The following is a 56,910-nucleotide window of genomic DNA, read 5'->3' as shown; positions in this document are numbered from 1 at the left end:
ATCCAATATCGGCCATGCACTGGTCGGCGATCCGCTCTATGGACGCAGCAACAAGGCATCCGATCCGGAGCCTATCAAGGCTTTTACCCGGCAGGCATTGCATGCGGCAGTGCTTGGTTTCGAGCACCCAATAAGCCATGAAATGCTTCGGTTCGAGAGTCCTCCGCCGGCCGATATGGAGCTGCTTATGGCAGGATTACGCAGTAATCCTGAATAAGGTATTTTCCAGTTATGTCCAATCGAACGTTAAACAGGCCTTAAAATGCCCACATTGGTCTCCCATATAGATGGTAACAGGGAATTTGGCGCCACGAATGAGGCCGCACCCGTGTTGTGACGGCCGGAAGCGGACGTCTGGAAGGATTTGGAGGGGACCATGGCAATAGCAACTCAGCTCCCGACACTGTCGGCGGAAGGTAATCTAAGCCGTTACCTTCAGGAAATTCGCAAGTTTCCGATGCTGAAGCCGGAAGAGGAGTACATGCTCGCCAAAAGCTGGCGGGAGCATGACGATTCCGATGCCGCGCACAAACTCGTCACCAGCCACCTTCGGCTCGTCGCCAAGATCGCCATGGGCTATCGCGGCTATGGCTTGCCGGTCGCCGAGCTGATCTCCGAAGGCAATGTCGGCATGATGCAGGCCGTGAAGCGCTTCGATCCGGAGCGCGGCTTCCGCCTTGCCACCTATGCCATGTGGTGGATCCGGGCGGCCATTCAGGAATACATTCTGCATTCCTGGTCGCTGGTAAAAATAGGAACCACGGCGGCGCAGAAGAAGCTGTTCTTCAACCTGCGCAAGCTGAAAGGCCAGATGCAGGCCATTGAGGAAGGCGATCTTTCCCCCGAACGTGTGACGGCTATTGCCACCAAGCTCGAGGTCCCGGAGCAGGACGTTATCAACATGAACCGGCGGCTCGCCGCGCCTGACCATTCCCTTAATGCGCCCCTGCGTGTTGACGGTGAAGGCGAGTGGCAGGACTGGCTGGTCGATGAGGGCGAGAGCCAAGAATCGCAACTCGCGGAGAGCGAAGAGCTGGACCAACGGCGTCAGCTTCTATCCGTTGGCATGGAAACCCTGAACGAACGCGAGCGCCACATCCTGACGGAACGGCGGTTGAAGGAAAACGCGACAACGCTCGAAGACCTCAGTCAGGTCTACAATATCAGCCGGGAGCGTGTGCGGCAGATCGAAGTCAGGGCCTTCGAAAAGCTCCAGAAAGCAATGCGCAACGCTGCCATGGAGCAGCGTCTCGAAACGGTCTGAATAACACCAATGGCCGGGGCTTAACCGTCCCGGCCTTTTCCAGTTTTGTCGTCCTGCGGCTCGCTATTATCCAGGGTGCCTGCAACACCCGGCCCCCATTCTTCGACAAGTTCCCTTTGACGACGGCGTAGCCTGCCGATGCGCTGTTCAATACGCATGGCAATCCCCATCGAGACAACGCCCGGCGCCAAAAGATAGATGCACCAGCCGAGACCGGCAGCCCCCAGCATTGTCAGCCATGCGAACGGGTCGGCCATGATCTCAAACGCCTTGGCGTAGGAATGGTCCTCCGACCAGAGCCGGGCAACGAATGGCAGCACCCCGACGAAATTCATGCAGCCGACGCACAGTGTCGTGTATTTCTCACGCCTCTGGTCAACCATCATGGCGGCGAAGGTCGGCAGCATGCCAAGCCCCAGGACCAGAACGGTGGGCAGTGTGAACAACATCAGGCCGCCAACGACCGTGAAGACGATAACCTTCAAAGATGATGCGCTTGCCGAGTTTGATGCCATCTCTGTTTCCGATTGCCCGTTTTGTTCCGCCCGCGTCCCCGCGAGGATGCGACAGAGCGCAGTCTAAACCAAATAGAGGATCACGATAGCCGTGGTTCCCACACTGCCGACAACACCGGAGATCACGGCCGCCGCCTGCTCACCGAGTTCCGCCGCCAGGCTGTCCTTGTTCTGCAAATCGAGATTCATCTGGGCAACCTGAACCGCACAATGGGCGAATTCCTGTTGCGCCCGGGCAAAACCTTGCTGATCCCGTTGCTGAGCCCTCTGATCGTCAAAGATTTTCAGGATTTCACCGAGTTGACCGCTCTCAGACGCCTTCATCACGCTGGTTTCGACCGCCGCCCGGGCCTTCAGATTGTGAAACCCGTTCACGGCCGGTTTCATCAGTTCGGTAAACCATTGGCAAAGCCCCGGCATGGGGCCATTCCGCGACAGGGTCTGTATCCGCGCAAGCAGCCGCATAACGTTCAGTGCATCGATCGCCGGCCGCTTGTCCGTGGAGTTACCAAGCGGGCGCAGCAACCGTTCCTCGATGTCGTCAGAGCGGGCACCAAGAAATGCTGCGAGATGACGGTCCATTGGAATAGGAGGCCGGTTCTGGCCCTGAGCAACGGCCTCAAGCGAGGGGATCACCTCTCCAGGATCCGTGACATAGAGATGCTCGATCATCGAGCTCATACAATGAATGTCTTCATTCAGCTCGTAGAGGACACGCTCAATCCCGTATCCAGGCCCGGTACTGTTCAGGAAAGTCGGCAACTTATCGAACTTCGAGAACAGCTCCAGCAAGTCCTGCTTCGAGCGCGTCTGTACCGACATCCATGGACCAACAGAGCGGCTGGCGATGAACCCGGCGATCATCTGGCGAGTGGCATCGTCGTTGAAGTTCAGCGCCAGGGTCGGACCGACACCATCGATATGGCAGGAAAAGCCCTTATGGCGAATCGGTGCGCTCGGATCGAGGCCGATGGCAACCCGGGTGACCAGACGGGCGTCTTCATCCTTTGGTGCGCTCTGAATTCCGGTCGCGCCGCCGGTCACTTTGTTGACAGCTTCGACCACATTCTCGTCGCCGAGAGAGCGCCGCAGCCAATTGTCAAAATCCTGTCCCCGGACAAGTTCCGCCGCCGTGTTCCAGTTACGCCCGATGGCATGCGCGACAGCCCGTACGTTCTCATATGTACCACCGCCAACCGTCATTGGCCTTGCAGCCTTAGGCGGCAGTTTCACCTGCTTCGGTGTGAGACGGCGACCGCCTAGCCAGAGTTCGAGATCGCGGATTGTCCACCGTTCCCGGGGTTCGTCCGTCAGCAGACCACGCAACACTTCGACCATGTTCATCTGCAATCTGGTGTTGCCGACGAGACAGGCATAGGACCCCGAATTGATACGGTCGTAAATCATCCGTTGCGGATCGGTCGCCTCCGGCATCATCCGGCCGGTAAGCAAGGAGAGTAGCGTCACGCCAACCGAGAACAAGTCGTCCAGCACCCCACCCTCTCCCCGGGCAGTGCGATCGGCCATGACGCATTCAAGACTTTCGCAACTATCGGGCTGGTAGAGGCCGGGAGGACCGCTGACACATTCCCCCACCATGACGGAGCGTCGTGCGGGATCTGAATAGAACAGGTTATCGGGGCGGATATTTCTATGCGTGACCCCGCGCTGAGACATCTCCCGCAAGGTCGCGACAAGCGGCGTCAGGAATCCGCGCGCCAACTGCTCGTCCGTGAATGGCTCGATCACCTCGCCGGGATCGGAGAAAAGACGCGTACCGCGTGGTCGGTCGAGGATAAGAGCAGGCATACGCCGACCGGAAAGGGTCCAGTTGACGACCCCATGATCGTGCACGCGCATCAGATTGTGTTTAGGAAAGCCTTTGAGCCCGTTTATGGTTTCGACCCGCAACGGCACTTTCGGATCGCAAATTAACGCAAAAAACTCGTTACCGCCGCCCTCAGTGCAGACATACGCTTTCCCCGACGGTGAATCGTAGTCGGGCAAAGGTTGAGCGGGATCGATTTCAAACCGGTCGCTGAGTTTGACTAGATCGGCCATACGCGGCAGGTCTCTTCTTCCTGACACAGGCCCCGGCGCGGGTATTTTCCCGCAACTCTTCCTGCATCTAGTCGAATTGATGGAACCTGACCGGCCGCACGGATCGACATGACCCCGACGGATCAGGCTTCAATAACCTATCCGGTTTCCCAATCTTTCGCTCGAAATGCAAGAAAAAGCATCCCGGGAAGACCAGTTAGCCGTCTGATTCTATGGCGTTCTGATGCAATCAGCCGCGGAACGGGTCATGCACCAGAATGGTGTCCTCACGCTCGGGACTCGTAGAAAGAAGCGCCACCGGGGTTTCGATCAGCTCTTCCAGATAGCGGATATATTTAACCGCGTTTGCCGGAAGGTCAGCCCAGGAACGGGCGCCGAACGTGCTTTCCGACCAGCCTTCCATGGTGGTGTAGACCGGCTTCACTGCTGCCTGATTTCCGGCACCAGCGGGGAAATAGTCAAGCGTCTCGCCGTCCAGCTCGTAGCCGACACAGATTTTCAGCTCGTCGAAGCCGTCCAGCACATCGACCTTGGTCAGCGCAATACCGTCAACGCCGGAGACCTTCAGGGCCTGACGGACCATAACCGCATCGAACCAGCCGCAGCGGCGCTTGCGTCCGGTTACGACGCCAAACTCCTTGCCACGCTCACCGAGCCGCTGGCCAACCTCATCCTCCAGTTCCGTCGGGAACGGACCGGAGCCAACGCGGGTGGTGTAGGCCTTTACCAGACCAAGCACATAGCCGACATCGCGCGGGCCGAGCCCGGAGCCCGCAGATGCCTGTCCAGCCACTGTGTTCGAGGAAGTGACGAACGGATAGGTGCCGTGATCAACATCAAGCATGACGCCCTGGGCGCCCTCGAAAAGGATCCGCTTGTCAGCGGCGACTGCCGCTTCAAGCTCCCGCCAGACCGGCTTCACGAACGGCAGCACCGTACCGGCAATCTCCGCAAGCTGGTCGATTGTCTCCTGCGGATCGACCAGCTCTTCGCCAGCGCCCTTCAAGAAGATGTTGTGATGTGCGATAAGCGCGCGCACGCGCACGGCCAGGGTTTCCGGATCGGAAAGATCGGAAACCTTCACCGCACGGCGTGCAACCTTGTCTTCATAGGCCGGACCGATGCCGCGACCGGTGGTGCCGATCTTGCCTTCGGCCAGCACCGCTTCGCGGGCCTGATCAATGCGGCGGTGTACCGGCAGGATCAGGGATGCATTGTCAGCAATCACCAGAGTATCGGTGGTGATCTTCACCCCGGCCTTGCCCAGCGTCTCGATTTCGTTCTTAAGAGCCCACGGATCGACAACCACGCCGTTACCGATAACCGAGAGCTTGCCCTCGCGAACAACACCGGACGGCAGCAGGCTCAGCTTGTAGGTCTGATTGCCGATAACGAGCGTATGGCCGGCATTATGACCGCCCTGGAAGCGCACGATCACGTCTGCGCGTTCAGAGAGCCAGTCAACAATCTTGCCTTTGCCTTCGTCTCCCCACTGGGCGCCGATCACCGTGACATTTTTCATGTGTCGTCTCGTCTTTCTTGAATTCCGGCCGCGCGCTGCGGCACCGGCACAATCAGAGCGCCACCGGCGCTCCATCTTTCAGGATATGAGTACAGCCGAGGCGGGACGCTTCTAGCGCCGGATCGGGGTCCTTGTCCAATGCTGCAATGGTAATCCAGCCCTGCTCCCGGAGTGCACGTGCTTCATCTATCGAGGTTTCGAAAGGCATATAAAGCCGCTCAGGGCGTGTCGGATCCGGCAATGCCCGCAACACAGTTTCCATATACAACGTGAAACCGGTCGAGCCGAGACCATCCCCGCCATCCACCTGGTAACGGCCGCCGCGCCCAAGTTCGCCACGCACACCGCGCGCGAACAGACTGAAACCGAAGCCGGTGTAATATTCAAAACCGCGATTCTCCACCGGATCGATCGTCATGGCGAGATCGGGCTCGATCTCCGCCACGCTTTTCGCGATCGCGGCAACACGGTCGATAGCCGCACGAGCAGTCTCCGGCAACTCGATACCCGACAATTCATCAAGCGCGTTCTGCCAGGAACCGGCAGCATCCATTAGCTGGGTCACCACCGGTGCGAGATCCCCCGCGAGGCGGCGCACCTCAGCTGTATGCTTCCGGTCGATTGCGGTACGCAATGATCGCAACGTTTCTCCCGGCAGATCGGAGCCCGCCAAAAGGATCGGGATAACGCGCGGCGCGGTGAGATCCACGGAGAGGTCGGTCACGCCGATGGCGCGCAACGCTTCCACCGCCAGCAGCACCGGCTCCGCATCGGCAGCGACGCTGTCGCCACCAAGCAACTCCGCGCCAACCTGGACCAACTGACGCTCCGGGCTCAACTGATTGGCCGAAACACGCAGCACTTCGCCCGCATAGCAAAGCCGCAAGGGCCGCGGCTCCTGCTTCAGGCGGGTCGTTGCAATCCGGGCGATCTGGACCGTCATGTCCGCGCGCACGCCCATCATTTTCTGCGACACCGGGTCCATCAGGCGGAAGGTGCTGTCGCTCATGGCGGCGCCCGGCCCGGCGAAGAGCGAAGTCTCGAACTCCACCAGCGGCGGCTTAACACGCTCGTAACCATGCGACGCACAGCGGGCCAGCAATGCTTCGATTACGGCAGCCTCGTGCGCCGCATCAAGCGGCAGCACATCACGCAGGCCTGCAGGCAACAGGGCATGCTTGGTCAATTCGCTCTCGCTGTCGGGATGCGACACGCGGTCTCTCCGGATAAGAAGGCTTGGAAATCGCCTTGTCCTAGCCGTTTTGCGCCTCTGCCGCAACCGGATGGTGCCTCAGCCCCCCGCTCCGTGTGCACGTGCCGCCAGATATTCTTGGCCCTTTACAGAAGTGCATATGCACATTATGTACAACAAATGGACTCGAAAACTGCCAAACACATGACAACCTACTGCCTGTTGGTGAATTCACGGAAGGCAGCCCGGTCGATCACCCGGCGCTATAACAAACTTGCCCGGGAGCACGACCTTCAGGCCACCCAGCTTGGGCTTCTGTTCTCCATTGCAGGTGGCGGTTTCGGCTCCATCAGCGAACTTGCCGAGCGGACGGCCGTGGAACGCAGCGCCATGACCCGGAACCTGCAGGCACTCCGCAAGAAAGGTCTTATCCAAGCCGAAAATGAGGGCCGCGGCCGCTCCCAGAAAGTCTCATTGACCGAGGAAGGCGAACGCCGGGTCGAAGAGTTCATCCCGGTCTGGTTCGAGGCGCACGACAAGGTGCGAGAGGAGCTTGGCGAGGAGAAATGGAACCAGGTTCAGGACGCCCTGAAGATCCTGGCCGATCTTGAGTGACTATTTTGAGCAAAGTTGTGCATATACATAACTGGAGAAACAAATGTCTGACGATCCGATTGTGATAACCGGCATGGGCCTCGTGACACCGCTAGGGCGGGGTGTCGAGGCGGTTTGGAACAGGCTTCTCGAAGGCCGTTCCGGCATCCGCGCGATTGACCGGATTGACGTCTCCGACCTGCCGACACGCATTGCCGGACTGATCCCCTCCATCGAGGAGGATCCGGTAGCAGGACTGGATATCGACGCCGTGGTCTCTACGAAGGACCGCAAGAAGGTTGATCTCTTCACGATCTATGCGTTGGCGGCGGCTGAAGAGGCCCTGACCCAGGCCGGATGGAAGCCGGAGGACCAGGAAAGCCGTGATCGCACCGCAACCGCCGTTGCTACCGGTATCGGCGGCTTCCCCGTGATCACAGAAGCAAAGACCACGCTCGACCAGCGCGGCTACCGGCGCCTCTCCCCTTTCGTCATTCCCGCTTTCCTCGGCAATCTCGCCGCCGGGAACATATCCATCCGTTACGGTTTCAGGGGACCGATCGGCACGCCGGTTACCGCCTGCGCCGCCGGGCTGCAGGCCATCGGCGACGGCATGCGGCTGATCCATTCGGGTGAGACCGACGTGGTTCTGGCAGGTGGCACGGAAGCCTGTATCGACCGGTTGACCATCGGCGGCTTCGCAGCCGCACGCGCCCTCTCCACCCGGAACGACAACCCGGAACAGGCTTCACGGCCCTATGACAGGGGGCGGGACGGCTTCGTGCTGGGTGAAGGCGCGGGGTTGGTCGTGCTTGAACGGAAAAGCCACGCCGAGGCACGCGGCGCCACACCGTTGATCGAGGTTGCGGGCTATGGCACCAGCGCGGATGCCTATCACCTGACGTCAGGGCCGGAAGATGGCTCAGGCGCAGCGCTCGCCATTGATGCCTGCCTGAAGCGGGCGGCAGAGAGCCCGGGCGCAATCGGCTATATCAATGGCCATGCAACCGCGACACCGATCGGCGACCGGGGCGAGATCGCCGCGCTTCGCCGGGTGTTCGGCGCGGACCTTGCCGGCATACCGATCTCCTCGACGAAATCCTCCATCGGGCATCTGCTCGGTGCCGCCGGCGGGGTGGAAGCGGTCTTCACCGCCCTCGCCGTACTGCGCGGGGTTCTGCCGCCGACGCTGAATTTCGGCAGCGCCGACGATGGCGCGGAAGACCTGGATTTCATCCCGCTGAAGGCACGGGCGAAGACACTCCGCAGCGCCCTTTGCAACAGCTTCGGCTTTGGCGGAGTAAATGCTTCCCTCTGCCTGCGCGCGGTTGCCGCATAAAGACTCTTGCCCCGATGATGGGCATGCTTGATAGCATGCCCATTATTCGCTCGCCTCAGCTTCCCCTCAGTGACGCAATCCCGACCACCATCGCGACGACAAACATCAGCGCCGCGACAACACCCAGCGCCGCCGAGATGGAGAAAGCGGTCAGCACCCCGCTCGCGAAGATCACCCCGACCGCGTTCGAGGTGCGTAACAGGGCGAACGCTTCCGGACGTTTATCCGGTGTAACAAGCGTATCAAGGATAAGGGAGTAGTAAGTTCCCAGAGGCGCCAGAACGCAGCCGATCATGACGGCTCCTATAATGGTCGCCGTGAGAGACAGCTGAAACGCAGCAAGTGTGGCCCCGACAGCCATAAGCAACAATAGAAGCACCACCGTCCGGCGGGCGAGGCTACGATTGTAGATGCTGATCAGGATGCCGCCCGTAACCGAAGCCAGACACAATGGGACCGTGAACAGGATGGCAAGCGCGGGCTCGTACCCAAACTCCAGAGCGAGGGCAACGGCGCCGATCTCTATGGCCGCGACCGTTGCACCGCCTGCTGCCCCGCACATAAGCCACAGGGCAATCGCCGAAGTGAGCACCGAGGTCTTGGCCGCCCGCACGTTCTCACCATGGACCGACTGGATATGCGGGACGAGAAAGACAGGGACGGCGCCGAGAAGTGCCAGCGCAAGGATGGCGAAGACTGGCGAGATCGTCCCGAGCCCCGACGCAGCCACCGGCGCAAGAACGAACGTGACTTCGTTGAGGGTCGCCGAGATACCCAGTGCCCGGGGCAGACTTGTCGTCGATGCCAGGCTGTTGAGGATGGAGCGCAAATATCCGAAAGCCGCACCATTCACCGATCCTGCGAGCGCCGCACAAACGAACAGCCAGACAAAGGGGACTTCATGCGCGGCCAAAGCAGCCATCAGGATCAGGGCAATCGTACGGATCACGATCAGGATTTGCAGGAACCTTGCCGCCGACAAGGTTCGCCCCAGGCGCGTAATCGGCACCGCTCCAAGCACCTGGGCCAGTGTCATGGCCAGGATCAGTGCGGCGCCCCGGCTAGAGTCGCCGGTGAGACTCAGGGCAAGCAGCGAGAAAGCGACCGGGGATGCCGCCTGTGGAACGTTCAGGGTCGCAGACGATATGAACCAGCGCAGCAGCCCCCACCGGCTGCGAGGCCCATCGGAGAGAGCCGCTTCAGGGAGTGAACGGCCGGAGTTGCCGGACTTGAGATCAGTATGATTTGTCATGCTCGGGGCTATGCACTGGTCAGTTTCAGCCCGATTGGCCAACCAGTTTTAGAAATGCCTGCGGGAACAAGAACGATCCAAGCCATGTATCGGCCCCTTCTTTCAAATGGGCCGGGCCGTTCCCGGACGTTTATTCCCATGCAGGGGTGAGGACGTTACCTCACGAGCACGACCTTACCTCCCCTTTACTGCATGTCAACTTGGGCTGCCGCGAAGAGAACGCCGCTGCCTCACCGCGCTTACCAGCTGGAAACCGAAGCCTCTCCGGCAATGCGGCCCAGCGCGATGGCGGTCAGCAGGCCATTGCCGGACAGATACCCCGAAATGTCCGGCCCCGAGACGCCAACGGCGGCACCGCCAGCGGCGAACAGGTTCGGGAAAGGACTGCCGTCGTCGCGCAGCACATGCGCCTCGCCATCAATGGCGAGGCCACCCTGAGTGTGGAACAGCGCACCCGTGACACGGACGGCAAAGAACGGCACCTGAAGCCCCGGTGTCTTGCCGAGATCGCGGCCAAACCGGTCAACCCCGTGCTCGTGGGTTTCCGAGATCGCCGCCATCAGGTTTTCCAGCGGCACGCCGGTATGTTCGGCCAGTGCCTCGACGCTGTTGCACTGTCGTACGGCGCTGGCATTCACCGCGTCCTTGTAATCGGGGAACTCCAGCCCGAGCGTGTGCAGGCGCGCGTCATAGATGTCGAAGGCCACCCCGTCCGGCTGCTTCAGTACATCAACGGCCTGCTCGCTATAGCCCTGATGCTCATTTGCGAACCGGTCGCCGTTCCGGTTGATCTGGATGCCGCCTTCCATCATCAACGCCCAGGTAATCAGGATCCGGTGCGGCATAGCGAGGGAGCCGTGGCCCTGGCAGGCCGTCAGATCGCGCACCTCGGCGCCAAGCGCCTCGCCCCAGACGACCGCATCACCGGTATTGCCTGCATGGCCGTGATATTCCGCCTCGGCCATGGCCGGGATGTGTTCGGCAACCATCTCCGGATTCCCGCCATACCCGTTGCAAGCCAGGATCAGGCTGTCGCAGCCGATCAACTCCGTTGACCCGTCGGGGCGCGCGACCTCAACACCGGAGATAAGGCCGTCCTCGTCGGCGAACAGCGTCGTCACGCGGGCGTCAGTCATCACCGGAATACCGGCTGCCATCACAGCCTGCAAAAGCCGGGTCAGCAGGGCTTCGCCGGTACGCTCCGGCACGGCATGCATGCGGTGTCGGCTGTGTCCGGGATAGAGGAAACCGTCCAGCACCTCGAACGGGATGCCGTGCTCATCCTCGAGCCATTCCAGCGCGGGGCCGATGGCCTCGACCACCTCCGCCGCAACGGTCGGATCGGAGCGGTCATGGGATTTACGCTGAATGTCTTCCAGAAACAGGCCGGGATCGTCGTCGATCCCTTGCTCCTGCTGCCAGCGGGTTGCCGCCGCCGGGATGAAGCCTGACGACATGGAGGTAGAACCGAACGGGCTTTCGTCCCGCTCCAGCACCAGCACTTCGCCGCCCGCGTCCTGTGCCGCCAAAGCTGCTGTCAGCCCGCAGGCCCCGGCGCCGATGACGATGGTCTGAACCCAGGCAGGGAACTCGACATCTTCCGGGGATGCGACACCGATCATGATTTCAGCCGCCCTATCACGCCTGCACAGGTGTCGATCCCGGCAACACTTTTCAGCGCGGCGATGTTGGTTTCGTGCACTTCCGGTGAGAAGGCCGCACAGCCATCGGACAGGACGGTGACGTGGAAGTCACGGACATGGGCATCGCGCACAGTCGAGGCGACGCCGCCATTGGTGACGATCCCGCCAACAATCAGATGCTCGATCCCGGCCCGGTTCAGCACCCATTCGAGACGGCTCATATAAAAGGCGGAGAAAGCCACCTTCTCGACCTTGATATCGGCGGGCGCCAGCCCCTCGATAAGGTCCTGGCCGAAACTGCCGGGCGCGAAATCACCCTTCCGCAGAAACGGGCGAAGCTGTTTCAGGTGTGGCGAGATGAAAGGCTCGCCCTCCCTGCCGGGAACCAGCGTGAAATGGGTGGAAACGATCCAGCCGCCGACCTCCCGCATGCGGTCCGCCACCGGCTTCAGCTTTTCCGGCAGGGCCGCGATCTCCGCCGCCCCGGCACCGCCGCGGGCATAGGCACCGGCCGGATGAAGAAAGTCGTTCTGCATGTCGACCAGCAGCAGCGCCGTTGTCTTCGGGTCGAAATCCCTGCTCATCAGGCTTTCCTCGAAATCACAAAGTTTCCGTAGCTGTCAACCGTGCCCTTGAGGTCCGGATCGACCAGAATGGTCGTGTCCGCCTGCTCCAGGACGGCAGGTCCGGGCACTTCCGCGCCGACCGGCAATGACAGGCGATCATAGACCGGGCTGTCCCACCATTTTCCGTCGAACCAGATCTGCCGCGCACCGGTACGCGATGCCTCGACAGAGCCTCCTTCGGACGGCGCCAGCAGTGCCAGATCGAATTTCGGACGCGTACCGATCACGGCCACCCGCAGGTTCATCACCCGGATGCCGATCCCGTCGAGCAGACTGCCGAAGGTGGCTTTGTAGGCCGTCTCGAACGCCGCCTTGATCTTCACCGTATCGAGTTCAGATCGGCAGCCATTCATCGCGTCAGGAACCGGTACGGACACCGTATGGGTCTGGCCGAGATAGAGCATATCGAACTCCACCAGCCGCTCGACTCCCTCGAAGGCGACATTGGCGCCGTCCAGCAGACCTTCGGCCTCGATCACGATATCCTCGACGGCTTTGTTCAGAGCCGCGAGATCGAGCATGTCCAGCATGGTGTTCAGGGTCTGCACCCGGTCATGCCGCATGTCGGCAATGACGCAGCCAAGGGCGCTTGTGACCCCCGGATAGCGGGGGACAAGTGCACGGGCGAGACCGACTTCCTTGATCAAAGCGCCGGTATGGAGCGAGCCGCCACCGCCGAACGGCATTGCCGTAAAAGTTTTCGGGTCGTGCCCGCGCTCAATGGAAACCAGACGGATGGCGCCCGCCATCTTGGCATTGGCGACCCGGACGATGGCTTCCGCCGCCTCCATCACCTCGATACCGAGAGGCTCGGCGACATGCACACGGATGGCCTCTTTCGATGCCTCCACATCCAGCCGGTCGAGCTTGCCGCCGATCGGGCGCTCCGCATTGATCCGGCCCATGACGACATTCGCGTCGGTCACGGTCGGTCGCGTGTTCCCCAACCCGTAGCAAACCGGCCCCGGGTCGGAGCCCGCGCTTTCTGGGCCTACCTGCAGCAATCCGCCTCGGTCGACCGAGGCAATGGAGCCGCCGCCCGCGCCAATTGTGGTGATCTCGATCATCGGGGTGCGGACCACCATGCCGAAATCGATGGAGGTCTGGGCGCTCAGCGCGCTTTGTCCATCGGCGACGAGGGAGACGTCGAAGCTGGTGCCGCCCATGTCGCAGGTGATGATGTTCGGCTCGCCCGCCGCTTCGGCAATATAGGCCCCGGCGATGACACCCGCAGCCGGGCCGGAGAGCGCGGTACGCACCGGCAGCTCCCGCGCGACCTTGGCCGACATGACTCCGCCGTTCGACTGCACGATCAGGACCTGGCCGCCGAATCCGCCATCCCGCAGACCGTCTTCCAACCGTTCCAGATAATTACCCACCGGCGGCTGGAGATAGGCGTTGAGAGAGGCGGTCGAACCTCGTTCGAATTCACGGATTTCCGGCAGGATCACGCTGGATGCGGTGATATGCGGATTCGGCCAGACTTCACGGACGGCTTCAAGCGCCACCTTCTCGTTCGCGTCGTTGGCGTAGGAATTAACGAAGAAAACGCAAACGGATTCAGCGCCCCGCTCCAGCAGTGTCTTCGCGGCCTGTTTCACCGCGTCCGGATCGACTGCCGAATGAACAGAGCCATCCGCAAGCACGCGCTCATCCACCTCAAGGCGCAGGTCGCGCGGCACCACCGGATCGAAACTGCCCCAGAGGCCCCAGGTCTGCGGCCGGTCGCGGCGGCGCATTTCCAGCACGTCACGGAAACCGGTTGTGGTGATCACCCCGGTGCGGGCGCCATTGCGTTCCAGCAGCGCGTTGGTGCCGACCGTGGTGCCATGCACGATGGTGCCAATGGCGCCAAGCTCCACCCCGCCCTCGCCGATGCCGCCGCGAATGCCGACGGACTGGTCCGGCTTGGTCGACGGCACCTTGGCGACACCGCATGTTCCGGCTGCTTCGTCGAGGAAGAACAGATCGGTGAACGTCCCGCCGACATCGACGCCGACGACGGTCTTCCGGCTCAGATCATTCATTGCGCAGACTCCGCGCGCAGGATTTCGGTAGCCGCTATATCGACAGTTCCGTCGGCAGCGATGATGGTGCGATAGGTCATAAGGGCATCATCGGCGCTGACATAGCCGAGCCGGACATCCTCCGCGACAGCATCTGGCACGCGCTCCAGCACGTCGCCGTACCCGCCACCGCCCGGTGTCTCCAGCCGAACCTTCTGGCCCTGCGCCAGCTTGATGCCAACCATCTTGGAAGCCATCGGCGGCGTGTGATCGCCGTTTGCCTGCTCATAGGTAAACTTGTTGAGGGCGGCATCCCCGCCGCCGACCACGCCATGCGGCGCGAACCGGCCGCGCTCACCGAAGAGGAAGACATCCGCCTTCTCTTCCAAGAGCTCGATCTCGTAGATCGCACCAAGTCCGCCACGATGGCGCCCGGCACCGCCGCTGTCCGGCCGCAGCGCCCACTGGGTGAAGCGCACCGGATAGGCCGCCTCGAGGATTTCCATTGGCGGGATGGTCGCGGTCGAGATCGGCGCGTTGCCGTGGTTGAGGCCATCCCCTTCCGGGTTGCCGCCGTGGCCGCCGCCGAAGAAGGAGAACATCACCCAGCGCTGGCCGTTCTTGCGGTGTCCCGCCAGCGACAGAGCGTTGATGGTCCCGTAGGCGCAACCGTTCACCATCTCCGGCGCCGCCGTACTGAGAGCGACGAAGACCGTGTCGATGATGCGCAGGATGGTCTCGGTATAGCCGCCGACAGGCTTTGGCGCCTTGACGCTCAACAGGCTGTCATCCGGAATAACGAAGGTGATCGGCTCCAGCACGCCCGCATTGGCCGGCACGTCCTTGAAGACATGCTTCAGCGCCACATAGCAGGAGGCAATCGCGGTCGAGCGGGAGATGTTCACCGGTCCGGCGCAGGCAGGCGAAGTGCGGGAGAAATCCAGCACCATGGTCTCGCCCTCGATGACGATATCAAGCGCGATGCGCAGCGGCTCGTCCACGATGCCGTCATTGTCGAGGAAATCGTCCGCTGAATAGCGTCCGTCCGGCATGTCCGCGATCAGACTGCGCATGAGCTGGCCCGCCCGGTCCCGCAGCTCGGTCATGGCGCCCGCCACAGTGTCCGCGCCATATTCGCCGAGCAGCGCGCCCAGCCGATCGTTGCCGAGACGCAGCGCGTTGATCTGACCGTTCAGATCTCCGTAAAGACTACCCGGCAGGCGGGAATTGGCCTGCATGATGTCGATCACGTCCTGACGCAGTTCTCCCTTCGAGAACAGCTTCACCGGCGGGATCATCATGCCTTCCTGGAAGCTTTCGGTTGCGACCGGGTTGTAGTTGCCCGGCACATTGCCGCCGACATCGTGCCAGTGGCCAACAGATGCGAGGAAGCAGAACAGCTTGCCGTCCCGGTAGAAGGGCTGCACCAGTTTGAAGTCGGACAGATGGGTGCCGCCTTCATAGGGGTCGTTGAAGATGAAGACATCGCCTTCACTGATCCCGCCCATGGCGCCGAACTTGTCGATGACTGCCTTCACCGCGAAGGACATGGCGCCGACGAAGATCGGCAGACCGGACTTGCCCTGCACCAGCGTCTCGCCGGTCTCGGCATGGTAAAGCCCGTGGGAGGCGTCATGCGCCTCGGCGATGATCGGGTTGAAGGCGCTGCGGAACAGGGTCGCGTCCATCTCGTCCGCGATCTGTTCGAGCCGCCCTTTCAGGACCGCGAGGGTGACCGGATCGAGCGCCGCCATCATTCGGCCTCCCCGTCATATTTTTTACCGGCTTCGAGAATGCCGGGCGTGCCGAGCAGGTCATTCAACTGCTTGAAGTCCAGCATCCGGTCCTGGAACGGCTTGGTGCTGCCGTTGGCATGCAGGCTCTGGAAATACTCGGTGATGGTCACCGCGAGCGCCCGCATCAGGCCGCCCGGGAAGATCACGATATCGAATCCGGCTGCCTGCAACTCCTCGGCGGACTTGGCTGGCGTCTTGCCGCCCTCGACCATGTTCGCCAGCAGCGGAATGTCGGCGCCGAAGCGGGAGATCACTTCGGCGATCTCGGCCTCATCACGCGGAGCCTCGACGAACAGCACATCGGCACCGGCGTGCCGGTAGGCAGCAGCCCGTTCCAGAGCCGCTTCAAACCCCTCGACGCCGATAGCATCCGTGCGGGCGATGATCTGGGTTGCCGCGTCACGCCGGGCATCGACGGCGGCGCGGATCTTGCCCGCCATTTCTGATTTCGAGACCAGCGCCTTGCCGTCCAGATGACCGCAGCGCTTCGGCATCGCCTGATCCTCGATCTGGATCCCGGCGGCGCCGGAGCGCTCCAGCAGACGGACGGTGCGCTGGACGTTCAACGCATTGCCGAAGCCGGTATCGGCATCGACGATCAGCGGCAGATCGACCCGCTCGGAGATATGCGAGACCACATCCGCCACTTCCTCAAGCCCGAACAGGCCGATATCGGGACGGCCCAGCCGGGTATAGGCGATCGAGGCACCTGAGACATAGAGCGCCTCAAAACCGGCATTGGTCGCCGCCATGGCACTGAAAGCGTCGAAAACGCCCGGCGCCACAAGGATCTCGGGCTGTTTCAGCCGCTGTTTCAGGACGCTTGAAGGCGTCATGAGTGTTTCTCCAGTTTCTGCTCGAGATAGGGAACGAGCCCGCCTGCCGCGACGATGCGGCGGAGATGCTCGGGAACGGGTTCGGCCGCGATCTGCGCACCGGTTGTTATGTTGGTGATGGTGCCACTGGCCGGATCGAGATCCAGCTCGTGCCCGGCCTCAACGTCTGCTTCGGCATCGGCGACCAGCGCCAGCAGGCCAAGATTGAAAGCGTTGCGGTAGAAGATCCCGCCGAAGCTCTTGGCGATGACGGCTTTCACGCCCAGCAGGACCAGCACTTCCGCCGCCTGCTCGCGGCTGGAGCCGATACCGAAATTACGGCCCGCGACGATGACATCGCCCGGCCGCACGTTTGATGCGAACTCCAGGTCAATGGCTTCGAGGCAATGTTTTGCCAGCTCCGCCACTGGCCCTTTCATATAAACACCGGGAGCAAGCAGATCGGTATCGACATTGTCGCCGTATTTCCACGCCTTACCGGTCATCAACTGTTCTCCGCCAGGAAGGGGCGCGGATCGGCCACACGGCCGCGCACGGCGGTCGCGGCAACGGTATAGGGCGAGCCGAGATAGACTTTAGAGGAACGCGCGCCCATCCGGCCTTTGAAGTTCCGCGCGGTCGAGGCCATGCAGGTCTCGCCATCGGCCAGCACGCCCGCGCCATAGCCGGCACAGGCACCGCAGCCGGACGGCATCAGGATGGCGCCCGCTTCCGTTAGCGTCGCAAGCGTGCCGTCAGCCGCAGCGGCGGCGGTAACCCGGGTCGAGGCTGGGGCCAAAAGAAGACGTGTCCCATGCGCCACCTTGCGGCCGCCGAGCACTTCGGCCGCCATATGCAGATCTTCCAGCTTCGCGCCGGTGCAGGCGCCGATATAGCACTGGTCGACCGGCGCATCATCGGTATCCTCGATCGGACCCGAATTGGCCGGGCTGTCCGGAGCCGCGACCTGCGGGCCGAGCGCGGAAGCATCGAATTTGTGGACCGCGCGGTAAGCCGCGTCCTCGTCGCCAGCGAAGGCCGTGCCCTCGTCCGGATCGGCACCGGCAGCGCGGATATAATCCGCCGTCGTCCCGTCCGCCGCGATCAGCCCGGCTTGCGCGCCGAGCTCCGCCGCCATGTTAGACATGGTCATGCGCTCGGTCATGGAGAGGTCTGCAATCGTGTTGCCGGTATATTCCACCGCCTGATAATCGCCGCCATCCATGCCGAGTGTGGCGCAGAGCTTCAGCATCATATCCTTGGCGGACGAGCCGCGCGGCAGCGCGCCGGTCCAGTCGATACGGATTGTTTCCGGCACCCGGATCCAGGTCTCCCCCGTCACCAGCACACCCGCCATATCCGTAGCCCCAACGCCGAACATGTAGCAGCCAAAAGCGCCGCCCGTCGGCGAGTGACTGTCCCCGCCGACAACGAACATGCCCGGTTTCAGATGGCCCCGTTCCGGCAAGACCACATGGCAGATACCCTGCTGGTCGTAGAACCCTTCGATCTCCTGGTCCTTCACCCAGTCGCGGGTCAGTTTCAGGATCTCCGCACTCTGCTGGTCCACCGCAGGCACGAAATGATCGGACACAACGACCACCTTTCGCGGATCCCAGACCTTCACGCGAAGACGTTCCAGCACGGGCTTCACCCGTCGCGGCCCTCCGCTGTCGTGGATCATGGCAAGATCGACGTTGCAGGTGACGATTTCACCTGCCCTGACGCTCTCCTGCCCGGCCGCTTTCGCGATGATCCTTTCCGCCAGCGTCATGCCCATGATCACATCCCCAGATAGGAGCGACGCAGCTCCTCGTCATGCATCAGGTCCTGCGCCGGTCCCTCAACCGTAATCAGGCCATTCTCCATAACGTAGGCACGGTCGGCGATCTCCAGAGACTGGACGACATTCTGCTCCACCAGAAAGATCGCAAGCCCTTCGGCGCGCAATTTCTGGATCAGCGTGAACATCTCCTCGACCAGCAACGGAGACAGACCCAGCGACGGCTCATCGAGGATCAGCAGGCGAGGCTCGGCCATAAGGCCCCGGCCAATGGCCAACATCTGCTGCTCTCCACCGGATAGCGTCCCGGCATACTGCTCGAACCGTTCCTTCAGGCGCGGGAAGATGCCGACCACCTTGTCGATGTTCCTCGCCCGGTTCTGCGTGGCCCGCCGGTAGGAGCCGAGTTCCAGATTTTCCCGCACGGTCATGTTCGGGAACACCCGGCGGCCTTCCGGCACCTGGATCAGGCCCCGGTCGACAACCTCTTCTGCCCGTGCGGCGCTAATCTCGGCGCCGTCGAAACGGATACCGCCGGCGAAGGGCTTGTAGATGCCGGAGATATTGTTGTTCAGGGTGGACTTGCCAGCTCCGTTGCTGCCGAGCAAGGCGACAAGCTCGCCCTCGCCGACCTTCAGCGAAACACCGTGCAGCACCTTTGCCTGCCCGTATCCGGCCATCAGATCCGTGACCTCAAGCATTGGCGCCTCCCGCAGACTTCATCCGCTCGCTCGCCCCGTGCCCGAGATAGGCCTCGACCACCTTCGGGTCGTGCGCAATCTCGACCGGGCTGCCCTCGGCAATGATCTCGCCGTAATTCAGCACATAGGCCCGGTCGGAAAGCTTCATTACTGCCTGCATGACATGTTCGATGAGAAGAATGGTGACGCCACTGTCCCGGATCTGTCGGATGATATCGACGATCTCCAGAATTTCGGTGGCATTGAGCCCGGCCATGACCTCATCCAGCAACAGCAGATTCGGCTGCGTCGCCAGCGCCCTTGCAAGCTCAATCCGCTTGCGTCCGGCAACGGTGAGATCACCGGCAGACTGATCCAGCATGGAGCCAAGGCCGACCTGTCCGGCGATCTTGCCAGCGAAGGCGAGTGCTTCTTCCCGCCCGCCGATCCTCGTATGGGCGCCGACCGCGATGTTCTCCCGCACGCTGAGACCGGCGAACGGCTTCACGACCTGGAAGGTGCGGACCATGCCGAGCCGACAGATTTCGTGCGGCTTCCGCCCGGTGATATTCTGCCCTTCAAGCGCAACGCTACCCTCACTCGGTTTAAGGAAACCAGCGATGGTGGCAAACAGCGTGGTCTTGCCAGCCCCGTTCGGGCCGATCAGAGAGACGATCTCGCCCTTGGCAACAGTGAGGCTGGCGCCGTTGACAGCAACAAGGCCGCCGAAGCGTTTCGTCAGGGAAGAAACGTCAAGCATTGCCGCCTCCCCGCTTTGTCATCAGTTTTCGCCACAGCATTTCCAGAAGCCCGACCAACCCGCGCGGCATATAGGCAAGCATCAGCACAAGGATGATCCCGAACAGAATCAGATCAACGCCCGGCCGATCCCCGAGCATCGCACCGATAGTCTCCTTGGCGAATTCGCCGACAAGGTGAATGAAGGCGGAGCCAAGCAACGGACCAAGCACGGTGCCAACGCCGCCAATAATGGCCGCGAACAAAGCTTCCACCGACTTACCCGGCCCATAGGCAATGCCCGGATCGACGAAGAGGAATTTCTGGACGTAATAGATACCGGCGAGAGACGTCACGGCCGCTGAAAGGCAGATCGCACTCATCTTTACACGGAACGGATCGATGCCGAGAGCCGACGCTGCATCCTCGTCCTCGCGCACGGCCTGGAGCTGGGCGCCAAAACGGGAATGGTTCAGCCAGCCGGTCACGGCAAAGCCAATCAGCAGGCAGGCCAGAATGGTGTAGTAATACCCGGCTTCCGACAGGAACGGCCCGGCGAACGTAAATTGGAACGTGGCAAGAGCTTGCTCCGGATCCTGATTGAGCGGCAGCTGAATGCCTCGCCCGCCCTCGGTCACAGAAACCAGTGAGCGGGACAGCACATGGAATGCCTCGGCGAAAGCCAGCGTCACGAGCGCGAAGTAAGAGCCGCGCAAGCCATAGCGGAAGCTTAGAAATCCGACAAATGCAGCGACGGCGACCGAGCCGCCGATGGCGAACCAGAGGGTCAGCCACGGGCTCCAGCCAAGCTTGTATTGCAGGAGCGCCTGCAGATAGGCCGCCGTGCCAAAGAACAGCGCGTGGCCGAAGGAATATTGCCCGCCATAACCGCCCAGAATGTTCCAGCCTTGTCCAAGCAGGGCGGCGAAAAGGGTAAGTTCTATAAACTCCATCCAGCGGCCGGAATGGATCGCCAGGGGCGCCGCGAACAGGGCGGCGATCAGGACAAACCAGCCGATCCGCTGCATGCTTGCGGTATTCATGGTGCTGAACATACTCATAGTCTTTGCCCGAAGAGGCCGGTCGGCCGGAACAGCAGGATCAGGATGAAGATCGCCGAAATGGTGATCAAACCGAGACTTTCGCCGAGATAGAGCCGTCCGATCTGCTCCGTTACGCCGATCACCAGACCGCCAACCAGCGCGCCGACGAAGCTGCCCATGCCGCCAAGCACGACGACGGTGAAAGCGATCAGCACGAAGAGGTAGCCGACCTGCGGGAACACTGCATAGGTCGGCGCCAGCAGGCTGGCAGCCGCAGCAACGCACGCCGTCCCGATGCCGAAGCTGACGGCGAAGATATGCTCGACATTGATGCCCATCAGCCGCGCGCCCTGGCGTTCCTTGGCAACCGCCCGGATCGCCTTGCCGGTATCGGTGAAACTCATGAAACACCAAAGCCCCGCCGTGATCAGCAATGAGCCGGCAAGAGCAGCGATCTGCGGCCAGACGATATAGACAACGCCGAGGTCGATACCGTCGAAATCATACGGTACCTGGACGTTTCGCTCATTCGCGGAGAAGGCAAAAAGAGCGAAGTTCTCCAGCACGATAGAGACGCCCAGCGTGGTCAGCAGGATGATCTCGTCCCGGCCATGACTGGTCCGGCCGATCACGCTGCGCTGCAAGGCGTAGCCGAAGAGATATCCCCCCGGCACGACGATCAGCATGGCGACGTAAGGGTCGACCCCGAACACGCTCCAGAGGAAGAAAACCGCATACATGGCGAGCATCAGAAGCGTGCCATGGGCGAAATTGATAATGTGAAGAACGCCATAGATCAGCGTCAGTCCGAGGGCGACCAAAGCATAGATCGCACCGAGGAACACACCGCTGATGGCGGAGCCGAAAACCGTCTCAAGAGAATAGGACGGCAGGCTGATACCGAGAAAATCCATGAATTTCTATCGCGTTCGGGCCGCGTGGAACAATGGGGGCGGAGCACCCGCCCCCATTGCGGTTTGCTAGAGCCGGTATCAGGCCGGGCGCGGGAACACAGGCGCCGCCGTTGCGAACTCTTTCGGTGCAACGACTTCGATGTCCTTGTTGAGGACCTGCATCACCATGGCCTGAGCGCCTTCGTTCTGGCCATTGACCATCTTGGTGGGACCATAAGGCATGAAGTGGCCGGACCAGGTGCTGGACGCCATCGCCTCGATGATCTTGGCGCGATCGGAGGAGGCAGCACGTTCCATGGCGTCAGCGGCAAACATCATCGCCTCATAGGCTAGGAAGACTTCATAGGAGTAGGACTTGCCTGCCGCTTCGGTCTTCTTGCGCAGAGCCTGAGCCGCTTCCTTACGCGGATCGAACCAGTGATTGCAGTCCATCACGTAATCTGCGGCATCCGGGAACTCGTTCACGAAGCGATACTGGGAAGACGCCCCGCCGAGCACGGAATAGATCGCCTTCGGCTTCACCCGCTGGCGCTGCAAGGTGCGCAGGAACAGCACGCCGTCCCCGTAATAATGAGACGGGATGACCAGATCGGGATTCGCTTCCTTGATCTTCAGCGCGATATTGCTGAAGTCCTTGTTGCCGGTCGGATGCGGCAGAACTTCCTTCACCTCGAACCCGGCCGGGGTCAGGTTCTTTTCCAGCAGGCCGGCCATGAAGCTGCCGAACGGCGTGGTGTTTTCATGCACGATGACCACCGACTTGGTCGGCTTGCCAGCAGCCTCGTTAATGGCGATCAGATGATCGACGCCAGACTTGGTGATGCTGCCGAAACCAGGGCCGAAACGGAAGGTGTTTTCCAGACCGCGGCCGACGATCTTGTCGTTCACGCCAACATCGACGACATGCGGAATGCCATACTTCGCGGCGGCCTGCGTTGTGGCAAGGCAGATACCGGAGGAATAGGCGCCGACAATGGCTGAGACGCCGGCTTCGTTGAATTTCTCAACCTCGGCAGCGCCGATTTCGGCTTTAGACTGGGCGTCGCCCAGAACCGCCTCAAGCTTCGCACCACCAAGCGCCTTGATCCCGCCGGTCGCATTGACTTCCTCGATCGCGGCAAGCGCACCAAAGCGGCACTGGGTACCCGAGAATTGCAGGAAGCCGGTCACCGGATGCACGACGCCGACCTTCACAGCATCGGCCGCACGGGCGATCTGCGGCATGCCGATCGTTCCCGCAGCGGCGACGGCGCCGCCTGCGGCAACACCGGCCAGCACCTGGCGGCGTGAGAGATGATTGAATGTATAGGTCTTTTTCATAGCCATTCCCCTGTTTGGTAAGCGCGATTGATTTATCGGTTCATTCAGCTGCGGTCGTTGCCGCATCCTGGCTCGGTGTCCAGGTGTTGTGCGTCTCGCCCTGAACCCGCGAGAGCACCATCCGGTACTGGTATTGATCCGGGCGATAGAGGGCGGTGATGTACTCGACCGGACGCCCGTCCCGGTCACGCACGATGCGATTGATCTTCAGCAGGGCGGACCCGGCCTCAACCCCGAGATGCCCTGCGACCTCGGCATCCGCGAGGGTCGCAGAAATTGCCTGACTGGCGGCATCGACCTGAATGCCGCCGCGCTCCAGCAGCGACAGCAACGGCTTGTTCGCCAGATCCTCGGCGCAGTATCGGCGGCCGATGTCAGCGGGAATGAATGTGGTGAGAAAGGAAAAGGGCTGGCCCTCAACGCTGCGCACCCTGACCGAGCGCTGCACTTCCTGACCAACCGGGCAGGAGAGCGCCGCCGCGACCTCTTCCGCCGCCGGAACATATCCAAAAGACAGAAGGTTCACTTCCGTCTCCAACCCCATGGCGATGAGGTTTTCCAACAGCCCGTCCATCGAAGCCTTGTAGGTCCGTGCCTTCGGCCGATAGCGCACGCGCGTCCCGCGCCCTCGCTCCCGGACAACCAGACCTTCGGCAGCCAATTCGTCCAGCGCCCGTTTGGCGGTGATGCGGGAGACATCATAAGTCTCGGCAAGCTCCTGCTCGCCCTGGATCAGCGCGTCATACTCGTGCAGCCCATCCATGATCTGCTGCCGCAGGATCAGGAAGATCTGGTGGTAGAGCGGCATCCGCAACGCCCCGCTCGCCCCCTGCACACCAATTTTGACCGGCCGATCCGTCATGAATTCTCCTAAACACTAAATGATATATTGATATGTGTTTAGGAGAGTCGGCAAGCGGAAAATGCGCCTTTGCCGCACAAAATACACATGCAAACTGGCCAATAGTTTGGTCTGCCACTCAATAATAGTGTTCAGACTAATTTTGAAAGATCCGGTCCCAGCCGCTATCAAACTGGCATCAGAAAGGAACCCGATCCATCACGGACCAAACAAATCAGGACGGCCTCAAGCCCGAATAGCACGGCATTAAATGCTCAAGGTCAGAATCGTATGGCCACGCAAACCTCAAGACCGGCAATAAAAGTGATCGCACACCGGGTGCGCACTTACGGTCAATTCAGTTCACCAAGCCTATCTCTGTATTCCCGGGTTTTTTACTCCGCAAGGCTTCCTTGCAGCTCTGTTCCATGACCTGATACTCAAAAGCACAGGTTCTCTCCAACGCAACTGCATCTGCCCGGCGCTTGAGTTTGACGAGCGAGTAAATTTTATGAGGCAGAAACAACGGCAGCTCACCGCCGGATTTTTCCTCGGCCTGCTCTATCACAGCGATTGCCTTGCCATACTGCCCCTTGTCCTGAAACAGATTGATCAGCTGCTCATAGACCACCGGAGCGACATGTTCCGCCTTCATGGCCAGCTCCAGGTTCTTCTGCGCCCGGTCGGCATTATTCTGAGCCATCCTCGCTTGAAAAAAAGCTATCCGGGGATAAGCGTGATACTTGGTCCTCTCGCCGATCGAGGCGGATGCAAACTTTATGGCCGCTGCTACTCGTCCCTCACGCAAAGCCTTGCGAGATTCCGAAGCCGCGTTATATCGCTTCAGAAGATCGTTGATCGGATGGTCGGAATCCCTTTCCCAGGGCGTCGAAATCACGTTGCTGGTATCGAAATTCGGATAGAACCTGTTCAGATATTCATCGCGCGCATCGAGACGTTCGCTGACGCTATAGTGATCGCTCGAGATTACCGAGATCATCTTGCCGAATCCTTCCGCGATACCAGAAAAAAACGGGTTGGATTCGACCTGTTGCTCGCTCAATCCAATTAACGAAACACTTTTCAGACCGAGCGCCGTAGAGGCTTCGTCACGCGATTGCTGCAACTCGACCTCATGTTCTTCGAGAATTGTGAAGACATCGTCAGAATCGTAAGGATCGTATCCAGCACCGACAGCCAGGTCGAAACCAAGTTTATCCGCTTCGTCCTCCTGCTCCCGGCCCCACGCGGAAAAGAAGAGTTTGTCAGAAACATCGAAGGCAATCGACCCGATGAGCTCGGCTTTCCGCAACTTTTCAGACGCTTCGCCCAAGCCTCCGGCGCCCTCCAGTGGCGTCCCTTTCATCTGGGACAGATTTCGCAAAGTCTGCACCCCAGTAAGCGCTTTGTGCTGGGAGTCCACAAACCAGTCGCTACTGTGATGCTTGAGTAGAAAATGGGAGATCTCATGCGCCAGAACAAATGCGACACTGGCTTCTGTCTTGAGGCTGCCTATCAAATTCAGATTGACGAAAATACCACCATCCGGTGTCGCATTCGCGGACGGTGTCAGATCTCCGTGCAAATAGACCTGCGCCCCAAAATCGGGGATCCCGTTCGCCTTCAGGATCTCGCGCAAGAGGCGGTTGAGATATTCTTCCGTATAAGGCTCTGAAATAAGGCCGACACCACGCGCCATCTGCAAACGAACAGAAACCGGCCTTTTTTCGACCAGGTCTGCATAGCCGTTCACGGGCGGTTTGAAGCTCTCGAGCTCAGTCTCGTTCGAAGAAAAGATCGTGGAAAAGAAACCAGACGAGTTTCCCCCCGAGGAAGAGGAGGATGCCTCTCCGCCCAGCGCTGGCGAGCCGACTTCAGAGGGATCATTGTCAAGCTCACCGGCAAAGACAAACGGCGTCGCGAAAACCGAAAGCAGACAGGTGACCAGACAGGAAGCCAGTGCGACGGAACCAAGGCGCAACACTTTCAAGCGGCCGTCATTCCCACGCGCGCCCGTCACTTTTTCGCTCCCAGGCCACGATTGGCTCCGACACCTTGCGAGCCAAGACTATCTGGTCCAGCAATGAGGCTGAGTTTAATCTTGAGTTCGTCTTTGCGGCCCCAGAATGCCTTGCCCACATCCCCATCGTAGCTGACCTGAAGAACACCTTCCTTCACCTGATGCAAGCAAAGAGGTTCTTTGCGCCAACCGCGAGCGTCGGAACGCTTAATGGTTTCGGCTTTCTTTGTGAGCCCCTCATCCTTGTACAAGTTGATTTCGGCACCTCTGATGCCATTCACCTCACCCGCACAGCTGTCCGCCGAAACGGCTTCCGGAACAAACACCCCCGCTCCGAGAACTGCGGTGCTGAAAACCAGACCTACCCGTCCGAACAGTTTGCGACCGACAACAAAAGCTTTTGCCATCGCCTCCAACTCCCCCATCAACCTTCAAGATACTTACGCGACTACCTCCGCCCCCACTGCCAAACATCCGCCATTCTCAAAATCATCCAGTTGGTCAGCAAAACCCATGGCGGGCTCAAGGCAATCATGCCGACTACACTGTATACCCAAGCGCCAGGCGGAACCCGAAACCCCAGAAGAACTCCCAAGGCAAAAACGACCGGAACAAACGAAACCAGAAAAGCAATCGCCACTTTCTGGACATAGGTCAGGTCATTTTCTCTTCTCAGAATGTCAAGGCCTGAGAATTCTTCTCTATCCCCGTCTTCGTTGACGGTCTCTTTCTGCTCTCGAATGACATACTCAATCGCAAACGAGTACAGGACTGCCATGGCAAAAAGGACTGAATAGCGGACCAATTGCGACAAAGTAATCCACTCAAAGACCAGTTTGTCATGAATGTAATGGTCTTTGAACCTGATTAAATTTTCAACCGCTGCGGCGTGTATCATTATGCCGGGAACTTCGGTGGAATTTGGAGTATTGCGCGCGTCTCCCGACGCCGACTGCCCGGACCCGATCAGAACGATACGCCCCTCGATCAGGTCCGACGGCTCAATAGCATCGCTGCCGCACACCCTTTTGTCCTCAAGCAGATAATGAGCTGGCACCAATGGAGGTCCGGCGGCCCGCCGTTGCAGGAGAGACGGGTCGAACAAGATCGCCTTGACCCACTTCACAAAACCGGTTGAACCGTTACCTTCCCCTGAACATGGATCACATCCCTCAGCACCACTCCGACAGATGCCGAATTCCTGACGGGTAAGTAGATGCTCACCGCGATCCCAGTAGAGAAACATCGGCTCCGATCGGCCGTAAAAATTCACCGCGCCTCGAAATCCGGAGGCATCGTATAGCAGCGGCGCGACCGTATAGCCGGCCCCCTTGCGTCCGGTGACAGAGAAATCCACCGGCGTCTCCGCACACTTAGTATTTTGACGATACAATCTGCGTGTGTGACCTGGCTTATCAGCGTCTTCTTCATATTCAACGGCAAGACAGTAAGCGCGCACGACTGGATCGCTCATGACGGATGCAGGTGCGAAGCCAAGTATTCCTGACGCGTCTTTCTCCTGAATGGACCTGATCTCGTCCTGGAACTCAAGGAAAGCCGGTTCATCGGGTGTGGACGGATCAGATGCAAAGAACAAAGGAACCCCTTCGTCATGCACAAATTGGATGGCATCAATAAGTAACGGAAAAGACGGGTCGTTCTTGCGCTCCGTCAGAAAAACAAAATCGACGAAAATCGCCTTTGCGCCAAGTGTGGCGACTTCATAGAGCAGTTCTGCATGCGCTTCGTAGGAAATGGGCCAGACTGAGTCTGAATACCCCTGATCCATAGCGTAGTTCATCGATTTGTCGGTCCAGAGAACAACAGTTGCCCCCTGCGGCCTGTCATAAGGGAGCTCCTCCTTGTTACCCCGCAAATAATCGACGACCTTCTGTTTCGCTGCGTCCGGCTCCCGTCCCGGATCCAGGAAACCGGTTCGCCCGAACCAGCCCCACATTGCGAAATCATGGACCGAATTGTTCATTGCGTCCTGCGCGCCGAACAAGTTTGTGAGGCTGAATAGCAGACTGAATCCAAGAACCGCGGAAATACGATAGAGGTGCCGGACCCAACTCTTCCCCAGACAGCGGCTAAGAAAAACGCGCATCTGATTGCCCCAACCGTTCTTCTTCCCGTCGCCCATTAACAGAAAGTTGATTAATCCTATCATTTTTCGCCCGCGAAAAAAGGGTTTTCCCCGCAAATTCACGCCGTTTCCCAGCCGCAATGCAGGCTGATTTTCCGGTATCAATATTCGCAATCAACAGGCCGGAAACGGGCCGTATACAGCCTATTGACGCGCACTGAATTCAAACTTTAATCTGCGCCCCGCATGTGCGGCGATGGCGTCGCCGCGAACGTGGTTCACGCATGCGGCCTCCGGGAGAAATCGGGGGCGATCCAGCATCCTGCACGCCCGGATGGATTACCGGGCGCGCCCCGCGTCCGTTTCGGATAAGAGGACAAGATGCTGACTCCACAACAACGCCCGACGCATTTCACCCGCCACAACGGGGAGAAAGCGCCACTACCGTTCTCCAAAGCGGAATATGAGCGCCGGCTATCCGAGTTGCGTGTGGTCATGGCAGAGCTCGGCCTGCCCGCAGTGCTGTTCACCTCGATGCACAACATCGCCTATTACTCCGGCTTCCTTTATTGCAGCTTCGGCCGGCCGTTCGGCTGCGTCGTCACCAAGGACGCCTGCACCACCGTTTCAGCAAATATCGACGGTGGACAGCCCTGGCGCCGTAGCATCGCAGACAACGTCATCTACACGGACTGGCAACGGGACAACTTCTGGCGCGCGGTACGCGAGTCGATCGGGACGGACGACCGGATCGGCATCGAAGGCGATCACCTGACCCTGCAGGCGCGCAGCGCTCTGGAAGAGGTCACCGGCATCAAGCAGATCATCGATATCGCCCCTGCCGCCATGCGCAAACGGATGATGAAGTCGGCGGAGGAAATCGCCCTGATCCGGGAAGGCGCCCGCGTTGCCGATATCGGCGGCGCCGCGATCCGTGACGCAATCCGCCCCGGCGCTCGGGAAATCGACGTCGCCATGGCCGGGCGAGACGCCATGGAACTGGCCATTGCGGAGGCCTTTCCCGACAGCGAGATGCGCGACACCTGGGTCTGGTTCCAGGCCGGCCTGAACACGGACGGCGCGCACAACCCGGTCACCATGCGTACGCTCGAAGCAGGCGACCTGCTGAGCCTCAACACGTTCCCGATGATCTCGGGCTACTACACCGCGCTGGAACGCACCCTTACGCTGGGCGACCCCGACAAGGACACACGCCGCCTCTGGGAAGCCAACGTCGCCGCGCACGAACTCGGCATCTCATTGATTAAGCCCGGCGCCCGGTGCGATGAGATCTGCGCCGAGATCAACAGGTTCTTTCATCAGGAAGACCTGCTCGACTATCGCTCCTTTGGGTACGGCCATTCCTTCGGCGTGCTTTCGCATTACTACGGACGCGAGGCCGGACTGGAATTGCGTGAGGATATTGAGACGGTGCTGGAGCCGGGCATGGTGGTTTCCATGGAGCCGATGCTCTGGGTCCCCGAAGGCACCGCGGGCGCCGGCGGTTACCGGGAGCACGACATCCTGGTGATCGGCGAGAACGGTGCGGAAAACATCACCGGCTTCCCCTATGGACCGGAGCACAATATCGTACCCGTCTGATCACACACGGGGCTCAGTCTCATGTCTCACCCGGCCCTCGCTTTTTCCGAAGCCGAATATCGGGTCCGCATCTCGCGGGCCCGAGAACAACTGGTTGCGCGAGGTATGGACGCCCTCCTCTGCTTCGCCCAGGAATCCCACTATTACCTGACCGGCTATGACGGTGGCGGCTATGTCTTCTTCCAGTGTCTTGTCCTGACGGCAGAAGAAAAACCGCTGACGCTTCTCTGCCGTCGACCGGATGTCTCTCAGGCCCGGGACACGTCACTGATCGACGAGATCCGTATCTGGCTCAATGCGGAGGATACAGACCCGGCCAACCAGCTACGCGGCATTCTTTCCGATCTTGGCTTTGCAGGCGGTCGCGTCGGCATAGAGCTCGATACCTACGGCCTCACTGGCAAGAACCACGCAGCCATTCAGGCCGCAATGGATGGATTCTGCACCCTCGTCGACGGCAGCGATATTGTCTCCTCCCTGCGCCTTGTGAAATCGGAAACAGAACTCGACTATATCCGCAAGGCGGCCGCACTCGCTGATGATGCATATGATTCGGCTCTCGATACGGCCCGCGCCGGTGTAGTCGACGCGGAAGTCACCGCAGCCATCATGACAACGACCCTGCGCGGCGGCGGCGATGTGTCGCCCGCCGGACCGCTTGTCAATTCCGGCTCCCGCGCCATCTACGGACGCGGAGTCGGCGGGCCGCGCCCACTCGATGCGCAGGACCTTCTGATTCTCGAATATGCCGGCACCTTCCGGCGTTACAATTGCTGTATCGAACGCAGCATTTCCATTGGCGGTCCGACAGAAGCGCAGCGGAAACTGCACGGTTTGGTGCGGGAGACGCTTGAAGAAATGCAGACTGCCTTCCGGCCGGGCGACACGCTGGGAACCGTCGACGATATTCACCGGAGACGGCTCGACGCCGCCGGACACGCGGAGCATCGGTTCGCCGCCTGCGGCTATTCGCTCGGCGCCACCTACCGGCCATCATGGATGGATGTGCCGCCGATGATCTATTCCGGCAACCCGCTGGTGCTGGAACCCGGGATGGTATTCTTCCCGCATGTCATGGTCGGTGATCCGGAAACCCGGCTGGCCATGGGTCTCGGCAACACAGTTCTTGTCACCGAGACCGGATGCGAGGTGATGAGCCGCCATAGCCTGGACCTTCCCGTGCGCTGAACCGGGCCAACAGAAGATAGCCGCCCCGCGACAATGCTTTATTTTTGTTATCCAGTCTTCACTGCCGCACGGCGATAGCGACGGCCGCACCGCCCATTACCGTCGCGCTTGCCCGATTTGCGATTCGCACAGCGCGCGGGCTGCGCATAAGGTTTCGCGCCCCGGCGGCCATGACGACATAGCCGAGGTCAATTGCAGCCAGCACGAGGACCAAAGTGACAGAGATAGAGGCCCAGTCGCCAAACGAGACGGAGCCAAGATCTATCAGGGTCGGCAACAGAGCGAGGTAGAAAAGCATGATTTTCGGATTACCCAGCGTGACCGACAGACCGGAGAAGAACATCTTCAGACCGCTACGCGGCTCCGGCTTGCGCGCTCCCGCCGTATCCAACGGTGCCGTCCACATTCTGAAAGCAAGATAGGCGAGATAGCCGACACCAATCCACTTGATGACAAGGAATGCCGAATGAAAGGCTTCCGCGACAGCTGCCAAGCCGATAATCGCCATGGTCAGCCAGACCAACTCTCCCAGCCACATTGCTACCAGGAACGGCATCACCGCGCGCCAGCCCCGGGCCAGCACTTGTGCCACAAGAGCTGCGAGGCTAGGACCAGGAGATCCAGCTGCAAGCGCGAGGGCAATGGCGAAAACCAATAGCGACGAGAAGTCCATGCTCTACTCTCCGGATGCGGAAGTCCGCATTTTGAAGGGAAGCAAGGACCCCTTCAAGCAGATGCCGTTCCAGACATGTCAAAGACTTCAAGAGAAACGACAGCAACTCGTCAGGCGTTACGGACCTCATCCAGGAACCGGCGCACCGTGTCATTCAGCGTGTTCGACTGCTGGGCGACCTCACGCGCCGTTTCCAGCACCTGGCTTGCGGCGGCGCCGGTATCCTGTGCTCCTTCAGTCATGGAGACGATATTGGAGGAAACCATCTGGGTGCCTTGTGCCGCTTCCTGAACGTTCCGGCTGATTTCATTGGTCGCAGAATTTTGCTCCTCAACCGCCGAGGCAATTCCGGTCGCGATCTCGCTGACGCGGGCGACTGTCTCCGAAATTGTCCGGATTGCACCGACCGCACTGGTCGTCTCTGACTGCATGGTTGAGATCTGGGTGGTGATCTCTTCCGTCGCCTTGGCGGTCTGGGTCGCCAAATTCTTTACCTCGGACGCCACCACCGCGAAGCCTTTGCCCGCCTCGCCCGCGCGCGCGGCCTCGATGGTCGCATTCAGCGCCAGGAGGTTTGTCTGCTCGGCAATATCGTTGATCAACCCAACAATCTCGCCGACCTTCTGAGCCGCCTGATCGAGCCCCACGACAGACTCGCGGGTATGCTCTGCCTGCTGGGATGCTTCCGCGCTGATGCGGGTGGACTCGCTGACCTGCTGACCGATTTCCCTAATCGAGGAGGCGAGCTGTTCCGCCGCAGCTGCGACCGTGTCCACGTTGGAGGAAGCCTCGCCGGACGCTGCTGCGACCGATCCTGCCTGGGTCTCGGTATTGCCAGCAATTTCAGTCATGGACTGTGCGGTGCTATCGAGCTCGGTTGTAGCGCTGGCAACACTGCGAAGGGCTTCACTGACGGCGCTGTCGAAGGTCTCGGTGATCACCTCGATCCGCTGCGCCCGGGCTTCCCGTTGCTCGCGGGCCTTCTCCTGCTCGACCTGCATTTCCTCGTTCTTGATCATGTTCGCGCGGAACACTTCGACGGATTCAGCCATCTGCCCGATCTCGTCGCCACGTCCAGTGCCAGGGATTTCGACACTGAGATCCCCCTCCGAGAGAGAGCGCATCACCCCAGTCATCTGCACCACTGGGCGCAGCGCCGTGCGTGCTGTGGTGTAGCCGATCCCCGCCAGCAGCAAAAACATAACCACACCGACTGCAGCAAGAATGTTCCGCATGTCATGTACCGGACCGAGAATCTCGGGCTCGCTCATCTCTCCCAGGACGGCCCAGCGCACCCCCTCGAATTCCAGCGGCTTGAAGACCGAATAAACGGGCTCTCCGAGATAGTTGTTTTCCTGAATCGTACCGTTCTCTCCCGCAAGGGCCTTTCCAGCGGCATCGGTATTTGCTTCGGCCGTCAGAATTGCATCGGAGCCCAAAACGCGAGAGCTGCTGCGCAACAGCATGTCGGCACCGACCAGGATAGTCTCCCCCGTCTCCCCCATGCCGGAGGTATCGCGCATCAGCCGGTCGATCATCTCGGCCGGGATGTGGATTACCAGACCGCCCGCGAACTCCCCGCGAACGAAAAGCGGTGTCCCGATAAAGGCGGTCGGCGCATCGGCACGTGGCGCATAGGTGTGAAAGTCACTCATCACAACCTGCCCCGGCTCTGGGTTTTCCGACAGCCGTGCAAAGACTGCCGCCAGCTCCGTATCCTTTGCCGGGCCTTCGATCAGGTTGGTCGCATAATCCGATGCCTTCATAACGCTGTAGACAATATTGCCATCGGAATCGATCAGCATCACATCGGCGTAACCTCGGCTTTCCTCCAACTTGCGGAACCAGGGATGGTTCTCGCCATGATATTTGGAATAACCGGAACCGTCTTCGGCCAGATCCAGAATCTGCTTACTACCCTCGGGATTTGGATTGTCGACGATATAAAGCTTCTGCAGCGTTTCAGTCGGATCGCCTTTCCTGGCGAACAGCCGGAAGCCGAACTTGAACCCGTTCAGCGCTTTTTCCGTACCGCTGTTCGCCGCGACGATCAGCATATCGTCACGGATCGTCCCGAGCAGGGTCTTCAGAGCATCGACACGCGCCACAGACAGAGCCTGCAACTGATCGACCGCACGCTTTTCCAACTGACGCGAAGACTGAAAATAGCTGAAAGACGCGACAACCAGAATGGAAAGCGCAGTTGCAATTCCGACAAGCGCCGGAATTTTTGCCGATAGATTGATGTTCTTCACGTTCCCCAACCCCAAAGACTTTGCTTTTTTATCTAGAAATTTCTCGAAGGCAATTTCAACTAAAACTTACATAATAAAAATTATTTGATTTGAAATTTTTGAAAAATGAATATTAATTATTCAATTTCTCACATTTGAATTAGAAAATTTCTTAAAATTTATTTATCATTATAAAAATGAAACGACACTCGATTTCTCACTACAAATAAAACCACTCACAAACCAGAATTAGATAGGCGCTGATTCGTCTGCGCTTCTCTCGGCGCACCACCTCTTCCACATACCGCGGCAGGCATCTTCAAAATCGCGCGCGAAAGAAGCGCCATCCATCGCTGGCGAAGTTCGCATTTCCTCGCGCACTCTGGAACGCAATTCCGGCAGTTTTGAGGGGTCCGACGCGAGGTCACAGGCAATACGGACATAATCTTCAACCGTTTCGGCGATCCACTCCGTCCGGCCGATCTGTGTCAGCAGGGAACTCCCGACTGTTCCAATGGCGGCCTTGCCTCTCAGGGTCACTGTAGGCAGCCCCATACTAATGCCTTCGAAGCCTGTCACGCCGTTATTATGCGGGAATGTATCGAGCATAATGTCTATCTGAGCGTATGCTTCTTGAGATCGTGCGCAGAAACCAAAGACAAGCCTTTCAGGACCAATTCCCAACTCTCCGAACCGGTCGATCATCGCTTGACGGACCGATGGCTCACGACAGGTGTGATTGAACAGGCGGAAACGGGTTCCTGGTGTTTGATGCAAAATCTCCGCCCAAACCTTGAAAACATCATCATTGAGCTTCACCGAGCGAGCAACTGAGCCGAAGGTAACATATCCGTTCAGCTCAGCTGGCGGCGGCGTTTCCGTCTGCGTCCATCCGATGGGTTCAAAGGCGACGACAAACTTGGGAAGGTTCCAGATTTTCTCAGTGAACAAATCCGAGGAATCCTCCGGTGTAAATACCGGGTCTCCCAGAAAATAATCGATCGCAGAGAGGCCAGTTGTCACACCATGGTCAAGCCAATGAAACGAAACAGGTGCCGGCTTTTCCGCGAAAACCCGAAGCCGGTTTCCTTTCGTATGTCCCGCCAGATCGACAAGAATATCGATCCCATCATCTCGGACACGTTTGACCAACGAATCATTGCTCATTCCCAAGGTGGGGACCCAGTGATCTGCGAGTGAGCACATCTCTTCCGTCACGCGATCCTTGCCGCGCAAATAGGATGCATAGCAGAAGATCTCAACCTGCGTGTGATCATGGTTCTTCAACAATGGCAGAAAGAAATTCGCGCTCGAGTGCCAATAAAATGCCCCACCGACATAACCAATTCTGAGACGCTTCTGTGGATCCCGGCTATTATGGTGCGGCTGCCAGAGGCGATGGAGCGGCTTGCCCACAAATTCATCGAAACGCCTGTAATCCTTCATCATTTCAGCTGTCGTGAGGGCCGGCTTATAGTGCAAGTAGAACAGCAGGGAATGATGGGCTGCAACATTCTCTGGCGCTTCCTTGACGGTTTGGCGCCCGAGCGCCACGGCTTCATCGAGGCGACCAAGATCAGCGAGCAGGTCTCCCATTTGCGTCGAAGCCCATGTGTGACCGGGTGTAATGATTAGCCCCCGGCGCAGATCCCGCTCCGCATCATGCAACTTACTAAGCTCGCGCCGCACTGCGCTTAGGCCAACATAGCACCTTGTATCTCCTGGGGTGACGCAGATGATCGCACGTTTCCAGCGTTCTGCATCGGTCACACGTCCTGATGCCTGCAATGCACCGGACCAAACTGAAAGGAGCGAAGTAGAAAGCGGCTCAACCACAAGTCCTTGGCGACCCAGCTGGATCGCCTTGTCGAACTGGAGGAGGTTATTTGAAACCAGAACACTATTCGCAATGGAGGCTGTGGCCGTGGGCTCCATGCAGAGCGCCTTACGGTAGGAATCCCACGCCGCGCCCATATCGCCGAGTTCTTGGTAACAGGTACCCAGGCTCGACCAGCTGATTGTATCCCGAGGATCTGTGCGCAGAACGGCACTGAAGGAACTAATCGCCGCGTCAAATTCCTTCAAAGCCAACTGAACCAAACCACACCCGATCATCGCAGCCGGATATTCCGGCCGGACACACAGCGCACTGCGGTTCCAGCGGCTTGCAGACTCATAAACCTCGGAGACCCTCTGGATGGTGGAATAATTAACGCAGTTTTCCGCAACAGCAGGATCCAAAACAAGAGCCTGCCGGAACGCATTTTCTGCATCTTTTTCACCGCCGCACTTCTGCAATGCAGTACCCAGATTGCGGTAGGCCTCACCGAAAAGCGGATTGGCCGAAAGTGCGTCGCGGTAACTTGCAACCGCTTCGCCATAGCGTTCGAGGCCAGCAAGAGCGTTTCCCAGATTATTGTGCCCTTCGGCTAGTCCTGGCGCCTTCGATAGGCCTGTACGGTAGGCTGCGATAGCGTCCTCATTCCGATTCTGCTGCGCAAGCACCAGGCCGAGATTGCACCAGGCCTGGGCAAGATCTGGAGCATGTTGAACTGCGGCTCGATAACTCCTTTCAGCCGCCTCCAACCGGCTCCCTTCTTTTTCCAGGTTTCCCAGATTGTAATACGCAGCCGCAAAGTCCGGTTGGTAGCGGAGCGCATTTCGGAATGAGCGCTCCGCATCATCGGCGTGGCCCTGAGCCAAATAGGCATTTCCGAGATTATAATGCGCTTCGGCATTGTCCGGTTGTTCGGCCAGAGAGCGGGAGATCAGATCCGTCGCCGTATCCGGGTGCCCGGCTTGCAGGGCGAGAACCCCGAGCAGATAGAGAGCAACTGGATGTCTGGGAGAACGTGAAAGAACTTCACGATAGAGTGGCTCGGCCTTCGCGAGCCTTCCCGCGCCATGCTCCGAGACCGCCTGTTGCAGAAGGGCCTGAAGAACTGCCTGCTGATCCGTCATGAGCACGCTATCCGAAATTCGACCTACGGGCGCCGCATGCCCCATTTCGACAGCATACAATCTGGTAAAACATTGGGAAGTAGAGATTCAGAAGGCGGCAGGATCAGTGCATGAGGTGCCGAAAGCCCAGTTACAGGCAAACCCGCCTCACCATTCAGGCAGAGAACATTTTGAAGTAGGCTCTCGCATTAAGAATCTGCTAGAGCACGGATATCTTGAGCATGTTATTATGACGGCATACCGGTTCTTTTAGGGCGACCCGCTGACCGCGACGCTCCGGATAACAGGCCGATTTTAAGGGCAATGAATGCCTGGAAGAATACGATCCCATTTTAGAACACTGATGATTGCAGCGGCTTTCCTCATGGGAGCCGCAGCCCCGGCAGATGCCATAAGGATATACGATCTCAAGGGACGGCTTGTCATTCTGGACAAACCGGTCCGGAAAGTTCTGCTTGGAGAGGGGCATTTTCTCGCGACCCCAGCTCTGCTGACCAAGGATCCGGTTTCCCGCGTTGCGGGCATGTTCCCGGATTTCGAGCCCCAGGACCATGACGGATTTGCCCACTTCGCCGACGCATACCCGCTCCTGGCGGGGGCTCCGACAATCGACGGTACCGGCGCCGGGAGCGTCACCCCGGAAAACGCCTTGGATCCTAAACCTGACACCGCGATCCTGGGCCTAGGCGGTCATAGCCTGAATGACCCGTCGAAGCAGGCGATTGAACTGCTTACGGCCGCCGGCGTGCCGATCATCTTCATCGATTTCCGCAACATTCCGATCGTCAATACCCGGCACAGCATGCACGTTCTCGGTCAGATCTTTGGCTTGCAGGCGGAATCAGAAGACTTCGTAGATTTCTACAACAGGGAAGTCTCTAGGGTGACCGATCGGATGGTTCTGTATTCCGGCCATCGGCCGACCGTCTTCCTCGACGTCAAGGCAGGCCGTACCCGCGATTGCTGTTTCACCACCGCCAGCAGCATGCTTGCCACCCTGATCGACGTGGCCGGCGGACGTAACATCGCAAAATCGTCCCTGCGCGATATGGCGAGGCCGCTGAAACCCGAATTCATCATCGCCTGTAATCCAGACATCTACATCGGCACGGCCATCGGCTCCCGCAGCCAGGGCTGGACGCCGGGTGGGCCAATCGTCCTTGGTGCCGGAATTGACAAAGTCCTGGCCCGACAGTCTCTCATCAGCGCGACGCTACGCCCCGGAATTTCATCTCTGAGCACCGTAGACACCGGTCATACACACGCTATCTGGCACCAGTTTGCCAGCACACCGATGAACGTCTACGCCCTGCAGAAACTCGCAACATGGCTCCACCCGGAACTGTTCGGGGACCTCGACCCTGAAAAAACCATGATGAAATTGGTGAACCGCCTGCTTCCCGTCAGAATGGAGGGCGTTTATGCAACCAGCGTCCTGCCGCCAACGAAAGTCCATTAATGGTCATGTCGATTAAGCAGTCCCCCGGACGAAACGCCTGATCAGGCGTTCCCGCTAAGATCACACTCTTAAAATGTAACATGGAGACAATCATGCATTCCGCCCACGCAACCGTCCGCTCGGAGAAAGCCGGCCGTTATCTGGTCCAGCTCTGCAAACACTTCGCCCACAAGATTCCGGCCACCTGGGAGGAAACCGAAGGCGAAGACACCAAAGGTCACGCCGATTTTGGTATCGGCGCCTGCGAGATGACGGCGAAGGACGGCGCCCTAGTGCTCGCCTGCAACGCCCCGGATGCCGAAGGGCTCGGCAAGGTAAAATACGTCATCGAGGACCACGTTGCCCGGTTCGCCTGGAAGGAAGAGTTGAAGGTCGAGTGGCAGGACGGCCCTGCCGCCTCCTGAAACCGGTATCAAGTCAGCTCTTTCATCCCGGACGGCGTGTCGATCTCTGCAAGATAGCGGAGGATCGGCCCCAGGACGATTGCGGGCGGGTTCTCGATAGAGAGATCGCGATAAAGTGCCTCAATGGCGGCCGTGTCCGGATGCTCAAGGGTAAACGATCGAAGCCGCGCCCCAAGATCGGGAATCTCGGCCTTGGATTCGAGCACGCCCCGTCGATCGATCAGCGAGGGCGCGGCGCCGTCGAGCGGAAGCGATCCGTCCACCGGGATGGCAAAGGCGAAACTTGGGTCATCGAACGGTAGCGGAACAACCTCGCCGAAGATCTCCCCATGGGCTGAAACGACAGAGCCAATATCCTCCACTCCCGCCACCCACCCGCGCAGGCGCCGACCCGCCTCCCAGTCCGCCCTGACCTTTTCCCGGTTATCCAGCCCGAACCACCGCGCCCGGCCCGGCGCAACCCCGTCCGGATCAAGCGCTACGATCTCGAGATAGACAGTCCCGCCAAGCTGAAGTCGGTGATTGTGCGTGCCCATGTAGGTGTGTCGCGTCCCGAACGGCACGTCGAGATCGAGGCATTCCCGTACATGCGCCGCCCCTTCGGCCAGCGTCGGGGCGATAACGGTGATGTGGTCAAGTTTCAGCATGAGTGCCACCAAGCTTCATCCGATAGAGAGCAGGTTCGGGCCAGTTCAGGGAGCAAGAGGACGAAGCGCATCCTGGCTTGGCGCGCTGTCAGCGACGGACGCGATGGTGTCATAGGCGTCCGACCAGGCGGCAAGTGCCGGATAACTCTGCCGCCAGTCCGGCGCCAGCGCGTAGAACTGCATCATGCCGAGCGCCGCCACGACGCAAAGCGCATCGAAACTGATTGGCGGGGCACCTGCAGGAGCTTTTACTGTAGAGTTCAGATGGGCAAGACCGCGCCTGACCTGGATATCCGCCACCTCCAGCAGGGACCGGGAACGCTCCTCCTCAGGACGTCTCATCTCACGCGACCAGACCGTGACTACGTCGAGAAATGCAAGAGACTGCGCCTCCGCCGAGACGGCCTGCCAGTCGCCATAGGGTGCGACGGTCCGCTTGCCGGATTTCTCGTCCAGATAGGCGCAGATATGGCGCGCCTCCGAGAGCACGAGGTCACCGTCCACCAGCAGCGGAATGCGCCCCAGCGGAGAGACCGGGATGACCGGGCTGTCCGGCGTCCGCAGCCCCACCCAATCAAGCTCCATCGCATCGCCCAGCCCGCTCTCGATCGCGGCAATCCGGCAGATCCGGGCATAGGGCGAGTTCGGGGTGTAATAGAGCTTCATGATGGTGGTTTCCTCCCGGTTTTTATTGGTTGGGTGATACCCTAGCGCAGACGGCCACTTGCGGGAGAAACAAATGCGCCGCTGTACCTTCTCGAGCTGGCCGCTGGCCCCGGCATGAACTGTCGCGTATGAAATTAATGACCAAATTGGATGGAGAAACCGCATGAGCTCCGAAGTGCTGGCCACGCTTGAGGAAATGAGACTGTCCCTGCCCTCTTTCTGCACACCGCGCGGCAATTTCCTGCCCTGGCGGCGGGAAGGAAATCTGGTATTTCTATCGGGACAGACCTGCGATTGGGATGGTGGCGTGCCCTATACCGGCCCGGTGATTGCGCCGCGCCAGACAGCTCCGGCGAATGGCCCGCATGTGACGGTCGAGACCGGCAAGAAGGCCGCCGAAATGTGCGCCCTCAATCTGCTCTATTTCCTGCAAGACGCCTGTGACGGCGATCTGGACAGGGTGCAGACGGTCATGAGGCTCGGCGGCTTCGTGAATTGCCTGCCCGGGTTCGACTGCTCACCCGACGTGATCAATGGTGCGTCCGAGCTGTTCATCGCGCTGTATGGGGATCGCGGCCGGCATGCCCGCACGGCGGTCGGAGTCTCGGGCTTACCCGGCAACGCATCGGTCGAGGTCGACGCAATCGTCGTGATCGCCTGACGGACTGGCGCGGCGGCGGGAGCCTTAGATCGATGGTGGCAGCACCGGTGCTGGTGGGCCTTGCCGCCAATGGCTGAGACCCAGCGTCGCACCAAACCCGCTCTCGATTGCGGCAATCCGGCAGATCTGGGTGGGAAGCGGACATTACGAGACACTGACTCTGACCAAGGGACCGTCGATTATGAACGAAAACCGTTATCTGTATAATTTCCTATTTCACGGCACTCAATCCCCACACATAAAAGCGCCGGCCCCATCCGGGACCGGCGCTCCATGCGTCTCAAAACCCTCGAACTGCGGATGCCCCTGATAAAGCGGTTTCCGGTCGGCGTTGCCGGCATTGGTGTCCGCCTTGCGGAAATGGTCGGATTTGGTCCAGGCGATGAAGGCGTCGTGGTCCTTCCAGAGCGTGTGCGAGGCGTAGAGGGTGTGGTCTTCGGCTTCGGGGCCCTTGAGCAGGCGGAACTCGACGAAGCCCGGCACCTGGTCGAGCTGGGAATCCCGGGTCTTCCAGACGGTCTCGAAATCCTCTTCGGAGCTCTTCGTTACCTTGAAGCGGTTCATGGCGATATACATTCACTCTCTCCTGGTTTTTGTAGTTCTCGGGTTTTTGTCATTCTTGAGTTCTTAAAGTTCCAGCCCGGCATGTGCGTCCGGGCCATAGACGGGGAGAATGCGCGGCGCCTGCCCGTCCTCCCGTTCAACGGCAATCTCGGTTTCATAGATGGCGCTCAGCCGATCAGCTGTGAAGACCTCGGCGCCCGCGCCGTCCGCGACCATGCGTCCGTCATGCATCCGCGCCAGGTGCTCTACGAATGGGTCAGCTGCATGCTTTTATCGCCGCCGGAGCGCGGCTCCTTTCGACTGTGGAGATCGCCCGCGTCGCTGTGACCTGTGCCTGTTCCAAAAGGCTTCGGCCAGCACATGGGGAACTATTTGACCATCGGCACGTTGTTGATGCAGACGCAACAACGCGAGTCGAAGCCATGGAACTCTTTTCGGGTCTATTCGCCCTGATCATTCTGATCGCCGATATTTATGCCGTGATCCAGGTGCTATCCAGCGGGACCTCCGGTGTGAACAAGCTTATCTGGATCCTCCTAATCATCATGCTGCCGGTCATCGGCCTCATCATCTGGATGTTTGCCGGTCCACGTAGCGCCTCCGGGGTCAGGGTTTAAGGATCTTGGAGCACACAGCCGTAAATTCTTCTGCCTGTGATGCACCGCAGGCAGAGCCGAATGACAATGCTAAGTCACCCGCACACCGTGCCCTCCATCGGAGGGCGCGGTTGCGTGATGTTCAGTCATATGCGGTGATCGGTCTTTTCGTGCTGGCGGCGGGATCGGCACTCTATGTCGCGTCCGAGCTGTTCCTGCCGATTTTTCTGGCTCTCTTCCTCTGCGTCATTCTCTATCCAGCAGTACGGACAATCAGCGCGATAGGTCTGCCCGACTGGTGCGGCGCCCTGGTGGTGGTGCTGGGGCTTGTCGGCATGGCGGGGCTCGCTCTATTCCAACTCTCCGATCCGGTCATGTACTGGCTCGACGAACTGCCGGAGATTGTCCGAAAGCTCGAACGCGAGTTCTGGGGGCTGCGGCAATCCATAGAGGAAGCGTCGCAGGCGACCGAGAAGCTCAAGGACATGGCAGGCAGTGGTGGCGGTGGGGCCGGTGACACGGTGGTCGTCCAGGGGCCGTCATTCCTGCGTCAGTTGGCCAACTATACCTGGCTGACCATGGCGCAGATCGTAATGACGCTGGGCTTGCTCTATATGTTGCTCGCCCAGGGACGCCGTGCGGTACGGTCCTACATGCGACGTATCGAGAACCGGTCGGCCTTCGTCGCTTTCATGGGGGCAGTGCAGGAGAAGTTCTCCACTTATGTGCGGGCGCTAACGGCCATCAACCTCTGTGTTGGGGCGCTGACCGCGCTGGCGATGTTGCTGCTCGGCATGCCGAATCCGGTCATGTGGGGGCTGCTTGCCTTCTTCCTGAACTTCCTTCCTTTCGTCGGCCCGCTTGCCATGCTGGCGGTCCTGACGCTCGCCGGTCTCGCCAGCTTTGACACATGGTTTGCCATCGCCTCCGTCCCGGCAGCTTTTGCGCTGATTAATGCGGTTGAGTGCTATGCCGTCACGCCCGTGGTGATGGGACGGACCATGACGCTTAACCCGATCCTGATTTTCATCTCGATGCTGTTCTGGACCTGGTGCTGGGGCATGCCCGGCGCATTTCTTGCCGCACCGATCGCTGTATTTGCGAAGCTTATCTATGACTTCGTGATCGGCCATTCGGAAAATTACGGGCAACCCCGAGCAACACCATCCGCATAAAACAATAAACCTCTCTTTTTCTCGCTCTAAACATCAACACCCGGCGGCATTATTACACTCCTTTATTATCGCCCATTGCTACAAAATACCCTCTCCGTCTGTTTTTACGAAAAAGTATGGAACCTCTTTGGACCTGGCACGTTTCTTAACTGAGGGCGGCGCAAGACAGGCCGCTCGCATACTGAACTCCAGATTTCTTCAATCGAAGAGGAGAATAACCATGATCCGCAAGCTTCTTACGACGACCGCGTTGACCGCGACCATTGCACTCGGTGGACTGATGACCGCCAATGCCGCCGGTTCCGGCGCGACTAAAGGCACAGGTGTTTTCGTGCCTCATTCCAGTGCGACGGGCGCGGCGCCAAGCGCACCGTATCTGATGCCTCAGACTGACCAGATTCTGGCCTCCGCGCTGATAGGCAAGTCGGTTTATGGCTCGACCGCCAAGGGTGCGGAGCCGATTGGCGATATCAACGACGTGGTCATGACCACCGACGGTGATGTCGTGGCAGCCGTGATCGGCGTCGGCGGTGTGCTTGGCATCGGCGAGAAGGATGTCGCGGTTGATATCAAGCGGCTGCAGTGGATTCCGGTCGGGGAAAGCCGCCGTCTGGTGGCAGGCGCATCCAAGGAAGAGCTAAAGAACGCGCCAGCTTTCGACCGGAGCGCTTTCGACAATTACGCAACCCTGGGCTTTGTCGCTCCCGCGATGAAGAAGATCGACGAAGGTTTTGCCTCCCTCAAGGAGCAGTCCAAGGACGCGATCAATTCCCTGACCAAGGATGACGAAGCTCTGGTCGCCGTCGATGCGGCAAATGTAAAGACCGAGGAACTCATCGGTGCCCGTGTCTATGGGGCGAATAACGAGGATCTCGGTGAGATCGACAAGGTACTGCGTGGCGCTGGAAATCGCGTCGAGGCCTATGTCGTCGATGTTGGCGGTTTCCTTGGCTTGGGCGAGAAGCCGATCGCGCTCTCTTCCGGTGCCGGCCAGCTGATGAAGGACGAGGACGGCGACGTCCAGGTACATGTGCCCTTTACCCTAGCCCAGCTGGAATCCCACCCGGCTTATTCGGATGAAGAATACGGCACCGCGCCGGACATCATCATCCTTCGCTAGGGGCAAACCTCTCTCACTTTCCAACTGGAGGGGGGCCGGGCAACCGGCCCCCAGCCCCACTCATAAGGAGACCATCATGGCTACCGCCCAGGCAAATGCCCGCACCAAGACCGCAGCGAACGAAACGTCCGCGAAGTCCGACGATATCGAAGCCCAGCTCGAAGCCCTTCGCGCAGATCTCGCCGCACTGGCGGACAGCGTGTCCGGCCTCGGCCAGAGCAAGGCCGGCGACCTGAAACAGCGCGGCGAGGAAGTTGCCGCGAAGATCGCCGAAAATTCCTCTGCCGCTGTGAAGCGGGTTAAGAATGATCTCGACCGCATCGAGAAGAACGTGAGCACGGGTGTTCGTGCCAAACCGATCCGCTCGATCGCAATTGCGGCCGGGCTCGGTCTCGCGGTCGGCTATCTGGTCAGGCGCTAACAGTGCTTGATCGTCTCGCCACTCACGCCGCGCAGATCGCCTCCTGGAATGCCGGGCGGCTGGCGTCGCGGACGAAGCGCAACGCGGTCCTGTACGGTCTGGCCATTCTCTTTGGTCTGACCGCTTACGGGGCTGCCGTCGCGGCCGCCGGGCTCTGGCTTGCCGAACGCCTCGACGCGATTGCGGCGCTTAGCATCCTGGTGCTCGTCTCCGGCGCTCTGGCCCTCGCAGTGTGGGTGATTACCAATGTCGTCAGTGCTTATGAACGGCGACATGAAGCGGAAATTCGGAGACAGAGCCTGAATGCGGTCACAGCGGCGCTCGCGGTCGGCCCGGTCCTCGGCAATACCAAGCCTCTGCTTCTTGCGCTTGCCGGCGCGGGACTTGCTTATTTTGCGATGAGCGGCGACTCGGTCGACGAGCAGGACGATGCCAATACTACCGGAAAAACGCGATAATCGAGGCTGGTCAAACAGACCCAATCAGCCAGTCGGATGATCATGCGCCGGACAGCACCGCCACACCCAAATCTGGTTGACCAGAAACGTGGCGGAAGCCTCCGACGATGCTCGAATACCTCACTTCAATATAACGCCGGTCGTTCTCACTGGAGAACGCTCCATGCAGACAAATAACTAGTCTCTGTAACCAAACCCTCCCGCTCCGAACCTCATGTTTCCTTGGGACCAATCCGGTTCGGCTCCGTTTAACAAAGGTGCACGGCAACAACGCTACCCCGAAACGGGCACGGCATGCAGATGCCCCGCACTGCACGGATTACCAACATAAAGGAGAATTCGATGTCTGACCTTAATCGCACGACCACCGCTCGCACCTCCCGCCCGCGTATCGCTGCCCTGCTGGCTCTCGTCATGCTTGGCGCGACGGGTCTCGCCGCCTGCGATTCAGAAGGGCCGGCCGAACAACTCGGCGAAAAAATCGACAACACTGTCGAAGAAACCGGCGACGCCATCGAGAGCGCGACCGACAAATAGTCGTGAAACAGAAAATAAATTGGAACCATTTTCAGTACGGCCCGTTGTTTAAGCAGGGCCGAGAGGGATCCAATTACTTTTCCTTCACTGAGCACAAGATCTGAATATCTCTCCGACAGCTCTTTTTATTAAGAGTGCCGAAATAAATAGAGGTCACCATGAAAAATTATCTTCTGAGTACCATCCCAGTCGCCCTTCTGGCCATTATGCCGGCCAAGGTCGATGCCGCGATTTTCTTCGACAATGTCGAGCAGATCCGGACGATGGCGCCGACCGGCACCGATTTCAATTCCGGCCTGGTGCGTGAGTACAAGCAGCTCAGCATTTTCGAAGCCGACGAGATGTACGACTGGATCGACGCCGAGAACCACGCCACCAAAGGTGTCATGGCCGCCAACGGCAAGACCCCAATGCCTTCCGATCCGGCCGAATGGGCGATCGAGGATCCGGCCAAGCTGCAGGAACTTGAACTTGCCCGGTCCAACTTGATGACTCTGTTCAACAATGGCGCACGGACTACGGCGCCGCTGGAAGCGGCCCTTGCCCAGGCCAAGTATGATTGCTGGGTCGAGCAGCAGGAAGAAGGCCACCAGCCTACTCATATTGCTGCCTGCAAGGATGAGTTCGAAGCCGCGCTGGCAGGACTCCGCACGGCAATGGAACCGCCGAAAAAGGTGGAAGCCGAGCCGAAGAAAGCAGAGATGGAAATCGTGACCGTGGTCGAGGAAGTTGCCCGGGAAACTGTCTACTTTCCGTTCGACAAGGCGACCCTCGATACGACGGAACAGGCGAAACTGGATAAGTTCGTCGCGGAAATGAAGAACATCCAGCCGGTTGTTACCCTCTTTATCGAAGGCCATGCCGATACGTCCGGCCCGGCTGACTACAACCTTGCTCTTTCTGCCAGCCGTGCAGACGCGGTTCGTACTGAACTGATGCGCCAGGGCATGACCATCGGCGACTACGAGCAGCTTCAGGTCGAGCCGGAAGGCGAGACTGCCCCGGCAGTGGCAACCGGCGACGGTGTCCGCGAACGCCTGAACCGCCGCGTTGTTGTCGTAGCCCGTGGCCAGGTAACCAAAACCAAGAAGGTTACCGTCACGACCCAGTAAACGTCGCCCAGTAAACGTCGCTTAGAACCCTCCCAAGTTCGCGACTTGCCGCCCCCGGTTCCTGAACCGGGGGCGGTTTTTCTTTTTGCTTATCGGACCTCTGTCCCTGCATCACCTCCCGGCGCTTGCCACCGTTGGCCACCGCCCTGGACCTGCAACGCATAAAGCCGGCATCCCTGCCGGCTTCTATGATTGAGAAATGAGCTGCCCTCCGGGGCAGCGGCATGTCGATTTACGGTTTGAGGACCTTGAGTGCGCCCGGGTGAATTTTCAGCTCCACCGTTTCCTTCAGAGGAACCAGTTCGCCATCTACGGTGGCATGCGCATCATGCTTCAAGCGCGGGAAATGTAGCGACACGGAGCGAGCCGGGTGCATTTCGAAATCATCGTTCCGCCGCCACTCCCCGGCCGCCAGGTCGGCGATCATCCTCAGATTGGCTGAGGGCGGGAGGACCGGCGCGCGGCCGATGCCAAGAACGCCACCTTTCAGCGTGTCCGGATATGGCATGTGGCTCTCGCCATAAAGATTGTTCGCAACCACGACGAGGCTGTAACGACCTTCCTCATCGTGGTCGTCGGCGACAATATGGGCGGGAAAGGATGGAGGTCGCCGGAACATCGCCGCGATTGCCCTAAGACTGGCAAGCATCTTGCCCGCGCGCGAGTAATATTCAGCGGCCTCGCGGTCGCGGACGACACGCGGCTGCATGCCGACAGAGAACTGATGCACAAAAACCTCGCCATTTGCGGTGGCGAGGTCACTTCTGCTGATGGGAGCGTTAGCCAGCGCTGTGGCCGCTGTCTCAAGGTCGAGCGGGATACCAAGCGCACGGGCGAAGAGGTTCATGGTTCCGGCGGGCAAAACCCCGAGAGCCTTGTCCGCCTGCCAGGCGATACGGGCCGCAGCCGAAATAGTGCCGTCCCCGCCGCCAGCGACAATGAGTTCCACCGCGCGATCGCCTGCGGCATCTTCCAGAGCTTCAATGAGATTTTGGCCGGCAACCTGACGGCATTCGAGAGACCGGTCGGCCCTTTCGAATGCCGCCGACAGCGTTTCCGCATAAGCGTCGAGATCCGTGGTTTTGAGAGTGCCGCCATCGCGGTTCAGGATAGCAACAGCACGCATGGACAGGATCCGGAGCGGTTTAGGGAAAAGAGCGAGCCGTCAGGCTACAAAAGCTGTATCCGAGACTTGCCCCACTTCAGGGTCCGGGCCGTAATCTGCGGCGCCGGATACCGACAGGACTTCCTGCAGGCGCTGACGCGCCCGGTTGACCCGACTCTTGATCGTCCCGGTCTTGCAACCGCAGATCTCCGCCGCTTCCTCATAAGCAAATCCAGAAGCACCGATCAGGATCAGGGCTTCACGCTGATCGTCCGGCAACTGCTCGAGCGCCCGGCGAAAATCGCGCATGTCGAGCGAACCATACTGGGCCGGATGCACGGAGAGACGCTCGGCAAAATAGCCGTCGCTATCCTGGACCTCACGGCCCTTCTTGCGCATTTGGCTGTAGAACTCGTTGCGCAGAATGGTGAAGAGCCACGCCTTCATGTTGGTACCGGGGGTAAAGCTTTCCTGCTTTCCCCAGGCCTTCATGATGGCGTCCTGCACCAGGTCGTCCGCCCGATCCGGGCTGCCGATCAGGGAAACCGCGAAAGCACGCAGGTTAGGCAAGTTCGAGAGCATCTCGCGTTTGAAAGATACCCCTTCGGCGGGGCCGTCCGGTCCCGGCGCGGCACTCATTTGGACGTCTCCTGGCCGAAGGTTTTTTCCGCTTCATCGAGCTTTTCGAGCAAATCCAGGAATCGGTCCGGAATCTCCTCTTCGCGCACCGTTTCATAAAGCTGGTGCAGTTTGCTTGATATCTGCGCGTTGACGTCGTCCGTTTTCTGGGCGGACGGTCGCGCGGACCCGGTCGTTTTCTGAGATGGATTCAAGGGCATGTGGCACACTCTCGGGTTAGAGTTTTGCTTCAATAACGATCAGCGGCAAAAAAAGTTCCATCGCTTGGGAACTTTTTTTTCAGGCGCGCGTTTAGCCTTCATCTTACGCCTGTTTCAGGCAACCTTGGAGTTTCAAGCTATGTCTCTGTCAAACCGTGTCGCGCCCCATCTTCCGTCCCTGCGTCGTTATGGCCGGGCCGTGACGGGCTCCCAAACATCCGGTGACGCTTACGTGGCCGCAACCCTCGAAGCGCTGATAGCGGATGTATCCTGTTTCCCAGAGACGTCCAGTGATCGCGTCTCCCTATTCAAACTCTTTGCCTCCCTGTTTGGTTCCACCACCATTCAAGTCGAACCGGGCTCATCGCCCTATGCATGGGAACAGCGGGCGGCCGCAAACCTCTTAGTCGTCCCACCGACTGCCCGGCAGGCCTTCCTGCTGCTCGTGGTCGAGGGTTTCAGTGAAGTCGATATTGCTGAAATCCTGTCGGTCGACAAAACTGAAGTCGGCGGGTTGCTTGAAAGTGCCTCGATCGAGATTTCGCGTCAGGTCGCGACCGACATCATGATCATCGAGGATGAACCACTGATCGCGATGGATATCGAACAGATGGTCGAATCCCTCGGCCATCGGGTCACAGGTATCGCCCGCACCCACAAGGAAGCGGTCAAATTGTTCGACGGCACCAAGCCGAAGATGATCCTGGCCGACATCCAGCTCGCTGACGGCAGCTCCGGGATCGATGCGGTCAACGAGATCCTGAAATCCAACAGCAACATCCCGGTGATCTTCATCACCGCCTTCCCGGAACGCTTCCTGACTGGGGAGCGGCCGGAGCCGGCCTTCCTGGTTACCAAGCCGTTCAATCCGGACATGGTAAAAGCCTTGATCAGCCAAGCTCTGTTCTTCATGGAAAAGGTTACGACGCCAGCGTAACCGGATTTATTGAATGCATTCGATGGAACCTATGACGTACCGGCACGTTGTTCTTCCCGAACCACACGGGAGACAATCATGCTTGGTTATGCACTTTTATTCTTCATCGTCGCGCTTATCGCCGGCGTACTCGGATTCACCGGGATCGCCGGCGCCAGCGCCGGGATCGCGAAAATCCTGTTCGTCGTATTCCTGGTTCTGTTCGCACTATCCATGGTCTTCCGCCTGTTCCGCAGGATTTAGGCGCGCCATAATTCGTTCTTCAGGCAGCCCGGGTGGCGGGAACAGCCATCGGGCTGCCAAAGAAAAACAGCCTGTTCGGAGGAAGCTATCGTGACTTTGCCGGTCGAACATCTGACCTGGCAAAAGGGTGGCCAGGACGAGGCGGACCTTCGCGATCACCTCGTGCGCGCCCTGATCCGGTCGGGGGTTTGCGTAACCCTTCAGGACGCATCCCTCGATTACATCTTCATCGCAAACCTGCCTGATTGTTGGTCGGTGCTGCCTGCGCATGCGCCGCACGACCAGGAAATGTTCGGCCCCGAAATCGGCGCCGCGCTGACAAGCCTGAAAACCGATGCCATCGCGCGACAGGAAAATCAGAAGCGGGAACTGGCAGTCGGTCAGAACCAGTTCTTCGAGTTCAATGTCGAATTGCTGGTTCCAACTCATAACCCGGCACTGATCATGACCACGATCATCGATATGACGGAAGAAAGGCGCCGGGAGCGGACCCTGAAAGCATTGCTGCGCGAGCTCAGTCACCGCAGCAAAAACCTCCTCGCCATCATTCAAAGCATCGCCACCCAGACAGCCCGGCATTCGGGCACACTGGACGGCTTCCTGACGAAATTCCGCGGCAGACTCTATTCCCTGTCGCAGTCACAGGATCTGATCACGGATTCCAGCTGGACCGGTGCGCAGTTTCGCGACCTCGCTACACAGCAGGTCGAGAAATATGTCTCCGAAGACCATTCCGACATCAATGTCGACGGAGACAATCCCTGGCTCTCTCCCAATGAAGCCCTGCATGTCGGGCTTGCCCTGCATGAACTGGTCGTGAATGCGGCCAGCCATGGCGGACCGGCAAAGGCAACCACGCACGTCACACTGACATGCCAGAGCAAACCGCAGGGGAACCGTCAGCAGATCGTAATCCGATGGAATGAAACACGGTCGGAAAGCGAAGCTGCGAGTACAGAAGCAGAGGCACAAAACGGACGGTTCGGCAGCATCGTTCTGGAACGCATCGTACCGAATGCAGTGGATGGCACCGCAGACTACCGGATTGCGGCCGATCACGTGACCTATGATCTCAGCTTCACCCAGGAAGATCCGGCGTAGAAAAACCGATACAAAAAAGTCGACGCCGCCCGGGGAAAGGCGGCGCCGACAGATGACTCTCGGAAAAAATCCAATATTTTCTGCAGTCTTGGGGAATGCGCCATCCGGCGCGGGCTGCAGATACAAGTAAAACGCCTTCGAGCGGAAAAAGTTCCATCCAGTTTCGTACCCGGCCAAAATCGCTCCTCCGGCCCAGCGCCGGGAGGTCACAGAGCGGTATGTGAGATGGCAAAGTCGCGATACCTCTTGGGCGATACGCGCAAAAGTTTGGCCACACACCCCATAATTCGTTCCTATTTCGCAGGCACGCTTCCCCTAGGGAAATGGCGTGGGCCTTCAGAACGCACCACAGGCTGAAACCTTGGCCGGTTTAATCACGCCTGAACGGGAGCATGAAAGCGCTGCCTGAAAACGCATTTATCTTGAATGGGAAATATTGCCGGACACATCGTTTACCCCTATTAACCATTTAGGAGATTGGAAAACCCTTGAATAGATATTTGCCTGCATTCGCCTTCCTTGCAGTTGCAGCTGTCGGCACCGCCATGACGATTGTCGTGTTTCGGGCCGAAGACGCGAGCACACGCCTGCACTTTGAGCGCATTGCAGACAAAACGGTCGAGCGTATCGATGACCGGATCAGCCGGTATCTCACGCTTCTGCAGGCCACGAATGCCTTCTTCACCGCCCGCGACGGTGCCGTCTCGAAAACCGAAATGAGAGAATTCGTCACCGCACTCGATTTGAAAAATCGGTTCGGCGGCATTCTGGGACTAGGGCTGGCAAGACTGATCAATGCCGGCGACGAAGCCCCGATTGAAGCGGAACTGAGCGAGCGCTATGGCGGCCCGCGGCCAGTCTGGCCAGAAACCAAGGTCGCACGAAGAACGCCGATCGTTCTGCTTGAGCCCTTCGACCGCGCCAATGAAGCGGCGCTCGGTTACGACATGTTCAGCGAGCCGGTGCGGCGGGCTGCGATGCAGCAGGCCCTCGCAACAGGAGAGGGCGCGGCCAGCGGTCCTGTGGACCTTGTGCAGGAAATCACCGGAGAAAAGCAGGGCGGCTTTCTCTATTACCTGCCATTTCCCGACCAGTTGACGATGTCCCATCGTGCGCCCAGTTCAGCGCCTCCGACCGTCGAAGGTTTTATCTACGCACCATTCGTTGCCGCCGATCTCCATCGCGAAGCTCTTGTCGGCGCCGCAAACCTGCCCCTGGTTATCGAGACCCGCGATGTCACCGACGGCGGCGATACGGTGCTGTTTCAGTCAAGTGACTTCACCGCAGTTACCGCGACAAGCGCGTTCACAGTTAACCTCGAACTGAATGTCGCCGGACGGATCTGGTCGATCACTGCCCACGAAACCGAAGAATTCCTGGATCCGTCACGCTATTGGCGTACCGGTTTATTGGCATTCTCGACGATGCTGCTGGCCATCGCCGCAGCAGTGTTGGTTCGCCTCCAACTGAAGGCAATCCGGACAGCACACGAGATGCAGGCGATGACGGAGAAAACCGTCGAGGACAAGAATCTCCTGCTGCAGGAAACCAAGCACCGCATCAAGAATTCCATCGCCCGAATTCTCGCCATGGCCCGCCAGACCGCGATCAATTCAAACAATCTGGAAGAATTCAGCGCCTCCTTTGAATCCCGCATGCAGGCCATGGCCAATGCACAGGACATGCTGACGGAATCCAGCTGGCGCCGCGCGCCGTTACGAGACCTGTTGCAGGCTGAACTGAACCAGGTCTTCGGTGACCGCATCCCCGAAGAAGCACTGGACGGGCCGAATGTCGAATTCGGCGAAACCGCCGCGCAGGCTCTCGGCCTAACATTTCATGAGCTGGCCACGAACGCGATGAAATACGGCGGCTTGGCAGAGCAAGACGGCACATTGTCGGTCGCCTGGCGTCACGAGGATGACGGTGACCATCTCGCCATTGACTGGGTTGAGCGACGGCCATCCGGCTCCAGCATAACGGATACGGCAAGTGAGGTGGACGCAAACGCTGACAACGGAGGGAGCGCCCCTTCCTCAGGTTTTGGCACCCGGCTGATCGACGCCAGCATCCGCCTCGAACTCAATGGCACCATTGAACGTAGTTTCGGCACCAGCGAAACCCGTATCTCGATCAGCATCCCGCTGAACAGCACGGGCGATGAGGTAGACCAACCTTAGGCTCAGGACTGGTTGATTCGATCCAAAGATCACGATAGCTGCGATGCAAAATGCGGAGAAGAAAGTGTGTGCGCATCCATCGTATCAAATGTGGATGCGTCTCCAGTCCCTGCGATTTCCGAACATGTTCTCGATCTTGTGACCTTGATCGTAGAGCATGATGTCGTGCGGGCGTCCCTTCACGCTCTGGATTTGGGTTTAACCGAGGAGCTCGTCGAGCGGCTCCTTCGTCAAAACTGGCATGGTCCGCCTGCAGATTTGCTGAGTGGGTCGGTTTCATATGCGCGGCCGAGGCCTTGTTCCCAATCAAGCTGACCGTCCGCTTTGGGTCGCTGCCAGCCGAATAAGTCACAGACTCCGCAGGGCGGCTGCCGGCCGCATATGCCTACCGAGCAGTCGCGCAATCAGCGGCTCATTACTCCATGCAGGAAAAGATCCCAGGCCTTTTCAAAATAAGCGTCCTGCGCTTCGACCGTTTCGTATGTCGAATGCCCAAGCATGGCATCGTTAGACGGCCCGAACACAATGCAGTGGAGCAGGTGCCAAGCCAGAAATGTCGCGTCACCACCGCGCAGCACACCGTCTTGCTGGGCCGCTGACACGACGTAAATCAATCGGGCCATGATTGGGTCATCCGTGGGCTGGTTCTGCGCGCCCTGGCCGAACACGGTTCCTTCACTCAGGGCGATTCGGCGAAATGCGAGCAAGTCCGGGTCCAGATTCACCGTCAGGAACCAGCGAGCCACATGCTTTACCCGGCTCAGGCTGTCGCCTTTGTCCGCAACCGCGTCGATATCGCCTTCCAGCCGCTCGAGGACGCGCGTGCGGGTATGTTCCACCACAGCGGCGAAAAGCTCGAGCTTGGAAGCGTATCGCCGATAAATAGTGTCCTTTCCGGCATTACAGGCGGAAGCGACCTGCTCCATCGAGGTCGCGGCAAAACCTTGTGCCGCGAAAAGCCCGGCGGCCGTTTCGATGATCCGCAGTGATGTCGCCGCCGCTTGTTCCTTCGAGGGCCGTCCCGCTCGCGATTTTTCTGAACGCGCTTCGCCTGCCATTATCCGGAGCGCCTTTCCGCGCCATTCGCTCCGGATAGCCTTGCCTCTAATCCCTGCACACCATTCTCTCCTCTCCCGGGTTTACGATCCCGGCTGTTATGACAACTCTTTCCTAACTGACCGCCCATGGGCTGGCCACCCTCCGATCAGAGCCTGCCTGTCTGCGCCGGGAAGCGCGCCCCCGTCGGCCTTTGCCCTACCGGATATATAGCAAATTTTAACTGGACGGGAACGTCCCGTTTGTTTAAAAAATTGACACTATTGATAATCATTCGCAATCACTATGCGTTATTCGGAATTTCCGTATCGCGACCAAACTGGAAAGGTTGGGGAATAATGGCGGGGGCAAAACTCTTAGGACCGCGCACGGCACTGATATCTGCCGCGGCCGCATGCATGGTCTCGACGACCGGCTGGGCACAGGATCAGGCTGTACCGCTTCCTCCGATACAGGTGGAAGGGGAGCTCGATTCCGGTTCGACTCGAGAGGAGTATTTCGTCAAGTCGACATATAGCGCGACCAAAATGGATGCGCCCATTCTCGAGACTCCGCAGTCGGTCACCACGATCAGCCGCAAGCAGCTCGACGACCAGAATGTGCAGTCTGTTCGCGACGCTCTCAACTACACCCCCGGCGCCCTGTCGGGTATCGATGTAACCACCCGGTACGACAGCCTTTTCATGCGCGGTTATGGCGGCTTCGGGACATCGACCGATGTCGTCGACTTCCTTGATGGCCTGCGTCTCCCCCGGGGCCAGGCTTTCGCGCTTCCCTCAATCGATCCCTTCCTGCTCGACCGGGTTGATGTGCTGCGCGGTCCGTCCGCCGTCACATACGGGCAGACCACGCCGGGCGGTCTCGTCAATCAGGTGAGCCGCCAGCCTTCCGCGGCGCCGTACAATGAAGTCCGTGTCGAGGGCGGCAGCCACGGCCGTATGCAGGCCGGTTTCACCAGCCAGGGCGCGATCGACGAAGCCGGGGAGCTGCAATACAGTTTTAGCGGTATCGGCCGCCATTCAGGCACCCGCTATGACAATGTCGATGAAGAACGTATCGCCATCAGTCCGACGGTGACCTGGCGCCCAAGAGAGGACACGCAACTGACCCTGCAGGCCTTCTACCAGAACGACCCCGAGGGCGGATATTTCAACTCCATCTATCCAAAGTTCCTCGCGCCCGGAGCTTACGCATCCGATCTCGACCATGACCTCAATATCGGCGATCCGGATTTCGAAAGTTACGAAAGGGAGCAGTACGGCGTCGGCTACAATTTCGATCACCGGTTCAACGACATGATCAGCGTCGGATCCAAATTGCGCTATTCCTCGATAGACCTCGACTTCCGGGGCATCCAGATGGCAGGTGCGCTTGCATCCGACGGCACAATCGCCCGTCAGGCTTTCCGCTCGATCGAGGATGTCGGCGGCATCTCCATGGACAATTACGGACAGTTCGAATTCAACACCGGTGCGCTCGAGCATACGACCCGCGTCGGCCTCGGCATCCAGAACGCCGAAAGCAACTGGGAATACCAGTTCGGCGGCGCCACCGCGCTTGACGTAACCAATCCACAATACGGCTCCGCCGTCACCTCTCTTTCGACTTTTCTCGACAATGAACAGACCCTGCAACAGGTCGGCGCCTATGTGCAGGACCAGGTCAGTTATGACCACTTCCACGTCCTGCTCGGAGCCCGTTATGACTGGACCGAACAGGAATCGGAAAACCGCCTTGCCGGCACGACCAGCAGTCAGTCGAGCGATGCACCGAGCTATCGCGCAGGCCTGCTCTACAAGTTTGACAACGGAATCGCCCCCTATGTCAGCTATTCGACTTCCTTCGAGCCGACTGTCGGCGTCGATGTCACCGGTGTCGCCTTCGAGCCGACCGAGGCGGAACAGTGGGAAATCGGCCTCAAATACGAGCCGGCTTTCATGGATGCCCTGTTCACCGCGACGGCATTTGAAATCGTGCAGGAAAATGTCCTCACGCCTGATACGACACCCGGCTTCAATGTCCAGCAGGGTGAGGTCCGCTCGCGGGGCCTTGAATTCGAAGCACGGGGAAAAGCTACGGAGAATCTTGAGCTGATCGGCGCATTGACCCTGATTGATACCGAAGTCACGGAATCGACCACGGCAAGCACCGTCGGAAATCGCCCGCAGGCCGCGCCGGAATATTACGGCTCCATCTGGGCGAACTACGCCTTCGGCCCGAGCGTCCTGGAAGGCCTCACCCTCGGCGGCGGGGTCCGGTTCGTCGGCAGCAGCTACGCCGACGATGCCAACAATGTGAAAGCAGACGGCTACACCCTGGTCGATATGGCGCTGCACTACGACATGGAAAACATGAACTCGTCCCTGCAGGGCCTGGAGGCGACGCTCAACGTCACCAACCTTTTCGACAAGGAATATTACGCAAGCTGCAGCTCGAACTTCTACTGCCAGTACGGCAATGGCATGCAGGCACTGGCTGGATTGCGTTACCGCTGGTGAGTGCAGAATGAGCTTTGGTAAAGTGAAACTTGATCGTCGGACGGCGTCTCTTCTTCTCGCCGCTGCCGCACTGGCGCCGGTTGCAGGCAAACTGCAACCGGCGTTCGGCGCGACGGAACAGGAGCGCCTGGTCACGGACATTGTCGGCCGGTCCGTCGCGCTCCCCGCGCATGTAGGGCGTATTGTCCTGCTGGACGCGCGGGACATGCTTTCGATGGCGATGGTGCATCCGGATCCGTCCGGACTGGTCGTCGGCTGGGCAGGACCGGAGACCTTCGATAGCGACCTACTGCGCCGCCAGTATGACAAGTTCCCGTCCGGCGGCGGGCCGATCCCGATTATCGGCGGTCAGATGGCCAATACAATCTCGTTGGAAAGCATTCTCGCACTCTCCCCCGACCTAGTCGTCGCCACCGCGCATCT

General features: G+C 59.4%; 54 protein-coding genes (2 of these 54 running past the window's edge). 22 read left to right on the top strand and 32 right to left on the bottom strand.

Features of this window, described 5'->3' with window-relative positions; genetic code table 11:
- Both ABJ076_RS11300 and rpoH read left to right on the top strand, forming a co-directional pair.
- Positions 1 to 217 carry the 3' end of an RluA family pseudouridine synthase gene (locus ABJ076_RS11300; protein WP_348187331.1) on the top strand. The gene continues 776 nt to the left of window position 1, outside the view, so 217 of the gene's 993 nt are visible here — the last part of the coding sequence; its start codon lies off the left edge, out of view; it ends in the stop codon at positions 215 to 217.
- Between the two features lie 159 nt (positions 218 to 376).
- Positions 377 to 1,264 carry an RNA polymerase sigma factor RpoH gene (rpoH, locus tag ABJ076_RS11295; RefSeq protein ID WP_348187329.1) on the top strand — a complete coding sequence of 296 codons (888 nt, stop codon included), beginning with the start codon at positions 377 to 379 and terminating at the stop codon, positions 1,262 to 1,264.
- A 20-nt stretch (positions 1,265 to 1,284) separates the two neighbouring features.
- Here rpoH and ABJ076_RS11290 read toward each other — a convergent pair whose 3' ends face one another.
- From ABJ076_RS11290 to ABJ076_RS11275, 4 genes are all read right to left on the bottom strand, one after another.
- Positions 1,285 to 1,779: a hypothetical protein gene (locus ABJ076_RS11290; RefSeq protein WP_348187327.1), complete on the bottom strand. Its 495-nt coding sequence runs from the start codon at positions 1,777 to 1,779 to the stop codon at positions 1,285 to 1,287.
- Positions 1,780 to 1,842: 63 nt separating this feature from the next.
- Entirely contained in the window at positions 1,843 to 3,840 is a 1,998-nt protein-coding gene (locus tag ABJ076_RS11285) for a hypothetical protein (protein WP_348187325.1), read from the bottom strand.
- 229 nt (positions 3,841 to 4,069) lie between these two features.
- The gene (locus ABJ076_RS11280) at positions 4,070 to 5,362 is read right to left on the bottom strand and encodes an adenylosuccinate synthase (protein ID WP_348187324.1); all 1,293 of its coding nucleotides are present in this window, start codon (positions 5,360 to 5,362) and stop codon (positions 4,070 to 4,072) included.
- Between the two features lie 52 nt (positions 5,363 to 5,414).
- A complete protein-coding gene (locus ABJ076_RS11275) occupies positions 5,415 to 6,575 on the bottom strand; it encodes an ATP phosphoribosyltransferase regulatory subunit (protein ID WP_348187322.1) in 1,161 nt (386 codons plus the stop codon).
- Between the two features lie 159 nt (positions 6,576 to 6,734).
- On the opposite strand from ABJ076_RS11275, the gene ABJ076_RS11270 reads away from it, so the two are divergent.
- Entirely contained in the window at positions 6,735 to 7,169 is a 435-nt protein-coding gene (locus ABJ076_RS11270) for a MarR family winged helix-turn-helix transcriptional regulator (RefSeq protein ID WP_348187320.1), read from the top strand.
- A 43-nt stretch (positions 7,170 to 7,212) separates the two neighbouring features.
- Positions 7,213 to 8,487, top strand: a complete 1,275-nt coding sequence (gene fabF / locus ABJ076_RS11265; protein ID WP_348202600.1) for a beta-ketoacyl-ACP synthase II — start codon at positions 7,213 to 7,215, stop codon at positions 8,485 to 8,487.
- A gap of 55 nt (positions 8,488 to 8,542) precedes the next feature.
- Here fabF and ABJ076_RS11260 read toward each other — a convergent pair whose 3' ends face one another.
- The 17 genes from ABJ076_RS11260 to ABJ076_RS11180 form a co-directional block, all read right to left on the bottom strand.
- A complete protein-coding gene (locus ABJ076_RS11260) occupies positions 8,543 to 9,739 on the bottom strand; it encodes an MFS transporter (RefSeq protein ID WP_348190176.1) in 1,197 nt (398 codons plus the stop codon).
- 239 nt (positions 9,740 to 9,978) lie between these two features.
- A complete protein-coding gene (locus ABJ076_RS11255) occupies positions 9,979 to 11,361 on the bottom strand; it encodes an FAD-dependent oxidoreductase (protein WP_348190174.1) in 1,383 nt (460 codons plus the stop codon).
- Entirely contained in the window at positions 11,358 to 11,966 is a 609-nt protein-coding gene (locus ABJ076_RS11250) for a cysteine hydrolase (protein WP_348190172.1), read from the bottom strand. The genes ABJ076_RS11255 and ABJ076_RS11250 overlap by 4 nt, the downstream gene beginning before the upstream one ends.
- Positions 11,966 to 14,035, bottom strand: a complete 2,070-nt coding sequence (locus ABJ076_RS11245) for a hydantoinase/oxoprolinase family protein (RefSeq protein ID WP_348190170.1) — start codon at positions 14,033 to 14,035, stop codon at positions 11,966 to 11,968. The genes ABJ076_RS11250 and ABJ076_RS11245 overlap by 1 nt, the downstream gene beginning before the upstream one ends.
- Complete coding sequence (locus tag ABJ076_RS11240; RefSeq protein ID WP_348199363.1) at positions 14,032 to 15,768, bottom strand: hydantoinase B/oxoprolinase family protein; 1,737 nt, start codon at positions 15,766 to 15,768, stop codon at positions 14,032 to 14,034. The genes ABJ076_RS11245 and ABJ076_RS11240 overlap by 4 nt, the downstream gene beginning before the upstream one ends.
- Positions 15,768 to 16,646, bottom strand: coding sequence for an isocitrate lyase/phosphoenolpyruvate mutase family protein (locus ABJ076_RS11235; RefSeq protein ID WP_348190166.1), 879 nt, complete (start codon positions 16,644 to 16,646; stop codon positions 15,768 to 15,770). The genes ABJ076_RS11240 and ABJ076_RS11235 overlap by 1 nt, the downstream gene beginning before the upstream one ends.
- A complete protein-coding gene (gene leuD, locus ABJ076_RS11230; protein ID WP_348190164.1) occupies positions 16,643 to 17,131 on the bottom strand; it encodes a 3-isopropylmalate dehydratase small subunit in 489 nt (162 codons plus the stop codon). The genes ABJ076_RS11235 and leuD overlap by 4 nt, the downstream gene beginning before the upstream one ends.
- Complete coding sequence (locus ABJ076_RS11225; protein ID WP_348190162.1) at positions 17,131 to 18,405, bottom strand: 3-isopropylmalate dehydratase large subunit; 1,275 nt, start codon at positions 18,403 to 18,405, stop codon at positions 17,131 to 17,133. The genes leuD and ABJ076_RS11225 overlap by 1 nt, the downstream gene beginning before the upstream one ends.
- Before the next feature lie 2 nt (positions 18,406 to 18,407).
- Complete coding sequence (locus ABJ076_RS11220; protein ID WP_348190160.1) at positions 18,408 to 19,109, bottom strand: ABC transporter ATP-binding protein; 702 nt, start codon at positions 19,107 to 19,109, stop codon at positions 18,408 to 18,410.
- Positions 19,102 to 19,848 (bottom strand): ABC transporter ATP-binding protein, encoded by a 747-nt coding sequence (locus ABJ076_RS11215; protein ID WP_348190158.1) that lies wholly within the window; start codon positions 19,846 to 19,848, stop codon positions 19,102 to 19,104. Before ABJ076_RS11215 ends, ABJ076_RS11220 begins: the two co-directional genes overlap by 8 nt.
- Positions 19,841 to 20,887, bottom strand: coding sequence for a branched-chain amino acid ABC transporter permease (locus ABJ076_RS11210; RefSeq protein WP_348190156.1), 1,047 nt, complete (start codon positions 20,885 to 20,887; stop codon positions 19,841 to 19,843). The genes ABJ076_RS11215 and ABJ076_RS11210 overlap by 8 nt, the downstream gene beginning before the upstream one ends.
- Complete coding sequence (locus tag ABJ076_RS11205) at positions 20,884 to 21,783, bottom strand: branched-chain amino acid ABC transporter permease (RefSeq protein WP_348190154.1); 900 nt, start codon at positions 21,781 to 21,783, stop codon at positions 20,884 to 20,886. Before ABJ076_RS11205 ends, ABJ076_RS11210 begins: the two co-directional genes overlap by 4 nt.
- A 78-nt stretch (positions 21,784 to 21,861) precedes the next feature.
- Positions 21,862 to 23,103, bottom strand: coding sequence for an ABC transporter substrate-binding protein (locus ABJ076_RS11200; protein WP_348190152.1), 1,242 nt, complete (start codon positions 23,101 to 23,103; stop codon positions 21,862 to 21,864).
- 40 nt (positions 23,104 to 23,143) lie between these two features.
- Positions 23,144 to 23,965, bottom strand: a complete 822-nt coding sequence (locus tag ABJ076_RS11195) for a GntR family transcriptional regulator (RefSeq protein ID WP_348187600.1) — start codon at positions 23,963 to 23,965, stop codon at positions 23,144 to 23,146.
- 337 nt (positions 23,966 to 24,302) lie between these two features.
- Complete coding sequence (locus ABJ076_RS11190; RefSeq protein ID WP_348190150.1) at positions 24,303 to 25,964, bottom strand: M48 family metalloprotease; 1,662 nt, start codon at positions 25,962 to 25,964, stop codon at positions 24,303 to 24,305.
- On the bottom strand, positions 25,961 to 26,371 hold the full coding sequence (locus ABJ076_RS11185) for a hypothetical protein (protein WP_348190148.1): 411 nt from the start codon (positions 26,369 to 26,371) through the stop codon (positions 25,961 to 25,963). Before ABJ076_RS11185 ends, ABJ076_RS11190 begins: the two co-directional genes overlap by 4 nt.
- A gap of 41 nt (positions 26,372 to 26,412) precedes the next feature.
- Positions 26,413 to 28,191, bottom strand: a complete 1,779-nt coding sequence (locus ABJ076_RS11180; protein ID WP_348199362.1) for a CHASE2 domain-containing protein — start codon at positions 28,189 to 28,191, stop codon at positions 26,413 to 26,415.
- 240 nt (positions 28,192 to 28,431) lie between these two features.
- On the opposite strand from ABJ076_RS11180, the gene ABJ076_RS11175 reads away from it, so the two are divergent.
- Complete coding sequence (locus tag ABJ076_RS11175) at positions 28,432 to 29,652, top strand: aminopeptidase P family protein (RefSeq protein WP_348190146.1); 1,221 nt, start codon at positions 28,432 to 28,434, stop codon at positions 29,650 to 29,652.
- A 21-nt stretch (positions 29,653 to 29,673) separates the two neighbouring features.
- Entirely contained in the window at positions 29,674 to 30,840 is a 1,167-nt protein-coding gene (locus tag ABJ076_RS11170) for a Xaa-Pro peptidase family protein (protein ID WP_348190144.1), read from the top strand.
- Positions 30,841 to 30,898: 58 nt separating this feature from the next.
- Here the strand turns inward: ABJ076_RS11170 and ABJ076_RS11165 are convergent, their stop codons facing one another.
- From ABJ076_RS11165 to ABJ076_RS11155, 3 genes are all read right to left on the bottom strand, one after another.
- Complete coding sequence (locus ABJ076_RS11165) at positions 30,899 to 31,513, bottom strand: LysE family translocator (protein ID WP_348190142.1); 615 nt, start codon at positions 31,511 to 31,513, stop codon at positions 30,899 to 30,901.
- Positions 31,514 to 31,623: 110 nt separating this feature from the next.
- Positions 31,624 to 33,768, bottom strand: coding sequence for a methyl-accepting chemotaxis protein (locus ABJ076_RS11160; protein ID WP_348190140.1), 2,145 nt, complete (start codon positions 33,766 to 33,768; stop codon positions 31,624 to 31,626).
- 228 nt (positions 33,769 to 33,996) lie between these two features.
- A complete protein-coding gene (locus ABJ076_RS11155; RefSeq protein WP_348199361.1) occupies positions 33,997 to 36,708 on the bottom strand; it encodes a tetratricopeptide repeat protein in 2,712 nt (903 codons plus the stop codon).
- Between the two features lie 343 nt (positions 36,709 to 37,051).
- Between ABJ076_RS11155 and ABJ076_RS11150 the strand changes: the two genes are divergently transcribed.
- Together ABJ076_RS11150 and ABJ076_RS11145 are read left to right on the top strand one after the other, a co-directional pair.
- On the top strand, positions 37,052 to 38,167 hold the full coding sequence (locus tag ABJ076_RS11150) for an ABC transporter substrate-binding protein (protein ID WP_348190138.1): 1,116 nt from the start codon (positions 37,052 to 37,054) through the stop codon (positions 38,165 to 38,167).
- A gap of 92 nt (positions 38,168 to 38,259) precedes the next feature.
- The gene (locus ABJ076_RS11145) at positions 38,260 to 38,571 is read left to right on the top strand and encodes a DUF2218 domain-containing protein (RefSeq protein ID WP_348190136.1); all 312 of its coding nucleotides are present in this window, start codon (positions 38,260 to 38,262) and stop codon (positions 38,569 to 38,571) included.
- A gap of 8 nt (positions 38,572 to 38,579) precedes the next feature.
- On the opposite strand, the gene ABJ076_RS11140 is transcribed toward ABJ076_RS11145, so the two are convergent.
- Positions 38,580 to 39,218 (bottom strand): VOC family protein, encoded by a 639-nt coding sequence (locus ABJ076_RS11140; RefSeq protein WP_348190134.1) that lies wholly within the window; start codon positions 39,216 to 39,218, stop codon positions 38,580 to 38,582.
- 45 nt (positions 39,219 to 39,263) lie between these two features.
- Complete coding sequence (locus tag ABJ076_RS11135; protein ID WP_348190132.1) at positions 39,264 to 39,884, bottom strand: glutathione S-transferase family protein; 621 nt, start codon at positions 39,882 to 39,884, stop codon at positions 39,264 to 39,266.
- A 163-nt stretch (positions 39,885 to 40,047) separates the two neighbouring features.
- Here ABJ076_RS11135 and ABJ076_RS11130 point away from each other — a divergent pair, with 163 nt between their 5' ends.
- A complete protein-coding gene (locus tag ABJ076_RS11130; protein WP_348190130.1) occupies positions 40,048 to 40,545 on the top strand; it encodes a RidA family protein in 498 nt (165 codons plus the stop codon).
- A gap of 225 nt (positions 40,546 to 40,770) precedes the next feature.
- Here ABJ076_RS11130 and ABJ076_RS11125 read toward each other — a convergent pair whose 3' ends face one another.
- Both ABJ076_RS11125 and ABJ076_RS11120 read right to left on the bottom strand, forming a co-directional pair.
- Positions 40,771 to 41,121, bottom strand: coding sequence for an antibiotic biosynthesis monooxygenase (locus ABJ076_RS11125; RefSeq protein WP_348190128.1), 351 nt, complete (start codon positions 41,119 to 41,121; stop codon positions 40,771 to 40,773).
- A 51-nt stretch (positions 41,122 to 41,172) separates the two neighbouring features.
- Positions 41,173 to 41,340 (bottom strand): hypothetical protein, encoded by a 168-nt coding sequence (locus ABJ076_RS11120; protein WP_348190126.1) that lies wholly within the window; start codon positions 41,338 to 41,340, stop codon positions 41,173 to 41,175.
- Positions 41,341 to 41,531: 191 nt separating this feature from the next.
- Between ABJ076_RS11120 and ABJ076_RS11115 the strand changes: the two genes are divergently transcribed.
- From ABJ076_RS11115 to ABJ076_RS11085, 7 genes are all read left to right on the top strand, one after another.
- On the top strand, positions 41,532 to 41,726 hold the full coding sequence (locus ABJ076_RS11115; protein ID WP_348190180.1) for a PLDc N-terminal domain-containing protein: 195 nt from the start codon (positions 41,532 to 41,534) through the stop codon (positions 41,724 to 41,726).
- Positions 41,727 to 41,836: 110 nt separating this feature from the next.
- Positions 41,837 to 42,880 carry an AI-2E family transporter gene (locus ABJ076_RS11110; RefSeq protein WP_348190124.1) on the top strand — a complete coding sequence of 348 codons (1,044 nt, stop codon included), beginning with the start codon at positions 41,837 to 41,839 and terminating at the stop codon, positions 42,878 to 42,880.
- Positions 42,881 to 43,100: 220 nt separating this feature from the next.
- Positions 43,101 to 44,000 carry a PRC-barrel domain-containing protein gene (locus ABJ076_RS11105; protein ID WP_348190122.1) on the top strand — a complete coding sequence of 300 codons (900 nt, stop codon included), beginning with the start codon at positions 43,101 to 43,103 and terminating at the stop codon, positions 43,998 to 44,000.
- A gap of 76 nt (positions 44,001 to 44,076) precedes the next feature.
- Complete coding sequence (locus ABJ076_RS11100; protein WP_348190120.1) at positions 44,077 to 44,421, top strand: DUF883 C-terminal domain-containing protein; 345 nt, start codon at positions 44,077 to 44,079, stop codon at positions 44,419 to 44,421.
- Between the two features lie 2 nt (positions 44,422 to 44,423).
- A complete protein-coding gene (locus ABJ076_RS11095; RefSeq protein ID WP_348190118.1) occupies positions 44,424 to 44,879 on the top strand; it encodes a hypothetical protein in 456 nt (151 codons plus the stop codon).
- 342 nt (positions 44,880 to 45,221) lie between these two features.
- The gene (locus ABJ076_RS11090; RefSeq protein ID WP_348190116.1) at positions 45,222 to 45,416 is read left to right on the top strand and encodes a hypothetical protein; all 195 of its coding nucleotides are present in this window, start codon (positions 45,222 to 45,224) and stop codon (positions 45,414 to 45,416) included.
- A gap of 158 nt (positions 45,417 to 45,574) precedes the next feature.
- Positions 45,575 to 46,528: an OmpA family protein gene (locus tag ABJ076_RS11085; RefSeq protein WP_348190114.1), complete on the top strand. Its 954-nt coding sequence runs from the start codon at positions 45,575 to 45,577 to the stop codon at positions 46,526 to 46,528.
- Between the two features lie 232 nt (positions 46,529 to 46,760).
- Here the strand turns inward: ABJ076_RS11085 and ABJ076_RS11080 are convergent, their stop codons facing one another.
- Genes ABJ076_RS11080 through ABJ076_RS11070 form a run of 3 tightly spaced genes read right to left on the bottom strand, consistent with a single transcriptional unit; the run spans position 46,761 to position 48,472 of the window.
- A complete protein-coding gene (locus ABJ076_RS11080; protein WP_348190112.1) occupies positions 46,761 to 47,654 on the bottom strand; it encodes a diacylglycerol kinase family protein in 894 nt (297 codons plus the stop codon).
- Between the two features lie 39 nt (positions 47,655 to 47,693).
- Positions 47,694 to 48,272, bottom strand: coding sequence for an RNA polymerase sigma factor (locus ABJ076_RS11075; RefSeq protein ID WP_348190110.1), 579 nt, complete (start codon positions 48,270 to 48,272; stop codon positions 47,694 to 47,696).
- On the bottom strand, positions 48,269 to 48,472 hold the full coding sequence (locus ABJ076_RS11070; RefSeq protein ID WP_348190109.1) for a NepR family anti-sigma factor: 204 nt from the start codon (positions 48,470 to 48,472) through the stop codon (positions 48,269 to 48,271). The genes ABJ076_RS11075 and ABJ076_RS11070 overlap by 4 nt, the downstream gene beginning before the upstream one ends.
- Positions 48,473 to 48,611: 139 nt before the next feature.
- On the opposite strand from ABJ076_RS11070, the gene ABJ076_RS11065 reads away from it, so the two are divergent.
- The 4 genes from ABJ076_RS11065 to ABJ076_RS11050 all read left to right on the top strand — a co-directional run bounded on the left by ABJ076_RS11065 (position 48,612) and on the right by ABJ076_RS11050 (position 52,933).
- Positions 48,612 to 49,409, top strand: a complete 798-nt coding sequence (locus ABJ076_RS11065; RefSeq protein WP_348190107.1) for a response regulator — start codon at positions 48,612 to 48,614, stop codon at positions 49,407 to 49,409.
- A gap of 78 nt (positions 49,410 to 49,487) precedes the next feature.
- A complete protein-coding gene (locus tag ABJ076_RS11060; protein ID WP_348190105.1) occupies positions 49,488 to 49,652 on the top strand; it encodes a DUF1328 domain-containing protein in 165 nt (54 codons plus the stop codon).
- A gap of 90 nt (positions 49,653 to 49,742) precedes the next feature.
- Positions 49,743 to 50,753, top strand: a complete 1,011-nt coding sequence (locus tag ABJ076_RS11055; RefSeq protein ID WP_348190103.1) for a sensor histidine kinase — start codon at positions 49,743 to 49,745, stop codon at positions 50,751 to 50,753.
- Between the two features lie 488 nt (positions 50,754 to 51,241).
- Positions 51,242 to 52,933 carry a CHASE domain-containing protein gene (locus ABJ076_RS11050; protein WP_348190101.1) on the top strand — a complete coding sequence of 564 codons (1,692 nt, stop codon included), beginning with the start codon at positions 51,242 to 51,244 and terminating at the stop codon, positions 52,931 to 52,933.
- Positions 52,934 to 53,337: 404 nt separating this feature from the next.
- Here the strand turns inward: ABJ076_RS11050 and ABJ076_RS11045 are convergent, their stop codons facing one another.
- Positions 53,338 to 53,991: a TetR/AcrR family transcriptional regulator gene (locus tag ABJ076_RS11045; protein WP_348190099.1), complete on the bottom strand. Its 654-nt coding sequence runs from the start codon at positions 53,989 to 53,991 to the stop codon at positions 53,338 to 53,340.
- A gap of 396 nt (positions 53,992 to 54,387) precedes the next feature.
- Here ABJ076_RS11045 and ABJ076_RS11040 point away from each other — a divergent pair, with 396 nt between their 5' ends.
- Entirely contained in the window at positions 54,388 to 56,487 is a 2,100-nt protein-coding gene (locus tag ABJ076_RS11040; protein ID WP_348190097.1) for a TonB-dependent siderophore receptor, read from the top strand.
- Positions 56,488 to 56,494: 7 nt separating this feature from the next.
- A protein-coding gene (locus ABJ076_RS11035; RefSeq protein ID WP_348202599.1) for an ABC transporter substrate-binding protein crosses the window boundary here: on the top strand, positions 56,495 to 56,910 show its 5' portion. 772 nt of this gene lie beyond the right edge of the window; the window shows 416 of its 1,188 coding nt (coding positions 1–416); the start codon lies at positions 56,495 to 56,497; the stop codon falls past the right edge of the window.

Source organism: Nisaea sp., assembly GCF_039990255.1.
GTDB lineage: Bacteria > Pseudomonadota > Alphaproteobacteria > Thalassobaculales > Thalassobaculaceae > Nisaea.
This window is presented reverse-complemented; position numbering and strand designations above follow the sequence as displayed.

What these genes read in the sequence shown, in the direction of transcription:
- rpoH (WP_348187329.1), top strand. Translation starts at nt 377, where the DNA reads ATGGCAATAGCAACTCAGCTCCCGACACTGTCGGCGGAAGGTAATCTA.
- ABJ076_RS11290 (WP_348187327.1), bottom strand. Translation starts at nt 1,779, where the DNA reads ATGGCATCAAACTCGGCAAGCGCATCATCTTTGAAGGTTATCGTCTTC.
- ABJ076_RS11285 (WP_348187325.1), bottom strand. Translation starts at nt 3,840, where the DNA reads ATGGCCGATCTAGTCAAACTCAGCGACCGGTTTGAAATCGATCCCGCT.
- ABJ076_RS11280 (WP_348187324.1), bottom strand. Translation starts at nt 5,362, where the DNA reads ATGAAAAATGTCACGGTGATCGGCGCCCAGTGGGGAGACGAAGGCAAA.
- ABJ076_RS11270 (WP_348187320.1), top strand. Translation starts at nt 6,735, where the DNA reads ATGGACTCGAAAACTGCCAAACACATGACAACCTACTGCCTGTTGGTG.
- fabF (WP_348202600.1), top strand. Translation starts at nt 7,213, where the DNA reads ATGTCTGACGATCCGATTGTGATAACCGGCATGGGCCTCGTGACACCG.
- ABJ076_RS11260 (WP_348190176.1), bottom strand. Translation starts at nt 9,739, where the DNA reads ATGACAAATCATACTGATCTCAAGTCCGGCAACTCCGGCCGTTCACTC.
- ABJ076_RS11255 (WP_348190174.1), bottom strand. Translation starts at nt 11,361, where the DNA reads ATGATCGGTGTCGCATCCCCGGAAGATGTCGAGTTCCCTGCCTGGGTT.
- ABJ076_RS11250 (WP_348190172.1), bottom strand. Translation starts at nt 11,966, where the DNA reads ATGAGCAGGGATTTCGACCCGAAGACAACGGCGCTGCTGCTGGTCGAC.
- ABJ076_RS11245 (WP_348190170.1), bottom strand. Translation starts at nt 14,035, where the DNA reads ATGAATGATCTGAGCCGGAAGACCGTCGTCGGCGTCGATGTCGGCGGG.
- ABJ076_RS11240 (WP_348199363.1), bottom strand. Translation starts at nt 15,768, where the DNA reads ATGGCGGCGCTCGATCCGGTCACCCTCGCGGTCCTGAAAGGGCGGCTC.
- ABJ076_RS11235 (WP_348190166.1), bottom strand. Translation starts at nt 16,646, where the DNA reads ATGACGCCTTCAAGCGTCCTGAAACAGCGGCTGAAACAGCCCGAGATC.
- leuD (WP_348190164.1), bottom strand. Translation starts at nt 17,131, where the DNA reads ATGACCGGTAAGGCGTGGAAATACGGCGACAATGTCGATACCGATCTG.
- ABJ076_RS11225 (WP_348190162.1), bottom strand. Translation starts at nt 18,405, where the DNA reads ATGGGCATGACGCTGGCGGAAAGGATCATCGCGAAAGCGGCCGGGCAG.
- ABJ076_RS11220 (WP_348190160.1), bottom strand. Translation starts at nt 19,109, where the DNA reads ATGCTTGAGGTCACGGATCTGATGGCCGGATACGGGCAGGCAAAGGTG.
- ABJ076_RS11215 (WP_348190158.1), bottom strand. Translation starts at nt 19,848, where the DNA reads ATGCTTGACGTTTCTTCCCTGACGAAACGCTTCGGCGGCCTTGTTGCT.
- ABJ076_RS11210 (WP_348190156.1), bottom strand. Translation starts at nt 20,887, where the DNA reads ATGAGTATGTTCAGCACCATGAATACCGCAAGCATGCAGCGGATCGGC.
- ABJ076_RS11205 (WP_348190154.1), bottom strand. Translation starts at nt 21,783, where the DNA reads ATGGATTTTCTCGGTATCAGCCTGCCGTCCTATTCTCTTGAGACGGTT.
- ABJ076_RS11200 (WP_348190152.1), bottom strand. Translation starts at nt 23,103, where the DNA reads ATGAAAAAGACCTATACATTCAATCATCTCTCACGCCGCCAGGTGCTG.
- ABJ076_RS11195 (WP_348187600.1), bottom strand. Translation starts at nt 23,965, where the DNA reads ATGACGGATCGGCCGGTCAAAATTGGTGTGCAGGGGGCGAGCGGGGCG.
- ABJ076_RS11185 (WP_348190148.1), bottom strand. Translation starts at nt 26,371, where the DNA reads ATGGCAAAAGCTTTTGTTGTCGGTCGCAAACTGTTCGGACGGGTAGGT.
- ABJ076_RS11175 (WP_348190146.1), top strand. Translation starts at nt 28,432, where the DNA reads ATGCTGACTCCACAACAACGCCCGACGCATTTCACCCGCCACAACGGG.
- ABJ076_RS11170 (WP_348190144.1), top strand. Translation starts at nt 29,674, where the DNA reads ATGTCTCACCCGGCCCTCGCTTTTTCCGAAGCCGAATATCGGGTCCGC.
- ABJ076_RS11165 (WP_348190142.1), bottom strand. Translation starts at nt 31,513, where the DNA reads ATGGACTTCTCGTCGCTATTGGTTTTCGCCATTGCCCTCGCGCTTGCA.
- ABJ076_RS11155 (WP_348199361.1), bottom strand. Translation starts at nt 36,708, where the DNA reads ATGACGGATCAGCAGGCAGTTCTTCAGGCCCTTCTGCAACAGGCGGTC.
- ABJ076_RS11150 (WP_348190138.1), top strand. Translation starts at nt 37,052, where the DNA reads ATGATTGCAGCGGCTTTCCTCATGGGAGCCGCAGCCCCGGCAGATGCC.
- ABJ076_RS11145 (WP_348190136.1), top strand. Translation starts at nt 38,260, where the DNA reads ATGCATTCCGCCCACGCAACCGTCCGCTCGGAGAAAGCCGGCCGTTAT.
- ABJ076_RS11140 (WP_348190134.1), bottom strand. Translation starts at nt 39,218, where the DNA reads ATGCTGAAACTTGACCACATCACCGTTATCGCCCCGACGCTGGCCGAA.
- ABJ076_RS11135 (WP_348190132.1), bottom strand. Translation starts at nt 39,884, where the DNA reads ATGAAGCTCTATTACACCCCGAACTCGCCCTATGCCCGGATCTGCCGG.
- ABJ076_RS11130 (WP_348190130.1), top strand. Translation starts at nt 40,048, where the DNA reads ATGAGCTCCGAAGTGCTGGCCACGCTTGAGGAAATGAGACTGTCCCTG.
- ABJ076_RS11125 (WP_348190128.1), bottom strand. Translation starts at nt 41,121, where the DNA reads ATGTATATCGCCATGAACCGCTTCAAGGTAACGAAGAGCTCCGAAGAG.
- ABJ076_RS11120 (WP_348190126.1), bottom strand. Translation starts at nt 41,340, where the DNA reads ATGCATGACGGACGCATGGTCGCGGACGGCGCGGGCGCCGAGGTCTTC.
- ABJ076_RS11115 (WP_348190180.1), top strand. Translation starts at nt 41,532, where the DNA reads ATGGAACTCTTTTCGGGTCTATTCGCCCTGATCATTCTGATCGCCGAT.
- ABJ076_RS11105 (WP_348190122.1), top strand. Translation starts at nt 43,101, where the DNA reads ATGATCCGCAAGCTTCTTACGACGACCGCGTTGACCGCGACCATTGCA.
- ABJ076_RS11100 (WP_348190120.1), top strand. Translation starts at nt 44,077, where the DNA reads ATGGCTACCGCCCAGGCAAATGCCCGCACCAAGACCGCAGCGAACGAA.
- ABJ076_RS11090 (WP_348190116.1), top strand. Translation starts at nt 45,222, where the DNA reads ATGTCTGACCTTAATCGCACGACCACCGCTCGCACCTCCCGCCCGCGT.
- ABJ076_RS11085 (WP_348190114.1), top strand. Translation starts at nt 45,575, where the DNA reads ATGAAAAATTATCTTCTGAGTACCATCCCAGTCGCCCTTCTGGCCATT.
- ABJ076_RS11080 (WP_348190112.1), bottom strand. Translation starts at nt 47,654, where the DNA reads ATGCGTGCTGTTGCTATCCTGAACCGCGATGGCGGCACTCTCAAAACC.
- ABJ076_RS11075 (WP_348190110.1), bottom strand. Translation starts at nt 48,272, where the DNA reads ATGAGTGCCGCGCCGGGACCGGACGGCCCCGCCGAAGGGGTATCTTTC.
- ABJ076_RS11070 (WP_348190109.1), bottom strand. Translation starts at nt 48,472, where the DNA reads ATGCCCTTGAATCCATCTCAGAAAACGACCGGGTCCGCGCGACCGTCC.
- ABJ076_RS11065 (WP_348190107.1), top strand. Translation starts at nt 48,612, where the DNA reads ATGTCTCTGTCAAACCGTGTCGCGCCCCATCTTCCGTCCCTGCGTCGT.
- ABJ076_RS11060 (WP_348190105.1), top strand. Translation starts at nt 49,488, where the DNA reads ATGCTTGGTTATGCACTTTTATTCTTCATCGTCGCGCTTATCGCCGGC.
- ABJ076_RS11045 (WP_348190099.1), bottom strand. Translation starts at nt 53,991, where the DNA reads ATGGCAGGCGAAGCGCGTTCAGAAAAATCGCGAGCGGGACGGCCCTCG.
- ABJ076_RS11040 (WP_348190097.1), top strand. Translation starts at nt 54,388, where the DNA reads ATGGTCTCGACGACCGGCTGGGCACAGGATCAGGCTGTACCGCTTCCT.